53 protein-coding genes (2 of these 53 cut by a window edge) are annotated in these 55,581 nt (G+C 66.6%); 28 read left to right on the top strand and 25 right to left on the bottom strand.

Going from position 1 to position 55,581, the window contains the following annotated elements:
* The 3 genes in view from IPU70_RS18110 to IPU70_RS18100 are tightly spaced (at most 55 nt apart) and all read right to left on the bottom strand, a layout consistent with a single transcriptional unit that may run on beyond the window.
* On the bottom strand, positions 1-318 hold the start of the coding sequence (locus IPU70_RS18110) for a CaiB/BaiF CoA-transferase family protein (RefSeq protein ID WP_207469140.1). 744 nt of this gene lie to the left of the window's left edge; 318 of the gene's 1,062 nt are visible here — the first part of the coding sequence; its start codon is at positions 316-318; the stop codon falls past the left edge of the window.
* A gap of 10 nt (positions 319-328) precedes the next feature.
* Positions 329-1,309 (bottom strand): tripartite tricarboxylate transporter substrate binding protein, encoded by a 981-nt coding sequence (locus IPU70_RS18105; RefSeq protein WP_207469139.1) that lies wholly within the window; start codon positions 1,307-1,309, stop codon positions 329-331.
* Between the two features lie 55 nt (positions 1,310-1,364).
* Positions 1,365-3,467, bottom strand: coding sequence for an acetate--CoA ligase family protein (locus IPU70_RS18100; protein ID WP_207469138.1), 2,103 nt, complete (start codon positions 3,465-3,467; stop codon positions 1,365-1,367).
* A 265-nt stretch (positions 3,468-3,732) separates the two neighbouring features.
* Here IPU70_RS18100 and IPU70_RS18095 point away from each other — a divergent pair, with 265 nt between their 5' ends.
* From IPU70_RS18095 to IPU70_RS18075, 5 genes are all read left to right on the top strand, one after another.
* Complete coding sequence (locus IPU70_RS18095; RefSeq protein WP_207469137.1) at positions 3,733-4,485, top strand: SDR family NAD(P)-dependent oxidoreductase; 753 nt, start codon at positions 3,733-3,735, stop codon at positions 4,483-4,485.
* 42 nt (positions 4,486-4,527) lie between these two features.
* The gene (locus IPU70_RS18090; RefSeq protein WP_207469136.1) at positions 4,528-5,694 is read left to right on the top strand and encodes an acyl-CoA dehydrogenase family protein; all 1,167 of its coding nucleotides are present in this window, start codon (positions 4,528-4,530) and stop codon (positions 5,692-5,694) included.
* Positions 5,694-6,224 carry a MaoC/PaaZ C-terminal domain-containing protein gene (locus tag IPU70_RS18085; RefSeq protein ID WP_207469135.1) on the top strand — a complete coding sequence of 177 codons (531 nt, stop codon included), beginning with the start codon at positions 5,694-5,696 and terminating at the stop codon, positions 6,222-6,224. The genes IPU70_RS18090 and IPU70_RS18085 overlap by 1 nt, the downstream gene beginning before the upstream one ends.
* A gap of 1 nt (position 6,225) precedes the next feature.
* A complete protein-coding gene (locus IPU70_RS18080; RefSeq protein ID WP_207469134.1) occupies positions 6,226-7,002 on the top strand; it encodes a citryl-CoA lyase in 777 nt (258 codons plus the stop codon).
* Between the two features lie 96 nt (positions 7,003-7,098).
* Complete coding sequence (locus IPU70_RS18075; protein WP_013391022.1) at positions 7,099-7,839, top strand: IclR family transcriptional regulator; 741 nt, start codon at positions 7,099-7,101, stop codon at positions 7,837-7,839.
* Positions 7,840-7,867: 28 nt separating this feature from the next.
* Here IPU70_RS18075 and IPU70_RS18070 read toward each other — a convergent pair whose 3' ends face one another.
* The 5 genes from IPU70_RS18070 to dkgB all read right to left on the bottom strand — a co-directional run bounded on the left by IPU70_RS18070 (position 7,868) and on the right by dkgB (position 16,741).
* Entirely contained in the window at positions 7,868-9,211 is a 1,344-nt protein-coding gene (locus tag IPU70_RS18070) for a hypothetical protein (RefSeq protein WP_207469132.1), read from the bottom strand.
* A gap of 23 nt (positions 9,212-9,234) precedes the next feature.
* Entirely contained in the window at positions 9,235-10,866 is a 1,632-nt protein-coding gene (locus IPU70_RS18065; protein WP_207469130.1) for a CHAT domain-containing protein, read from the bottom strand.
* 11 nt (positions 10,867-10,877) lie between these two features.
* Complete coding sequence (locus IPU70_RS18060) at positions 10,878-13,706, bottom strand: PAS domain-containing protein (RefSeq protein ID WP_207469128.1); 2,829 nt, start codon at positions 13,704-13,706, stop codon at positions 10,878-10,880.
* 46 nt (positions 13,707-13,752) lie between these two features.
* Entirely contained in the window at positions 13,753-15,759 is a 2,007-nt protein-coding gene (locus IPU70_RS18055; protein ID WP_207469126.1) for a hypothetical protein, read from the bottom strand.
* Positions 15,760-15,937: 178 nt separating this feature from the next.
* On the bottom strand, positions 15,938-16,741 hold the full coding sequence (gene dkgB, locus IPU70_RS18050; protein ID WP_207469124.1) for a 2,5-didehydrogluconate reductase DkgB: 804 nt from the start codon (positions 16,739-16,741) through the stop codon (positions 15,938-15,940).
* A gap of 123 nt (positions 16,742-16,864) precedes the next feature.
* Here dkgB and IPU70_RS18045 point away from each other — a divergent pair, with 123 nt between their 5' ends.
* Positions 16,865-17,764 (top strand): LysR substrate-binding domain-containing protein, encoded by a 900-nt coding sequence (locus tag IPU70_RS18045; protein ID WP_207469122.1) that lies wholly within the window; start codon positions 16,865-16,867, stop codon positions 17,762-17,764.
* 19 nt (positions 17,765-17,783) lie between these two features.
* On the opposite strand, the gene IPU70_RS18040 is transcribed toward IPU70_RS18045, so the two are convergent.
* The 3 genes from IPU70_RS18040 to IPU70_RS18030 all read right to left on the bottom strand — a co-directional run bounded on the left by IPU70_RS18040 (position 17,784) and on the right by IPU70_RS18030 (position 20,441).
* Positions 17,784-18,728: an ornithine cyclodeaminase family protein gene (locus tag IPU70_RS18040; RefSeq protein WP_207469120.1), complete on the bottom strand. Its 945-nt coding sequence runs from the start codon at positions 18,726-18,728 to the stop codon at positions 17,784-17,786.
* Positions 18,729-18,829: 101 nt separating this feature from the next.
* Positions 18,830-19,762: an N-carbamoyl-D-amino-acid hydrolase gene (locus IPU70_RS18035; RefSeq protein ID WP_207469225.1), complete on the bottom strand. Its 933-nt coding sequence runs from the start codon at positions 19,760-19,762 to the stop codon at positions 18,830-18,832.
* A gap of 253 nt (positions 19,763-20,015) precedes the next feature.
* The gene (locus IPU70_RS18030) at positions 20,016-20,441 is read right to left on the bottom strand and encodes an Lrp/AsnC family transcriptional regulator (protein ID WP_207469118.1); all 426 of its coding nucleotides are present in this window, start codon (positions 20,439-20,441) and stop codon (positions 20,016-20,018) included.
* Between the two features lie 124 nt (positions 20,442-20,565).
* On the opposite strand from IPU70_RS18030, the gene IPU70_RS18025 reads away from it, so the two are divergent.
* The gene (locus IPU70_RS18025) at positions 20,566-21,606 is read left to right on the top strand and encodes an ornithine cyclodeaminase (protein WP_207469116.1); all 1,041 of its coding nucleotides are present in this window, start codon (positions 20,566-20,568) and stop codon (positions 21,604-21,606) included.
* Between the two features lie 73 nt (positions 21,607-21,679).
* Here IPU70_RS18025 and IPU70_RS18020 read toward each other — a convergent pair whose 3' ends face one another.
* The 3 genes from IPU70_RS18020 to panB all read right to left on the bottom strand — a co-directional run bounded on the left by IPU70_RS18020 (position 21,680) and on the right by panB (position 24,105).
* Positions 21,680-21,892: a DUF1059 domain-containing protein gene (locus tag IPU70_RS18020; RefSeq protein WP_013391033.1), complete on the bottom strand. Its 213-nt coding sequence runs from the start codon at positions 21,890-21,892 to the stop codon at positions 21,680-21,682.
* Positions 21,893-22,087: 195 nt separating this feature from the next.
* Entirely contained in the window at positions 22,088-23,197 is a 1,110-nt protein-coding gene (locus tag IPU70_RS18015) for a YcjF family protein (protein WP_207469115.1), read from the bottom strand.
* 56 nt (positions 23,198-23,253) lie between these two features.
* Complete coding sequence (gene panB, locus IPU70_RS18010; protein WP_207469114.1) at positions 23,254-24,105, bottom strand: 3-methyl-2-oxobutanoate hydroxymethyltransferase; 852 nt, start codon at positions 24,103-24,105, stop codon at positions 23,254-23,256.
* Between the two features lie 314 nt (positions 24,106-24,419).
* On the opposite strand from panB, the gene IPU70_RS18005 reads away from it, so the two are divergent.
* Together IPU70_RS18005 and IPU70_RS18000 are read left to right on the top strand one after the other, a co-directional pair.
* The gene (locus tag IPU70_RS18005; protein WP_207469113.1) at positions 24,420-25,412 is read left to right on the top strand and encodes a hypothetical protein; all 993 of its coding nucleotides are present in this window, start codon (positions 24,420-24,422) and stop codon (positions 25,410-25,412) included.
* Positions 25,409-26,533, top strand: a complete 1,125-nt coding sequence (locus tag IPU70_RS18000; protein WP_207469112.1) for a glycosyltransferase family 4 protein — start codon at positions 25,409-25,411, stop codon at positions 26,531-26,533. The genes IPU70_RS18005 and IPU70_RS18000 overlap by 4 nt, the downstream gene beginning before the upstream one ends.
* Before the next feature lie 22 nt (positions 26,534-26,555).
* On the opposite strand, the gene IPU70_RS17995 is transcribed toward IPU70_RS18000, so the two are convergent.
* The 3 genes from IPU70_RS17995 to IPU70_RS17985 form a co-directional block, all read right to left on the bottom strand.
* Complete coding sequence (locus tag IPU70_RS17995) at positions 26,556-28,478, bottom strand: bifunctional UDP-sugar hydrolase/5'-nucleotidase (protein WP_207469111.1); 1,923 nt, start codon at positions 28,476-28,478, stop codon at positions 26,556-26,558.
* 170 nt (positions 28,479-28,648) lie between these two features.
* A complete protein-coding gene (locus tag IPU70_RS17990) occupies positions 28,649-29,758 on the bottom strand; it encodes an S-(hydroxymethyl)glutathione dehydrogenase/class III alcohol dehydrogenase (protein ID WP_013391039.1) in 1,110 nt (369 codons plus the stop codon).
* A 29-nt stretch (positions 29,759-29,787) separates the two neighbouring features.
* Entirely contained in the window at positions 29,788-30,078 is a 291-nt protein-coding gene (locus IPU70_RS17985; RefSeq protein WP_041652083.1) for a metal-sensing transcriptional repressor, read from the bottom strand.
* A gap of 199 nt (positions 30,079-30,277) precedes the next feature.
* On the opposite strand from IPU70_RS17985, the gene hutC reads away from it, so the two are divergent.
* The 7 genes from hutC to IPU70_RS17950 all read left to right on the top strand — a co-directional run bounded on the left by hutC (position 30,278) and on the right by IPU70_RS17950 (position 38,702).
* Positions 30,278-31,021 (top strand): histidine utilization repressor, encoded by a 744-nt coding sequence (gene hutC, locus IPU70_RS17980; RefSeq protein ID WP_013391041.1) that lies wholly within the window; start codon positions 30,278-30,280, stop codon positions 31,019-31,021.
* Positions 31,018-31,620: a HutD family protein gene (locus IPU70_RS17975; protein WP_207469109.1), complete on the top strand. Its 603-nt coding sequence runs from the start codon at positions 31,018-31,020 to the stop codon at positions 31,618-31,620. Before hutC ends, IPU70_RS17975 begins: the two co-directional genes overlap by 4 nt.
* A 202-nt stretch (positions 31,621-31,822) precedes the next feature.
* Entirely contained in the window at positions 31,823-33,502 is a 1,680-nt protein-coding gene (gene hutU / locus IPU70_RS17970; RefSeq protein ID WP_207469107.1) for a urocanate hydratase, read from the top strand.
* A gap of 72 nt (positions 33,503-33,574) precedes the next feature.
* Positions 33,575-35,002 carry a cytosine permease gene (locus IPU70_RS17965; RefSeq protein WP_207469105.1) on the top strand — a complete coding sequence of 476 codons (1,428 nt, stop codon included), beginning with the start codon at positions 33,575-33,577 and terminating at the stop codon, positions 35,000-35,002.
* Between the two features lie 27 nt (positions 35,003-35,029).
* Positions 35,030-36,559, top strand: a complete 1,530-nt coding sequence (gene hutH, locus IPU70_RS17960) for a histidine ammonia-lyase (RefSeq protein WP_207469103.1) — start codon at positions 35,030-35,032, stop codon at positions 36,557-36,559.
* Between the two features lie 26 nt (positions 36,560-36,585).
* Entirely contained in the window at positions 36,586-37,803 is a 1,218-nt protein-coding gene (gene hutI / locus IPU70_RS17955; RefSeq protein ID WP_207469102.1) for an imidazolonepropionase, read from the top strand.
* Positions 37,804-37,949: 146 nt separating this feature from the next.
* Entirely contained in the window at positions 37,950-38,702 is a 753-nt protein-coding gene (locus IPU70_RS17950) for a carbon-nitrogen hydrolase family protein (protein ID WP_242702564.1), read from the top strand.
* 7 nt (positions 38,703-38,709) lie between these two features.
* Here IPU70_RS17950 and IPU70_RS17945 read toward each other — a convergent pair whose 3' ends face one another.
* On the bottom strand, positions 38,710-40,119 hold the full coding sequence (locus IPU70_RS17945) for an MFS transporter (protein ID WP_013391048.1): 1,410 nt from the start codon (positions 40,117-40,119) through the stop codon (positions 38,710-38,712).
* A 184-nt stretch (positions 40,120-40,303) separates the two neighbouring features.
* On the opposite strand from IPU70_RS17945, the gene IPU70_RS17940 reads away from it, so the two are divergent.
* Positions 40,304-41,338, top strand: a complete 1,035-nt coding sequence (locus IPU70_RS17940) for a tripartite tricarboxylate transporter substrate-binding protein (protein ID WP_207469101.1) — start codon at positions 40,304-40,306, stop codon at positions 41,336-41,338.
* Here the strand turns inward: IPU70_RS17940 and IPU70_RS17935 are convergent.
* From IPU70_RS17935 to IPU70_RS17925, 3 genes are all read right to left on the bottom strand, one after another.
* Positions 41,274-42,965, bottom strand: a complete 1,692-nt coding sequence (locus tag IPU70_RS17935) for an MFS transporter (protein WP_207469100.1) — start codon at positions 42,963-42,965, stop codon at positions 41,274-41,276. The genes IPU70_RS17940 and IPU70_RS17935 overlap by 65 nt on opposite strands.
* Positions 42,966-43,109: 144 nt before the next feature.
* Complete coding sequence (locus tag IPU70_RS17930; protein WP_013391051.1) at positions 43,110-43,454, bottom strand: hypothetical protein; 345 nt, start codon at positions 43,452-43,454, stop codon at positions 43,110-43,112.
* A gap of 10 nt (positions 43,455-43,464) precedes the next feature.
* Positions 43,465-44,700 (bottom strand): molybdopterin-dependent oxidoreductase, encoded by a 1,236-nt coding sequence (locus IPU70_RS17925; protein WP_207469099.1) that lies wholly within the window; start codon positions 44,698-44,700, stop codon positions 43,465-43,467.
* Positions 44,701-44,825: 125 nt separating this feature from the next.
* Here IPU70_RS17925 and IPU70_RS17920 point away from each other — a divergent pair, with 125 nt between their 5' ends.
* The gene (locus tag IPU70_RS17920; RefSeq protein ID WP_207469098.1) at positions 44,826-45,221 is read left to right on the top strand and encodes a DUF2809 domain-containing protein; all 396 of its coding nucleotides are present in this window, start codon (positions 44,826-44,828) and stop codon (positions 45,219-45,221) included.
* A 52-nt stretch (positions 45,222-45,273) separates the two neighbouring features.
* Here IPU70_RS17920 and IPU70_RS17915 read toward each other — a convergent pair whose 3' ends face one another.
* Positions 45,274-45,489, bottom strand: a complete 216-nt coding sequence (locus tag IPU70_RS17915; RefSeq protein ID WP_207469097.1) for a hypothetical protein — start codon at positions 45,487-45,489, stop codon at positions 45,274-45,276.
* 236 nt (positions 45,490-45,725) lie between these two features.
* On the opposite strand from IPU70_RS17915, the gene IPU70_RS17910 reads away from it, so the two are divergent.
* The 4 genes from IPU70_RS17910 (at position 45,726) to IPU70_RS17895 (ending at position 47,509) form a co-directional block, all read left to right on the top strand.
* A complete protein-coding gene (locus IPU70_RS17910) occupies positions 45,726-46,457 on the top strand; it encodes a TenA family transcriptional regulator (protein ID WP_207469095.1) in 732 nt (243 codons plus the stop codon).
* 70 nt (positions 46,458-46,527) lie between these two features.
* A complete protein-coding gene (locus IPU70_RS17905) occupies positions 46,528-46,827 on the top strand; it encodes a 2Fe-2S iron-sulfur cluster-binding protein (RefSeq protein ID WP_013391056.1) in 300 nt (99 codons plus the stop codon).
* Between the two features lie 5 nt (positions 46,828-46,832).
* Positions 46,833-47,162, top strand: a complete 330-nt coding sequence (locus IPU70_RS17900) for a ferredoxin (protein ID WP_207469092.1) — start codon at positions 46,833-46,835, stop codon at positions 47,160-47,162.
* On the top strand, positions 47,159-47,509 hold the full coding sequence (locus IPU70_RS17895; RefSeq protein WP_207469090.1) for a 2Fe-2S iron-sulfur cluster-binding protein: 351 nt from the start codon (positions 47,159-47,161) through the stop codon (positions 47,507-47,509). The genes IPU70_RS17900 and IPU70_RS17895 overlap by 4 nt, the downstream gene beginning before the upstream one ends.
* 54 nt (positions 47,510-47,563) lie before the next feature.
* On the opposite strand, the gene IPU70_RS17890 is transcribed toward IPU70_RS17895, so the two are convergent.
* Positions 47,564-48,283 carry a GntR family transcriptional regulator gene (locus IPU70_RS17890; protein ID WP_013391059.1) on the bottom strand — a complete coding sequence of 240 codons (720 nt, stop codon included), beginning with the start codon at positions 48,281-48,283 and terminating at the stop codon, positions 47,564-47,566.
* A 79-nt stretch (positions 48,284-48,362) separates the two neighbouring features.
* The gene (locus IPU70_RS17885; RefSeq protein WP_207469089.1) at positions 48,363-49,106 is read right to left on the bottom strand and encodes a sulfite exporter TauE/SafE family protein; all 744 of its coding nucleotides are present in this window, start codon (positions 49,104-49,106) and stop codon (positions 48,363-48,365) included.
* Positions 49,107-49,335: 229 nt separating this feature from the next.
* Between IPU70_RS17885 and IPU70_RS17880 the strand changes: the two genes are divergently transcribed.
* From IPU70_RS17880 to IPU70_RS17865, 4 genes are all read left to right on the top strand, one after another.
* Positions 49,336-50,868 carry a hypothetical protein gene (locus IPU70_RS17880; RefSeq protein WP_207469088.1) on the top strand — a complete coding sequence of 511 codons (1,533 nt, stop codon included), beginning with the start codon at positions 49,336-49,338 and terminating at the stop codon, positions 50,866-50,868.
* A gap of 232 nt (positions 50,869-51,100) precedes the next feature.
* The gene (locus IPU70_RS17875; protein WP_242702576.1) at positions 51,101-52,510 is read left to right on the top strand and encodes an aldehyde dehydrogenase family protein; all 1,410 of its coding nucleotides are present in this window, start codon (positions 51,101-51,103) and stop codon (positions 52,508-52,510) included.
* A 39-nt stretch (positions 52,511-52,549) separates the two neighbouring features.
* Positions 52,550-53,029: a heme-binding protein gene (locus IPU70_RS17870; RefSeq protein WP_013391063.1), complete on the top strand. Its 480-nt coding sequence runs from the start codon at positions 52,550-52,552 to the stop codon at positions 53,027-53,029.
* A gap of 12 nt (positions 53,030-53,041) precedes the next feature.
* Positions 53,042-54,049 (top strand): 2Fe-2S iron-sulfur cluster-binding protein, encoded by a 1,008-nt coding sequence (locus IPU70_RS17865; protein WP_207469086.1) that lies wholly within the window; start codon positions 53,042-53,044, stop codon positions 54,047-54,049.
* Positions 54,050-54,067: 18 nt separating this feature from the next.
* Here IPU70_RS17865 and IPU70_RS17860 read toward each other — a convergent pair whose 3' ends face one another.
* Positions 54,068-54,505 (bottom strand): universal stress protein, encoded by a 438-nt coding sequence (locus IPU70_RS17860; RefSeq protein WP_013391065.1) that lies wholly within the window; start codon positions 54,503-54,505, stop codon positions 54,068-54,070.
* A gap of 241 nt (positions 54,506-54,746) precedes the next feature.
* Here IPU70_RS17860 and ssuE point away from each other — a divergent pair, with 241 nt between their 5' ends.
* Positions 54,747-55,367, top strand: a complete 621-nt coding sequence (ssuE, locus tag IPU70_RS17855; protein WP_207469085.1) for an NADPH-dependent FMN reductase — start codon at positions 54,747-54,749, stop codon at positions 55,365-55,367.
* A 3-nt stretch (positions 55,368-55,370) separates the two neighbouring features.
* Positions 55,371-55,581: the start of an ABC transporter permease gene (locus IPU70_RS17850; RefSeq protein WP_207469084.1), read on the top strand. 275 nt of this gene lie beyond the right edge of the window; only the first 211 of its 486 coding nucleotides appear in the window; the start codon lies at positions 55,371-55,373; its stop codon lies off the right edge, out of view.

Below are 55,581 nucleotides of genomic sequence, written 5' to 3'. Positions count from 1 at the left end.
ATGGCCCAGGCCCAGACGCGCCATGACGCCCGGACGGAATCCCTCGACCAGGACATCGCTGCGCGCGATGATTTCGCGGGCCGCCTGCACACCTGCCGGCTGCTTGAGATCAAGCATGACGCATGGCTTGTCGCGGTTGACGGCATCGAACACGCCGGGGTAGAGCCGGCGCGCGTTGTCGCCGTGCGGAGGGCGCTCGATCTTTGTGACGGCGGCGCCCAGTTCCAGAAGGTTCTGGGTCAGGAACGGCCCTGGCAGCAGTTCGGAAAAGTCGGCAACCGCGATGCCGGAAAGGGGAAGAGGGTGCGGGTGAGGCATGGCAAGGCTCCTAGTCCAGCTGCACCTTGGCTTCCTTGACCACATTGCCCCACTTGACGGATTCGTCCTTCACGAAAGAGGAGAAATCCACGCCGGATTTCTTCAACGGCACGCCGCCGAAGGCGATCAGGCGCGAAGCGATCTGCGGATCGTCGATGGCCTGGGCGAACGCCTTTTCGAGTTTGGCGCTCACTTGCGCGGGCGTGTCGGCGGGCACGAAGAGGCCCATCCAGGACACGGAGGTGGCGCCCGGATAGCCGAGTTCCGCGAGCGTGGGCACTTCGGGGAAGGACGGCAGCCTGGCTTCTCCGGTGACGGCGAGCGCGCGGATCTTGCCGCTCTTGATGAAGGATTCGGTCGAGACCGGGTAGTCGAAGGAAATGTCGACCTGGCCGCCGATCAGCGCGGTGATCGAAGGCGCGCTGCCCTTGAACGGGATATGGCTGAATTTCACGCCAGCGACGGACTGGAACAGTTCGGCCGCAAGGTGCGTGCCGGTGCCGGCGCCGGCGCTGGACGTGTTGAGCTTGCCCGGATTGGCCTTGGCATAGGCGACGAGCTTCTCCAGCGTGTTGTACGGGCGGGATTCGTTGACGACAAGGATATTGGGAATGGCCGTCAGCCCCTGCACGGCGACCAGGGCCTTGTCAGGCTTGCTGGCGTTCTTGTAGATCAGGGGATTGGTGACCTGGGTGCCTTGGGTGCCGAGAAAGATCGTATAGCCGTCCGGCTTGCTGTTGGCCGCGTATTCCGCGCCGATGTTGCCGCCCGCTCCGGCGCGATTCTCGACGATGATGGGCTGCCCCAGCAGTTCGGAGGCGCGGGCGCCGACCGTGCGCGCCACATTGTCCGTGATGCCGCCGGCGGTGAACGGGACGATGAACCGTATCGGGCGGTCCGGAAAGGCGGCGTCGGCCGAGGCGTTGAGCGGCGCGAGCGCCATGGCGGCGGCGAGCACGCCCGCCGCGGGTCCGAAGAGCTTGTTGAACATGGGTAGTCTCCTGTTGTATGGGTCCGCCATCTGGAGCGGCGGATGTTGAAGTGCGCTATCGCGCGGATGCGATCAGCACGGCGTCCAGCGCGACGGCGCCGTCCGGGCTGACCAGCACGGGATTCAGATCAAGTTCCTGGACCTCATAGGGGCCGCGCGTCACGAAGTCGGACACGGCCAGCAGCAGTTTTTCCAGGGCGCCGATATCGGCAGGCGCCTGGCCTCGGCACCCGGCAAGCAGCTGATGGCAGCGGGTCTCCGCGATCATGGCGCGCGCGTCGGCGGGCGTGAGCGGCAAGAGGCGGCGGCTCACGTCCCTGAAGACCTCGACATAGACGCCGCCCAGGCCGAAGGTCAGGACATGGCCGAACAGGTCGTCGCGGTGCACGCCGACCAGGGTTTCCACGCCGCGTTGCGCCATCATTTGTTCGATCAGGATGCCTTCGATGTCCGCCTGCGGATACGCCTCGCGCGCCCGCGCCATGATCAGCTCCCATGCGTTGCGGATTTCCTCGGCCGTGCGCAGTCCGACGATGACGCCGCCGATGTCCGACTTGTGGAGGATCTGCGGGCTGACGATCTTGGCCACCACCGGGCCGCCGCATTGCGCGGCCGCGGCCACGGCGTCATCGACCGTGCGGCAGACGCGCCCGAAGGGCACGGCGACCCCGGCTTCGCTCAGCAACTGCTTGGCGGCGCGCTCGGCGTAGGCTTGCGGCGCCTGCGTATCGCGTTGGGGCGCCGCATGCATGATGGAGGGCTCCCATGCCGGATCGAAGGCGCGGGCGGATGCGCCATGGCCGTTCCATTTCGCCAGCGCCTTGATGGCCTTGCCCAGTGTCCGGATGGGTGCAATGCCTGCATCGACCAGGCATTGGTAGCCGGTTCCCAGCTTGTCGCTCATCCAGACCGGCACGATGGGGATATCGACTTCGGCCTGCACCTTGACCAGGTTCTGGCAGGCGGCCAGTGTCGTGTCGCCGTATTCCATGGGAATGGGATAGAGCACGACGTCCACATTCGGGTCCTGGGCCACACGCAGCAGCGAACCGTAGCTGATGTCGCTCTGGACCAGGATCTCCGCGGTGGTGTCGACGGGATTGTCGATGGCCGCATAGCTGGGAAGCAGCTCCGCCAGGGCCTGGCGGGTCCGCGGTTCGAACTCGGCGAGCGCCAGGTCCGCGGAACCCAGCATGTCCGCAGCCAGCGCGACGGTGCCGCCCGAGAACGAATACACGGCGGTGCGAATGGCGCGCGCAGGCACGCCGCGGGCCAGCAGCGCGGCGGTATCGATCAGTTCATCGATGTCGTCGACCTCCACGATCCCCAGTTGTCGGAAGGCGGCGCTGTTGATGTCCGCGCTGCCCGACAGCGCGGCGGTATGGGATTGCGTGGCCTTGACGCCGTAGGCGGACTTGCCGACCTTCAGGGCCACGATGGGTTTGCCCTGGCGCGCGGCATTGAGCGCTGCGGCAGCGAAACGGGGCGCGTCGTTGATGCCTTCCAGCAGCGTGACGATGACTTTGATTTCGGGCATCGCGGCCATGTGGTTGATGTAGTCGCTGGCGGTCAGGTCGACCTCGTTGCCGCTCGAACACCACAGGCCGATGCCGATGCCGCGGCCGCTGGCTTGCAGGAATGTGCGGCCGAGTCCGCCGCCCTGCGTGACCAGGCCGATCGGGCCGGGCATGCGGTCGTACTGGAAAGCGGGCGAGAACGTGAAGCCCAGGCCGCGGTTGTTGTTGTTCATGCCGGGGCAGTTCGGTCCGTAGATCCGGATGCCGGTTTCGCGGACGATGGCGCGCATCTGTTCTTCGAGCTGGCGGCCCGCCTCGCCGGTCTCGCCGAAGCCAGAGGTCAGGACGATGGCGAACTTGACACCCTTGCGGCCGCAGTCCGCCAGCACGCTGACCGCCGCCGGCGCCGGCACGACCACGATCGCAGTCTGTGGCGCATAGGGCAGATCCATCACCGAGCGATACGCGCGCCTGCCCATGACCGTGTCCTTGGTGGCGTTGACCAGAAATAGTTCGCCGGTGTAGCTGGAGTGCTCGACGATATTGGTCAAGGCGCGCTGGCCGATGCTGGCGGGCCGGTCCGAGGCGCCGATCAGGACGAGGGAGCTGGGATCGAACAGCGGGGCAAGGTCTGAAAACATTCGAGGTCCTCCGGGCATGTCGCGCATGCCCGCCTGGCAATGGTTGATGGTGCAATTAATACAACAGGTCGGATACTAATTCGAGATACCGCATAGGTCAATCGGAAATAAATTCGACATCTCGTTGTTCTATACGATATTATGAATTTAATAAGCCCTCCCGCAGGGGTTGCCACCGCCCCGGAACGGGGTGGCGCGCCCAGGGGAATTGCGTGATGGCACGCACGGCCGCCGGCCGTTCCATCCACACAGGAAAGAGTTACGCATGGATTTGAAAATTGCGGGAAAAGTGGCGCTGGTGACCGGATCGGGTCGCGGCATAGGCGCCCAGACGGCGCGGGTGCTGGCCGAAGAAGGAGCGCGCGTCGTGATCACCGACATCGACGGCCAGACCGCCGCGGCGACGGCGCAGCGGCTGCGCGATGAGGGCCTCGAGGCGATCGGCCTCCAGTGCGACGTCTGTGAGCGCGACGCCGTCGCCGCCATGGTGGACGCTGCGGCTTCTGCCTACGGTGGCGTCGACATCCTGGTCAACAACGCGGGTTTCACGCGCGACAAGTATCTGGGAAAGATGGCCGAGTCCGATTGGGATTCGGTGGTCGACACCATCCTGAAAGGCGCCTTCCATTGCACCCGCGCCGTGCTGCCGGGCATGATGGAGCGCAAGTGGGGGCGCATCATCAATATCGCCTCGCGTTCTGTGTTCGGCAACCCTGGCCAGACCAACTACACCACCGCCAAGCTGGGCCTGGTGGGCTTCACCCGCGCCCTGTCGCTGGAACAGGCCAAGTTCGGCATTACCGTCAACGCCATCGCGCCCGGCTTCGTCGAGACCGAGCTGATCCAGTCCCTGCCGTCCTATCCGGCATTGCGAGATGCGGCATTGGCCAAGAATCCGGTCGGCTTCCTGGGCCAGCCGGACGATATCGCGTCGTCCGTCGCCTTCATCGCTTCGGAGCGCGCCCGCTACATCACCGGCGTCACCCTGTACGTGACGGGCGGACGTTTTTCGTCTTGAGACGCACACCCCATATCTTGAATTGGCCGCCTGGAGGACAACATGGATTTTGATTTCGATACCGATCAACTGGCCCTGCGCGACAGCATCAGGCGCTATATGAAGGCCGAGGTGGGCCCGCGCATCGCCGCTTGCGAGGCCGACAAGCGCATCCCTGCGGACGTGCTGGAGGGGCTGGCGCCATTCGGCTACATCGGCGGACTGCTTCCGGAGGACGACGGCGGCTTCGGCCTGGATTTCGTCACGTGGGCGATGATGGTCGAAGAGGCCGGGTATTGCTGGGGATCGTTGCGCACCATCCTCAACATCACGAATATCTTCCTGCGCCTCGTCAATGCCTACGGTACGCCGGCCCAGAAAGAGAAATTCCTGCGGCCCGTGCTGGCGTCGGCCAAGAATGTCTGCGTGGCGATCAGCGAACCCAACCACGGCTCCAACGTGGCCGGCATCGAGCTCAAGGCGGAAGACCAGGGCGACCACTATGTGCTGAACGGCAGCAAGCTGTGGATTACCAACGGGGTCAACGCCGACTACGCGATCGTCCTGGCGCGTACCTTCAGCGCCGGCTGCGACGGCAAGCTCTCGCTGTTCCTGGTCGAACGCGAACAGTCGCCCTACGAGGCGCGCCTGGTCGACAAAATGGTCCTGAAAGCGTCCGGCACCGCCGAGCTGCGTTTTGACGGCGTGCGCGTACCCAAGGAGAATCTGCTGGGCGCCGAGGGCACTGCGCTCAAGACCATGCTGACAGGCCTGAACTATGGCCGCCTGAACATCGCAATGGGCGCCGTGGGCGCGGCGCAGGCCGCACTGGATCTGTCCATTGAATACGCCAAGACCCGGCGCCAGTTCGGCCGCCCCATCGGCGAATTCCAACTCGTGCAGAAGCATATCGTCGACATGATGGTCCGCACCGAAGCGGCGCGGGCGCTGGGCTACAAGGCGGCCGTGGCCGTGCAGAAAGGCCTGCCCGCGCGCGTCGAATGCTCCATCGCCAAACTGTACGGCGCCGAAGCCGCGCACGAAGTCGCCAAGATTGCGCTGAGCGTCCATGGCGGCCTGGGCTATTCGACCGAATACCCGTTGGAGCGCATCTTCCGCGATACCAGCGGCGGCACGATACCGGAAGGCACGGCGGAAGTGCAGACGCTGATCGTGGGCCGCGAGGTGCTGGGCCTGTCCGCGATCAACGCGGCGGAGACGGCGAAGTGATGGCAGCGCAGATTGCAGTCGAGACGCCCGCGCCCGGCGCGCTGGCGGACTTGCGCTATTACTGGGACGACCTGCCGCCGGGCCTGGCGGTCGAGACCGCGGCGCGCACCATCACCGAAGCCGACGTCGTCGCCTTCGCCGGCCTGAGCGGCGACTACAACCGCCTGCATACGGATGCGGTCTACGCGGGCCAAAGCAAATTCGGCCGGCGCATCGCGCACGGCATGCTGGTCGGCTCCATCATGTCCGGCCTGAACACCCGCACCGTGCTGAACCAGTGCCTGGAACCGTCGATCCTGGGCCTGCTGGAGATGTCCTATCGCTTCGCCAAGCCCACGTTTGTCGGCGACACGATCAAGGTCAGGATCCTGGTGGCCGGCCGGCGCCTGGCCAGCGATACCAGCCGGGGCGTGGTCGAGTTCGAACGGCAAGGCATTAATCAGCATGGGGAAACGGTATGCGTCTGCAGCGTGAGGATGCTGGTCGCCTGCCGCGCGTCGCAGTCCATTGAACAGATAGTGGAGAAATGAATTGATCAAGACCGAGATCGGGTACACCACCCCGGAAGTCATTACCGTGCGCGGCAAGAACCTGGCCACTGAACTGCTGGGAAAAGTCGACTTCGTCGACATGATGCTGCTGGTGATCTTCAACCGCACACCCAGCGCGGCCGAGAAGACCATGATCAACCATATCCTGGTCACCGCCTGCGACCACGGCTTGACCCCCAGCGCCATGAGCGCCCGGCTGACCTACCTGGGCGCGCCGGAAGCGATGCAGGCCGCCGTGGCCGCCGGCCTGCTGGGCGCGGGCAGCGTCTTCCTGGGCACTACCCAGAACTGCGCCGAGATGCTGGCCGCCGGCGCCGCCGGCCTGTCCGATGACCCGGACGAAGCCGAGTGCGACGCCGCGGCGCGCGCCATGCTCAGCGCCAGCAGGGAAAAGAGGCAGCCTGTCTACGGCATCGGTCATCCCATACATGTGAATGGCGATCCGCGCGTGCCGACGCTGCGCCAGCTGGCGCAGGAGCTGGGCTTTCATGGCAAGCACTGGCGCCTGATGGATGCCGTGCACCGTGTGCTGCTGCAAGACCGGAACAAGAACCTGCCCATGAACGTGGTCGGCGCAATCGGCGCCATCATCTGCGACATGGAGCTGGATCCGATGATTGCGCGCGGCCTCATGCTGGTCGGGCGCGCGGGCGGTTTGCTGGCCCATCTGTACGAAGAGCGCGAGCATCCTATCGGTCAGCACATATGGGATCTGGTGCTGGCGCAGGACGAGCGCAATGTTGCTCCTGTTCGTTGACATGGACTACACTTCCGACGCCGTTTAACCACGCCTTTTCAACTTGCTGCGCTTGTGTCGCAGGCCGATGGCAAACTCCAGGTAATTGAGCGTCATATGCCGACCTTTGTTAGCGCCGCCGCCCGTGCCATGGCGGTATTTGAAGTCTTCGCGCGAGAGAAAAGAGAACTCTCAAATTCCGACCTGGCCCGGCTGCTGGATCTGGCCGACAGCAGCTGCCTGGACCTGCTGCACACCTTGCATCAATTGGGCTACCTGTTCCGCACGCAGTCGCGGCGCTACTACCCGACCGGCAAACTGTTGCTTGCCGTCCAGCAGATAAGCACGGTCGATCCCATCATCCATGCCACGCGCGAAGCGCTCGAGCAGTTGTCCGAGCGTACCGGGGAAACCGCCTACATCGGGCGCATCGACGGCGCCGCGGTCAAGATCGTCGCCGTGCGCGATGGCAAGTATCCGCTGCGCTATATCCTGGGCCTGGGCGAGCGCATTGCGCTGCATGCGTCCGCCATGGGCAAGTCCTTGCTGGGCGGCTTGCCGCCGGAGGCGGCGCGCAAGCTGCTGGCCGCCAAGCCGCTGCGCAAGCTGACGTCCGCCACGGTTACCGAGCCCGATGCGCTCCTGGCCGAAATCGACAAGAGCCGCGAACGAGGCTGGTATCACACTCATGGTGAAGGCGGGGACGGCGCGGACGCGCTGGCCGTGTCGGGTTGGCTGGGCGAAGAATGCGTCGCCATGGCCATCTCGGGCCCTTCCGACCGCTTCCAAAGCAAGCGTGACGAGTACGTCGAGGTCCTGCGCGGCGTCGCCGGGAAAGTCTTCACGCGCGAGCCGTAGGCGGCATCGCGCGGTCGCCGACCGGCCGCTAGGACGATTCTCCCAGTATCGCCGACAGCATCTCCCGGGAGGCTCCGGACAAGGCGGCGGGCGGTGCGCCGGGCTTGCCGTTTGCGCCGGGTTGCAGCGTATCCAGCAGTGCGGAAAGCGCCAGCGTCAACGAAGCATTGTCTTGCCCGGCGGGGGGCGTGCCCGCGCCTGCCGCCGCCGATTTCGCCAGCAGGAGCCTCGCGGCGTCCAGCGGTTGCGCAACGGGACTGTTCCTGGCGGCCGCGGCTTTCTGCCTGTCCGCCACCGCGGACGTGATGTTCTGGCTCTTGCCGTCGCCGGCAGCGGATTTCAGGGACTTCTTCCTGGCCTTCCACTTTTCCCTTTCGCTGGAGTAGGCCGCCAGCAGCGCGAAACGGTCGCGCTCGATCAGCAGCGGCGAGCCCGCGATGTCGACCGCCAGCGACTGAAACGCGGCGCGCGCGGCCACGGCGTTGTCGCTCAGCAGGGCCGTGGTCGTCTCGGTCCATTTGCGATGGAACGGCAGGGCCGCGGCGGCGCTGAACATGTCCTCTCCCAGCGTGGCGCGCTGCTCGAAGGCCAGCACCAGGTAGTCCACGTCGTTCACGGGCTCCAGGCCGCCGCTTCCATTCTGCCGGTGCAGCACGCCGTCCACCAGTTGCAGTCCTTGCAGCCTGTCTTGCGAGTCGGTGCCCGCCAATACGCGATAGCCGCTGCGGCGCAGCGCCAAGCCGTCGAAGACGCCGAAGCGGATGCTGACGCCATCGGTACCGAAAAGCTTGCTCAGGGGCTTGAGCAGGCCTTCGCCGGCCTTGACGACGGCGCCGCCCACCGCGCCGCCGAACATGCTGACCGTGGTCGCGACGAAGTCGAGTATGCCGCGGGTGAGGCTGCTGTCGCTGAAGCGGCACAGCGCGGCGAACATCTCCAGCCCGTCGCTGTTGTAGGGTACGTTGCGGGCGATATAGACGTCGCGGAACACGACCCTGCCCGCGCCTGATTGCGGCGCCGCCGCGCCCATCGCCTGCTGGATCGCGTCATAGCCTACGACGTATGGAATCTCGCGCTGCGCGCCGGCCTCGGTGTAGCGCAGGAAAAAGGCGCACAGGGGCAGGAAGGCGGCAATGTAGTTGCCGGCATCGGTCAGGCGCATTTCGACCATGCGGACGCTGAAATAGCACTGTCCCGGAATGAAGGCTTCGCCGTTCAGTCCTGCTTCGCCCGCAGCCGCGCCGCCGGGCGGCGGATCGATCTCCGCATAGAAGTTGCGGCCTGCTGGCACGGTCGCCATCAAGGCGCCCACGCCGTCCGCCGAGGTTCCCAGGTCGCCTATCTTGCGCAGCATGCCGAATATGGAAGCCATGATGTCCGTTCCTGATTGCGGTGTCAGTCGCGCACGACCGCCAGCGCGGAAGCCCAGGTGGGCGAGCCCCGGGATTCGTCGTGCGAACCGGCGCAGGCGCGCCGGTAGGCTTCCGCAAATCCCTGGGTATTGGCGGGATCGAAATAGGCGGCATAAAAGCGCCTGATGAAGCGCGCGCAGGTTTTTTCCTCGACCTGCCAGCGGAAGGCCAGCACGCCCATGGCGCCAGCCCGCATGACCTCCAGCGCCGTCCGCACCGAGGCGCCGCGGCATGACGACAGCACCAGCAGCTTGCAATTGCCGGCCTTCATCCAGCGGCCCACCAGGCGTATGGACAGTTGCAGGCCCTCGCCTTCCCTGCTGCCCGGCAAGACCAGCATGGTGCTGTCGCGCACCGAGTGGGCGTGGCCGGAGAAATGCAGGATGTCGTAGCCGCCGCCAGTCACCTTTTCTTCCAGATAGTCCTGCAGCGCGTATCCGGTCAGGGGCGGCACGTCCTCGACCACCAGGCGGCCGTCCAGGCGCTTGGCCAGGGCCTGCAGGTTCTCGAGTTCGTCGGCGACCGACTCCAGCGGAGGCAGCGTGACGCTCGGGATATCGTCTCCGCCATCTTCCGGCTGGAACGAAATGGTGCCGCTGAAGTTCGCGCCGATGAAAAGCAGGCGCACGGGGCCGGCTGGCCGGGACGCCGTCTGCTCCCAATCGCTGGCGGAGTCCATGCCCTCCATGTGCAGGCGGCGGGCCATGGGGATGCGCTGGCACAGGTAGCGCCTGTCATTGGCCTTGAAATCGGCATTGCAGCTCAATTCGAACGGCAGGCTGAAGAAGGCGGCGCTCTGATGGTCCGACACATTGAAATCGAATCGCAGGTCCATCCAGGCGAGCCCATCGCCGGACGAGACGCCTTCCTGGTCGCGGGCGCGCTGGATCAGCGTGGCGATGGGCGGCCCCACGGTTTCGGCCACCATTACGTCGAACGCCTGCCTGCCCATGTCGCTGAGCGACTCCAGCCAATCGGCCACTCTCTGGTTGTCGAGATAGGGCGAGAACTTCTCGACGCGCGTCAGCAGCGCGGCGATATCGGGTTGCCGCTTGTAGGGCATTTCCGGTGACCTGAAGTCGTGCGGGCCGAACTGGATCCGGTAGCGGACCGATTTTTCGGCAACTTCTATGACCAGCCGGCGGCGTTGCGTAGCGGCCGCCACGCTGTCCAGCACCACGGCGAGGTCTGCGCCGCCGTCCCGCTTCTTGCCGATCTCGTTGCTCCACATCAGCCTTTCGGGCCGTTCCAGCACGCAACGCTGCACGGCTTCGGAGGGGGCTTCGGTCACGACCAGCACGGGTACGGGTGCGTGTTCGGCCAGCCAGTTGAGCAGCTCGACAGCCGCCGCGCCGCTCTTTTTCCTGGTGGCTTGGGGCGCCGGCTTGGCGTCGATGATCATCAGGCCCGGCAGCGTTCCGCAACGCTCGATCTCCTGCCGCGCGTTCTCCAGGTTGAAGACGTGCCGGAAAGGGGCGCCGACGAAGGGCTTGATGCGCGGGTACTTCTGCTCATGCCGCTGCAACTGCTCGATGCGGTCCGCCCAGCATTCCTCGTCGACATCGTCGCCGCCAGCTAGCAGGATCCAGTTGTTGTTCTGTGCAGGCTGTTCCATTGCCGCCTCCATCAACCCGACCGGGAAGGAAAGCGCAGGGTGAACGAACGCCATGGCGGCAGGACCGATTCATATGCCTCCGCGGGCGGCATCGCCGACCCGGCCAGGGGCGGCTGCGTCGCCAAGGTGCCGCCGTGGGCCTGCATGGTGCGCACGATCTGGGCGATGGCCAATCCGGCGCCATCATGCGCCGCGCGCTCCGCGTTCAGCAGCGCATCGTCGGGCACAGCGTGCGCGCGCTGGTCCGTGTCCCAGTCTTGCGCGGCGCTCAGCCCCAGTTGTACCGAGCAGCCGTCAGGGTCGTCGCTGATGTCGATTTCCACCCGGGCGTTGTCGGAGCGGCAGCGCAGCAGGTAGGCAAGAATGGACCGGAAGGCGGCGGACAGTGCCTCGGCGTCGGCGTGCACCATGGGTCCGCCGCCGGCGCCCACCTGGGCCAATGGCGCGATGCGGCCTTGGTCGCGCTGCGGCAAGGCGGCGATGATCCGGGTCAGCAACGCATGCAGCGCCACGCGGGCATGCTCGGGCGGAGCCTGCTGGCGCGCTTCGCTGGCGCTGGCCAGCCGCTCGAAGGTGATGTCGGCCTTGCCGATTTCCGCCACGATGCGCTGGCTGAGGGCATGGGCCCGGGTGACGATGGCCTCGGGTTGTTCGCCGCGCGCCGCGTCCTCGTGCAGCAATGCGGTCTGCGTGGTCAGACTGCAGGCCAGCGCCAGCGACGTCCGGGTCTGGTCGGCGATCTCGGCCACGGTTTCGCGCAGGAAGCGTATGTCGCGCGCCCATCTCATGTCGGCGATGTCGGTGAAGAACCAGATGGCCATGTCCAGGCTGGGATCCAGGTCCGTCCGGGTCGCCAGCACCGAGCGCGGCTGTCCGCCCGCGCCGCGCAGCTCGATGCGTTCGCGCCGGACGCCCGCATCCGAACTCAGCAGCGCGTGCGCCGACGCGTCGTCGGGCAGCGCAAACGCCGTGATCGACACCGGGGTCTCGCCTTCGAGGCAGCGGCCGGGCTCGGTGCCCAGCATGTCGGCCGCGACGCGGTTCATCTCGATGATGGAGCCCTCGCGACCCACGAACACGACCGCTTGTTCGGTCTCGGCCATCAGGCTCTGCTTGGTCTGCCGGAGCAGATGCTGGTCCAGCCCTTCCTCCAGCGACTCGATGATCTCCAGCAGGTCGTCGGCGTCGGGTCCCTTGAACGCGTGCGATACCGAGGACTCCACGTCCAGCAGCCAACGGATCCGGCCGTTCAGGCGGATCGGCACCGTCATGGCCGAGCGCAGCGGCCGCGGCGGACCGGTGTAATCGTTCCTGGGATCCGCGGGGTCGCCCACGTCGTCCAGCGACAGCAGTTGGCGCTGGCGCAGCGTCTGGCCCAGCATGCCGCGCTCGATGGGCTGCAGGTAATCCGCAGGCAGGGCGTATTCGGGCGCCAGGCTGTGTTGGGTGACGATCTCGTACCGGCTTTGCTTGCGGTTGACGCGGAACAGCGCCACGTAGTCCCAGGAGAAGAACTGCGCCAGTCTGGGCACGATGTCTTCCGCCGCCCTGCGCAAGGAGGCGGCCGTCATGATCGTCTGCCGCAATGATTCGGCGAAGGCGGCGCGCTCGTCGTCGCGCTCTTTCTCGAAGCGCATCAGCACCGGCTCCAGGTCCAGGGCGCGCAGGATCTCCAGGTGGCGTTGTCCGTACTGCGCCGGTTGGCGCGAACACAGGCTCAGCGCCGAGCTGTAGCCGCCCGGGCGCGTGACGGGCAGGGTGACGCTGGCCTGCATCCCCATGTCGCTGTAGCAGCGTACGACCTCGTCGCCTGGCTCGAAGCGCTGGTCGCTGACGAAGCGGTCCATCTCTTCGACCCAGGTCTGGCCGGAATCCAGGAACGGTCGGATCGCGGGCGGCAGTTCCATCCAGCGCGCCGGCCACAGCTCAACCCCTTCGGGCCGTACCGCGATCGCGCGGAACAGCGACACCTGCCTGTCGTAGATGCCGAACACCGCGTGCTCGAACGGCACCAGCGGACGGATCTGTTCCAGGATGGCGTCGAGCTTGAGGCGCCAGCCGCTGATGGACGGATCCAGCGCGATGCGTCGGATCTCGTCGCGGGCGGACTCCAGCGCCCGCGACTGGATGACGGCGATCACGCCCAGCAATTCGCCGTTGGGCGCGGGGTCTGGCGTCATTACCAGCTGGAACAGTTTTTCTTCGCCATCGCGCCCTGGCATGGTGACAATCACGGCCACCATGGAATCGCCCTCCTGGTTGCGGGCGCAGCAACGGATGGCATCGGCGATGCGGGGTGCGTCGCTCTTGCGGAAATGGCGGGCCAGGGGCTCGCCGCAAACCTCGTCGAGTTTCTGGCCCAGCGCGCGCGCCGCCTCGCGGTTGGCGAAGCGCACCACGCCGTCCAGATCCAGGCGGAACACGGCATAGGGCGTGCGTTCAAAGCGGCGCGACTCTGCTTTCCTGAAGGGCGTGCCGTCGTTGACCAGCACGACGATCTCGCCGCTTTCCAATTCGCACAAGGGCACCAGTTGCGCGGGCACGGGCGCGCCGTCCGCGGCCTGGTAGATGCCGCCGACCGCGCCGCTGCCCATGGTCAACGGTTCGCCCAGGCCGTAGGCCTCGGCGGCGGCGCGGCCGCGGAACGCCTGGGCGCTGGGCGCGAGCGTATCGCTGACGTCGACGATGGCGCCGTCCCGGTCCAGCAACAGGCAAGGTACGCCCGCCCGCGACATCACCCGCAGCATTGCCGCGGGATCGCCCGGGATGGAGCCGGATGCTGGCACGCGTACTTGCGCACCCTCCTCCAGGTCCGTCTGCGCCTGAGGAAACTCAAACATATCGAAGCCCTCCCTGCTTGCCGCCCTTGCTGGCGCGGCCGCCGGCTCAACGCTTGATGAATGCAATGATCTGCTGCTGGGTGCCCTTGTCGTTGTCAAAGCCGCCGTGCGTGCTGGCCGCCACGGGCGGGTTGGTGGAGCCGGGCGCGGGACTGCCGGCGGGCGAGACGTGCACGGCGTCGCACGCAATGCCGGCATCGCGGAAATAGCGCTCCATGCCGAGCAGCGGCGTGGTGGTGCCGCCTTCGAAGGACTCGCTCACCAGGTAGAGCAGCGAGCGCCGGTACGGGCCGCAAGTGGGATCGTCTTCCTCGGCCCGGTCGGAAAGATGGAACTGCTGATAGCGCTTTACCCGCGTCTTCAGGTTCGGCACGACCAGCTTGCGGAAGGTGTCCAGCGTGACCGCCGGGGCCATCAGGTTGAGCGATTCCAGTTCGCCGCCGTCGGCCGCCAGCCGGTGCACGAAGTGGCTGGCGACGATGGCGCCGGCCGAGTGGCCGACGATGTGCAGGCGCACGCGCCCCTGGCTGACGTGCGCCTTGAAATGCTTGTACAGCATGATCATCGCCGCTTCTTCCTGCGCCATGCCCTTGGGAACGGGGGCGCTCATGGCCTGGGCGTTCTGCTTCATTTCGCCCCAGATCACCGTACCCGGCCGCGCCAGCCAGCGTTCCAGGCGCTGGTTCCACCAACGCTCCAGCCGCTCGCCCAGGCCGCCGGTGGTGCGCGGCACGCTGTGGGCGGCGTCCTGGATGATGTTTTTCACGGTGGTGATGAAGTCCGTCTCCCACATCAGGAAGACCGGGAAGATCTGCTTCTCGTAGAGCAGCGGTATCCATTCGGCGGCGGCCTCCGCCGCATCCTCTTCGCCGACCAGGCCGCCGTGCGCATACACGCATACGTCCATGGGCTTGTCCTTCAAGCCCCACTTCTCGCGCGCGGCGTTCATGTGCACGTCGACGATGGCGCGCAGATCGTCGGGCGTGGTCCGGAACGCGCCGCTGTTGCTGAGCTTGCCGTTGTTGCCCACGTTGACGATGAAGGGCGAGATTTCACGGTTGCGCAGCACCGTGCCCGCGGCCAGGGTGACCCGCTTGCCTTCGGTGCGCAGCGTGATGCTGTTCGAGATCTTGGTGTGCTCATGCGTGACCACGCCCAGCTGCACCACCCAGCAATCCATGGCGTTGCGCATCCAGTCGTCGTAGGTCAGCACCGCCATGCCGTGGGTGCCCCATTCTTCGCCCCAGGAGTTCTGGATCAGGAAACCGTCCTGGGTATAGCCGACGATGACAAAGGCGTGGCCGTCGGTGGCGGAATCCTGCGGGTCGGGCGGAATGATCCAGAACGGCTGGGCTCCGGGCGTGGACGGCGCCTTCAGCGGGGTGACGCCATGGCCATCGTCCCAGCCGGCGTGGCAGCCCGCGCTGGCGTACAGAATGCCGACCTCGTTGAGCGCGGCGTGCATTTCGACGATGTTGCGCGTGTCGATGCGGTAGTAGGCGCCCAGCGGACGCTTGACGGCATCCAGCCACCAGTCGTCGGCGGTCTCGTTGGCCGCGGCCGGCATGTTCAGGGTCGGAAACAGATCCTGGGCGCAGGCGCCGTGCTTGAACCAGCCTTTGAGCGCGCCGCGCAGGCTCGATCCCGTGTCGTCGACGGAACCCGGGAACTCGTCGTAGCGCCTGGCCATGGAATACAGCATGAACGGCGAGATGGCCGGGCGCGGTTCGCGCTCCGACTTGCGCAGCAGATACTCGACCACGGTGGACAGGGCGAAGCCGGTGCAGGCCGAGGTGTCTTCCTGATGCTTCACCGTCAACCCCATGGCGGGAATCATCTCGGTCTTGGGGGCGACCGAGATATTGGGGTGGAACGGAATGTCGCGGACATCGAAGGCGTCGGGCTTGGCCGTGCGGCGAAACGGCAGCGCGGGCGGCAGGCTGCGGCTTTTACGCTTTGGAGCGGATCGGGGCGTCTTGCCGGCGGCGGGCTGCCGCGTTGCCACCGTCTTGCGTGCCGAGGCGGCATGCCCCGCTTGCTTCTTTGCAGCCATGGCGTACTCCAGTGGAGACAGGCTTTCAGCGCGAGGGCGGCGTTTGCAGGCAAGACGACATGACGACAGTAATGATTGCGCCCGTAGCTGCGATATATAGGCGCGCCTAAACCAGTTCGCTAGTATCCGAAAGTATTACCCCTTGAATTTGAAATAGTGCATTTTCACTATTCGAGGCTTAATCCCACTGCGCCGCCAGGCCTTCCGGGCTGACTTCACGGCCGTTGCGCTCCAGCGCCGCGATCTGCGCCATGTCCGCCTCCGTCAGCCGCAGGTCCTGGGCCAGCAGGTTGCTGGCCAGGTTTTCGCGCTTCGTCGACGAGGGAATCACGGAGTAGCCCAGTTGCAGGGCCCAGGCCAGCACGACTTGCGCGGGCGTGGCGTCATGGCGTTGGGCGATCTGGCCGATGACCGGATCCTTCAGCACCTTGCCGTAGGCCAGCGTCATGTACGACGTGACCGGGATGTCTTGTTCCTGCAGGAAGGCGGCGAGCTTGCGGTTCTGCAGGTAGGGGCTGAGTTCGATCTGGTTGGTGGCGATCTGCTCGCGGCCCACGGCGGCGATGGCGGCGCGGGTTTCGGCGATGGGGAAGTTGGAGATGCCGATCTGGCGGGTCAGGCCCTGCGCCTTGGCCTCGGCCAGCGCAGTCATGAATTCCTCGATGGCGACGCCGTTGCCGGGCGCGGGCCAATGGATCAAGGTCAGGTCCGCGTAGTCGCTGCGCAGCTTGGCCAGGCTGTCTTGCAGGCTGGGGATGAGCTTGTCGCGGGCGTAGTGGGGGACCCAGATTTTGGTGGTGACGAACAGCGCATCGCGCGGCACGCCGGATTCGGCGATGGCCTGGCCGACCTCGGCTTCGTTCTCGTAGATCTGCGCGGTGTCGATGGCACGGTAGCCGAGGTCCAGCGCGTTGCGCACGGAATCGATGACGGCCTGGCCTTGCAGGCGGAAAGTGCCGGCGCCGAAGGCGGGAATGCTCATGGGTAACTCCTTTGGGGATTCAGGGCTGCGGACGCAAGCGTCCGGGAATGCCTGCAGTGTGCCCGTCCGATACTTGCGGAAAAAGTCCGGTATGCACGAAAGACTTTTGATATAAATGCAAGAATGAAGACGACGCTAGACGAAATGCAGGTCTTTATCGCCATCGTGGACAGCGGTTCCATCACTGCTGCCGCGGATGTGCTGGGACAGACCGTTTCCGCCGCCAGCCGGACCATGAGCCGGCTGGAAGAGAAGCTGCAGACCACGCTGATGCGCCGGACCACGCGTCGGCTGGAACTGACCGAGGAAGGCCGGGCCTATCTGGAGCAGGCGCGCAAGATCGTGGCCGCGGTGGAGGAAAGCGAGGAACTGATGAGCCTGCGCCGCAACCAGCCGGCCGGGCTCTTGCGCGTGGATGCGGCATCGCCCTTCATGTTGCACGTGATCGCGCCGCTGGTGCCGGGCTATCGCCAGCGCTATCCGCAGGTGGAACTGGAACTGAACAGCAACGAAGGCAATATCGACCTGCTGGAGCGCCGCACCGACCTGGCCATCCGCATCGGGCGCCTGAAGGATTCATCGCTGCACGCGGTGCCGCTGGGGCATAGCCGCGTGCGCGTGCTGGCCAGCCCCGGCTATCTGGCCGCGCATGGCACGCCCAGGCGCGTGGCCGACCTGGCCTCGCACGTCTTGCTGGGCTTCAGCCAGTTGGAAGCGCTGAATGAATGGCCTCTGCTGGAGGCTGATGGCCAGCCTCTGCACATCAAGCCGCAAGTGCGCGCCTTTAGCGGCGAGACCTTGCGGCAGCTGGCCTTGAACGACGGCGGCGTCGTCTGCCTGTCCGACTTCATGACGCGCGGCGACCGCGAAAGCGGCGCCTTGCAGCAACTGCTGGTGAAGCAGACGCAGGACCTGCGGCAGCCGATCAACGCGGTTTACTACCGCAACACCGCGATCTCCTCGCGCATCAAGTCCTTCATCGACTACATGGTCCAGGCGCTGGACCCGCGCGGCTTCGAGTAGCGGCGCAAGCGCCGCTGGTTCAAGCGCGTTCGCCGCTGGCCGATTCGTACACCAGCGTCGCCAGCGTCAGGTCTTCGAGCGCGCTGCCCACGGCCTTGAATACGGTGATTTCCTGGCCATCGCAGCGGCCGGGCAGTTCGCCGGCAGCCAGCTGGTGCAGGTCGCCGCGGATGTCTTCGCGTTTGAGCGTGCCGGCCTCGAAGGCGGCCAGCAGGTCGCCGGACTTGGTGGGCGCTTCGCTGGTGTCCACGTAGACCGAGGTGCCGTCGAAGCAGGCCGCGTCAGTCTCGCGCATTTCGGGTTTGAAGCTGCCGATCAGGTCCAGGTGCACACCCGGACGCAGCCAGGCACCGTGGATCAGCGGCACGGTGGACAGGGTGGCGCAGCTGATGATGTCGGCCTGGCGCGCGGCGCTCTCCAGGTCGCTGGCGGCCGCGGCATCGAAACCCTGCGCGCGCAGTTCACTGGCCAGCTTTTCAGCGCCCGCGGCGCGCACGTTCCATACCAGTACGCGCTGTATCGGACGCACGCTGCGCATGGCTTGCGCCACCAGGCCGGCGATGCGGCCGGAACCAACGATCAGCAGCGTGCTGGCATCGGCGCGCGCCAGATAATCCGCGCCCAGCGCGGCCGCGCCCGCCGTGCGGTAGGCGGTGACGATGTCGCCGTCCACCTGGGCGATGGGCACGCCGGTGGTGGCGCTGTACAGGTTGTAGGTGGCATGCAGGCCCGGCAGGCCCAGGTGCGTGTTCTCGGGGAAGATATTGATGATCTTCACGCCGAAGTAGCCGCGGTCGCTCCAGGCCGGCATAATCAGCGAGGTGCCGTGCGCATTGCCCGACTGGATGGCGTGGACATGCCGCGGCGGCACGGTGGCGCTGCCGCGGAAGGCTTCCCGCAGGGCGGGAATGACGGCGTCGAAGGACAGGGCGTTGCGGGTTTGTTCGGTGTCGATGAAGCGCATGGGGTTCCTGCCTGCTGCGGGTCGGTCTGTCTGAGGGCCAGCAGGCAGTCTAGCAGCGCGGGCGGGGTCCGCCCGCGCCGCGTCGCGGTGGGGTGCAGTGTCTAGTCGATGGCAGCCGTGGGCAGCGGATCGCCGGCTCCGGTGCGTTCGACGATGAGCTTGTAGTGCTGCGGGTTGCGGTGCTTGGCGAAATTGAACACGTGGTCGCGGAAGGCCTGGCCCATGGCCAGGTCGATGTTGGCGGTGATCACTTCGTCTTCTTCGCTGCTTGCGCGCGCCACGATCTCGCCGGACGGCGCAACGATCATGGAGCTGCCTATCATGTGGTGGCCGTCTTCATGGCCGCACTTCGCGGCGGCACCGACCCAGACCGCGTTCTGATAGGCGCTGGCCTGCAGCACGATCTCGTGCGTGGTGGTGCGCAGATGCGCGGGCTCGTTCCAGTGGATGTTCAGGGACGGCGTGTTGTAGCCCAGCACGATCAGCTCGGCGCTTTGCAGCGACATGACGCGATAGGTCTCGGGCCAGCGGCGATCGTTGCACAGGCACATGCCGATCTTCACGTCATTGGTTTCCCAGACGCCAAAGCCCAGGTCTCCGACTTCGAAGAATTTCTTCTCCAGGTGCTGGAACGGCGCGCCGACCTTATGGTCCGAGTGGCCTGGCAGGTGGATCTTGCGGTACTTGCCGATGATCTTGGCGCTGCGGTCCACCAGGATGGCGGTGTTGAACTGGCGGCCTTCGGGCGTCAGTTCGGCATAGCCCAGGTAGAAGCCTATGCCCAATTCGCGCGCGGCATCGAACAGCGGCTGCACGTCGGCGTTGGGCATGCTTTTTTCAAAGTAGCGATCGACGGCTTCGGCGTCTTCCATCCAGTAGCGCGGGAAGAACGTGGTCAGCGCCAGCTCGGGGAAGACGACGAACTCCGCCTTGCGGGCGGCGGCCTCGCGCATCATTTCCACCAGGCGGCGGACCACGGCGGCGCGCGTATCGGCAAGGTTCACTGCGCCCATCTGGGCGACCGCCAGGCCCATCTTGCGGGCGGGGTATGCATTACTCACGATGTGGATCTCCAGGCTGAAGGCGCAAGCATGCATGCGCGGGCGGAAATCCGGAACTGCTGTGGGGGCTGGCGGCGCGCGTCGTCAAATGCGCCCGGGTTTACTCCAAGGCTCTGATTCAACGGGGAATTTCATCGCACGGAAAGAGGCCGCCCGGCGTCATGCATAACCCGGCGTCATGGAGTCCATGCAAAGTTTTATATCGGGTTTCCCCGTATGCCGGCGCTCAAAGGGCCTTGAAGGTCTTGAGATGGATGCTGGTTTCGGTGGCGGCGATGCCCTTGAGCGTGCGCAGGCGGTCCAGCACTTCGGACAGCTGGTCAATGGTGGGCACGCGCAGTTCGGCCAGCAGGTCCCAGCGGCCGTTGGTGTCGTGCAGGCCTGCCACGCTGGGCTCGCCCATCAGCAGGCTGACGATCTTGCGGGTTTCATGGCCTTCGACGGCGATGCTCATCCAGGCGACGATGTCCTCGGTCTCGACTTCGGGGCGCAGCCGCACGGTATAGCCGCGGATGATGCCCCGCTCTTCCAGTTTGCGGATGCGGTTGTCGACGGTGCCGCGCGAGACGTCCAGCTTCTTCGCCAGGGTGGCGACCGACATGCGGGCGTCGACGCGCAGCAGGCCGAGCAGGTTCTGATCTAGCGTGTCCATTGTGAAAATTGCTATTTATGGCTGTCAGAATGGCAGAATCTTAGCGTTTTGTGTGGATTGTTGTCACTATTAATTGGTTTGCTCATCCCCCAGAATTTCCATTCCATAACTCGGGGAGAACAAATTGACGACGCTGCTTTCAACTTCCGACGTGGCCAAAATCGTGGCCCTGCAAGGTCCGCGACAGGTCTTCGCCGGCCTGCTCGACTACCTGCTGGCGGACTTTCTGCGATGGCAGGAGTTCGACAAAAGTGCGCGGGTGGCCAGCCATTCGGCGACCGGCGTGATCGAATTGATGCCCACCGCCGACAGCGAGTACTACACCTTCAAGTACGTGAACGGCCATCCCGGCAATCCGCAGGCCGGCCTGTCTACCGTGATGGCGTTTGGCGCGCTGGCGCAGGTCAGCACGGGCGAGCCGCTGCTGATCAGCGAACTGACCTTGACCACCGCGCTGCGCACGGCCGTGACCTCGGCCCTGGCGGCGCGCGCGCTGGCCCGGCCGGACTCGCGCAAGATGGCATTGATCGGCAACGGCGCGCAAAGCGAGTTCCAAGCCCTGGCCTTCCATTACCTCCTGGGCATCGACACCCTGCACGTCTATGACGTGGACGCAGGCGCCACACGCAAGCTTGAAAGCAATCTGGCTTCAGTGCCCGGCTTGCGCGTGGTGCGTTTCGATAGTGCGGCTGAGGCGGTCCAGGGCACCGACATCGTCACCACGGTGACGGCGGACAAGGCCTACGCCACCATCCTGACGGCGGATATGATCGAGCCCGGCATGCACCTCAACGCCGTGGGCGGCGACTGCCCGGGCAAGACGGAGCTGCACGCGGACGTGCTGCGCGCCGGGCCGGTGTTCGTGGAATACGAGCCGCAGACGCGTATCGAGGGCGATCTGCAGCAGATGCCGGCCGACTTCGCGGTGACGGAACTGTGGCGCGTGCTGACGGGCCAGGCCGCCGGTCGCAAGGACCCGGCGGAAGTGACCATCTTCGATTCGGTGGGCTTTGCGCTGGAGGACTTTTCGGCGCTGCGCTGGCTGCGCGATGCCGCCATCCGCCATGGCGTCGGCGCCCGCATCGAGGTCGCGCCGCAATCGCCCGATCCGAAGAACTTGTTCGAGGTGCTGCGGGCGGCTACGCCGGTCCTGGCACGGGCTTAGCGCTAGCGCGCCGGCGTGGTGGAACGCGCCGGCGCCAGCACGATGGCGGCCGCGAATGCGGCCGCAGCCATGTTCACGCGCGGCTGGGCGTTTCAACCGGCGGCGTGCCGTCGTGGAACAGCGACTTCAGTTGCGATCGCAGCTCGGGCGTGTCGGCATGCTTGTGCACCGTGGTTGCATGCTGCACGGCCGCCTCGAGCAGCTCGCCTTCGGAATCCGCCGCGAGGGCTACCGAGCAGTTCATTTCACTGGGGTACTCGCGGCAATCGATGTATTTGCGAGTCATGTGGGGTCTCCCTGCGCGCAGGCTGGCAGGGCCTGCGCAAGAGCATCCGGCGCGCGGCGCGGGACGTCCGGGCCGTTGGCGCGTCGCAGCGGCGGGGGCGGTTTGAAAAGTATAGATCTGGCGCCGCCGATCCGGCGCAATTCGCAAGACGCGGTTCGCACTAGTGCGCGGGCACCGGTGCGAGGGCAGCGCGCTTCAGAAGGTGACGCGCTGCTTCAGGCCCTTGGCGATCATCGCGATGTCGATGTCCTTGCCCGGATTCTTCAGGCAGAAGTCGTACAGCACGGCCACGTAGGCATTGCCCAGCAGCTTGGTGATGGTGCCGGCCGTGGTGGCGGCGATGGTGCCGCCCACCGCGCTGCCCGCGCCGGGGATGAACTTCAACAGCCCCGAGACCACCGAGCGCCCGATCAGCGTGGCGGCGGATGCGCCCAGGGTGGACGTGACCAATGTGGTGATGGCGGCGGTATTCAGTTCCATGCCGAAGGTGATGCCGATCTTGGCGATCATGCCGACCTGGATGGGCACCAGCGCAACGGCGTCCGAAAACGGAATGGGGGCGGCGGCGGCCGAGGCGGCCAGGCCGGCGGCCACGTTGACCTCTATCTCAGCCCGCTTTTTTTTTACTTCCAGGGCCTTCTTGTTGCGGGTGGACAGCGCGTTGGCATAGGCCCGCTGCTGCGCCTCGGGGATATGCAAGGCGGTGGCCTCGATCAGGTTGTCCAGGCCCATGGGCGGCAATTCCGCGTCCAGCTCCTCGATCCATTCCGGCAGCGCGCGCACCGCCACCACCTGCTTGGCGCGCGGCAGCAGCTTGCGCGCCTCATCGACGAAGGGGCTGTTCTTGCGCGCCTTGGTCAGTACCGCCACGACGGGGATGCCGGCGTTGGACAGCATGTCGCACAGTTCGATTTCCGCGTCTTCGACGCGGTGGCTGCTGTCCTGGATGCAGAGCCAGGCCACGTGCAGGTGCTTGTCCTGGTCGTCGGAGGCGGAGCGTTCCCGGATCAGGTCGGCCAACTGCTGGCGCGAGCGCTCGTAGTCGCCGACTTCCAGGCCGCGCGTGTCGATGATGGTGAGCGGATGGCCGGCGCGGGTGAATTCCTGGGTGGACTGAGTGACGGGCTTGCCCGCGCCCGTCTTGGCCAGGTCGCCCCGGAACACGGCGTTGAGCAACGTGCTCTTGCCCACGCCGGTCTTGCCCGCGACCAGGATGTTCACGCGCCCGGCGCCGCGCGTGGCGGTGCTGATGGCGTCCGCGATGGCGTCCTGCAATTGGGGCGTGTCCATGCGGGGCGTGCTCATGAGGTGTGCGGGATGATAGGCATGGGGATGATTCTATCGAGAAACGCGCGCGGCCATCAGGCGCCGCCGGAGACGCCGTAAAGATGGGCCGGTTCGGGGAAGGTCCGCGTCCGGACTTCGCCCGCATAGGCTTGCGCCGCCTGCTGGATGCGGCCGGCCAGGTCGTCGTAGCGTTTCACGAAGCGTGCGGTGCGGTCGAACATGCCCAGCATGTCGTCCACCACCAGCACCTGGCCGTCGCAGCGGCCGGACGCGCCTATGCCTATGGTCGGGCAGGCGACGGCTTCGGTGATCGACGCTGCCAGCGGCTCGACCACGCCCTCGATCACCAGCGAGAACGCACCGGCATCCGCCACCGCGGCGGCATCGGCGGCGATGCGGGCGTATTCGGCTTCGCCGCGGCCGCGCGCGCCGTAGCCGCCCAGGATGTTCACGGCCTGCGGCGTCAGGCCCACATGGCCCATTACCGGGATGCCGCGCGCGGACAGGTAGGCGACGGTGGGCGCCATGCTCTGGCCGCCTTCCAGCTTGACCGCGGCCGCGCCGGTTTCCTTCAAGATCCGCGCGGCGGACCGGAAGGCCTGTTCGGGGCTTTCTTCATAGCTGCCGAAGGGCATGTCGATGACGATCAGCGCGCGCCGCGAGCCGCGCACCACGGCGGCGCCGTGCGCAATCATCATGTCCAGCGTGACGGGCACCGTGGTAGGTAGTCCGTAGATCGTCTGCGCCAGGCTGTCGCCCACCAGCAGGGCGTCGCAATGCGGGTCCAGCAGCTCGGCCATGCGCGCGGTGTAGGCCGTCAGCATCACCAGCGGCTCCTGGCGCTTGCGCGCACGGAATGCGGGCACGCTCAGGCGGGGCGGGCTGGTCGCAGCCGCAGCGGCGTTCAGGGTGGCGGTCGTAGACATCGAAATCCTTCCTATCCAGGGTTGAGTGCTTGAATCGGGACCTTGCGATACCCGCATCGTAGCGGAAGGCCGTGGGGGCTCGCTTAGCGCATGGCGCCGCCGCGCAGGCAAATCTTTGCGGCAAAACGTAATCGAAATTTTTGCGGCGCGTGATGCCATGCCCTGTGGAAAACGTTCGCAACTAATTTGGGGACGTTTTGGCGGTTACTCAAAAGCGTTACATCTTCATGGGTTCACTCGCTTTTTCGATAGGTCCGTCTGCGTAGAATTCGCCGCTTACAAGCTTATTTCGCGGCTTCCGCGCAACATCGCTCATGCCTAGCCCCGGGCTTATTCCACGCTTGCTGCGTTCGCGTCCGCTGACCAAGAGCCTGCGTTACTTCTATCGCCACACCCGGCCCGCCGCATACCGCCACAACGAAACCCTTTGGCCTTTCGTGACCCTGCAGCGCGACGCGCAGGGGCGGCTGACCGGCTGCGAACTGCGCGGCGTGCAAGGCCCTGCCATCACGCCCCTGGATCGACTGCCGCGCGACATCGGCGCGGACGCCCATCTGATACTCAGCGGCCCGTCCGTTGCCCAGATCGACTACGCGCGCTGTCGGCTGGACGCGGCGATGGGCGTCAACGGCTCGATTGCGCTGCGGCGCCAGCACCCTTCCCTGCGCTTTGACTACTACGCGATGCTGGATGCGGGTTTCGTCAATCGCAGGCGCGAATTGGTGGCGGAAGTGCTGGCGCAGGACCTGACGCTGTTCGTCACGCCCGAGGTCTACCGCTGGATCGGCTTCCTGTTCGACCGCCGTTCCGTGCGCTGCCGCATCGCGCTGTTCGAAGAGGTGCACCAGCGCGCGCTGCAACCGCGCGCCCGTCCCGAAGAACTGGAAGCTCGCCTGGCCGACGATCCCGGCCTGGTGCTGTTCGACGCCCGCAATCCGGTGCATGCGCACGGTTTCAGCCTGGACCCGACGCGCGGCCTGTTCGGCGGCGGCACGGTGGCCTACACGGGCTTGCAGCTGCTGGCGTGGCTGGGCGCGAAAACCATCTACCTGCACGGCCTGGACCTGACGGCCGCGGCAGGACCCCGATTCTATGAAAGCGCGGCAACGCAGCTGTCCACCGCGCTGGACCGGCAATTCTCAGGACATATCGAACCCGCGTTCCGGCAAGCCAGCCGGCTGCTTGGCGAACGCGGGGTCAAGGTCTACAACCTGTCTCCCGCCAGCCGGCTGGGGGACGACGTGTTCGAGAAGCGCGACTGGAGCTGCCTGCTGCCCGTGCAGCCGATTTCGAGTATGACCCCATGAAGATTCTGTACACCAATTTCCACCAAGGCGATGGCGGCGGTCACACCACCTACGTGATGTCGCTGGCGCGCATCCTGTGCGAGAAGTCGCAGGTGACCGTGGCCGCGCCTGCCAGCAGCCGTCTGCTGGCCGAGGCCGCCGCCCTGCCCGGCGTGCGCACGCTGGCCCTGGAGTTCAAGAGCCGCCCGTTGCAGCAGCTGCGCGCGCTGCGCCAGCTGCGGGCCCTGCTGCGCGAGCAACAATTCGACGTGATCCACGCCAACGGTTCCGCCGATCACCGCCTGTGCATGTTGGCGACCGTGGGCATGGGCGCGCGGCGCCCCTTCATGGTCTATACCCAGCACACCGACCGCAGCGCCAACAGCCTGGGCGCGCGGGTACGCGCCAAATGGGGCACCAACCGCGTCATCTGCGTCTGCAGCCACACGTTCCGCCGCATGAAGCAGTCGGTCTTCCGCAACGAGGACCTGCGCGTGGTGCATAACGGCGTGGATACGGAAAAATGCAGCCCGGCCTCGCGGCGCGAGATGGCGCAGGCGCGCGACAGCCTGCTGCCCGAGGGCATGCAGGGCCGGCTGGTCATCGGCAGCAATGCCGGCACCGCGGTCTACAAGAATTGGATGGATATGGTGACCGCCGTGTCCATGCTGCCCGAAAATCAGCGGCGGCAGGTGGTGGTGCTGATCGCCGGCAAGCTGCCGGACGCGGCGCAGATGCAGCGCGTCCTCGAGCTGGGCATGTCGGATCAGGTGGTGTTCACCGGCCTGCTGGACGACGTCGGCCCCTTCCTGTCGGCGTTGGACGTGGGCTTCGTGCTGTCGTCCAAGTTGGAGACGATTTCCTTCGCCTGCCGCGAGATGATGGCGGCGGGCAAGCCTGTCATCGTGAGCGCGGTGGGCGGGCTGCCCGAAAACGTCACCGATGGCCGCGACGGCTGGGTGGTGCCGCCGGCCTCGGTGGGCAGCATCGTGCAGGCGCTGTCGCAGATCCTGGAAAATCGCGAGGCCCTGGGCGTGATGGGCGCCGAGGCGCGCAGCACGGCGCTGCGGGAGTTTTCGCTGACCACGTTCGTCGGCAAGACCGAGCGCGTCTACCGCGAAAGCCAGGCGCAGCCGGCCTGAGGGCCGCGCCCGGCGTTCACCCTTACTCGCTGTACGTCTTGGTGCTGTACAGGCTCGCCGGCAACAGGTTCAGCACCGGCAGACCGCTGGCTGGATCCTTGGCCTGTTTGTCGATGTAGGCCTGGAGCACGTCGGCGTCCAGCACGCCGATGTCCTGGCGGCGCGAGGCAGGCACGTTGGCCAGGGTCTTGTAGCCGTCGCCGCCGGTGGCGTTGAAGCTCAGCACGAACAGCTTGTAGCTGCGGCTCGCGTCCAGCGGCAGCCAGTTGCCGCTGGCCTGGTCACGCACTTCGACGTTGGACACGCGGTTGCCCTGGGCCTGGGCCGCATTCACGTCCCAGCGCAGGCCGCCGGCATACGGATAGGGGCCGGTGGAGCCGCCCGCGCCATACACGGCCTGCATGCCGTCTTCCAGCATGCTCTTGACCTCGGCGCCGGTCACGTCCAGGCGCCAGAGCATATTGCCGAAAGGCACGACCTCGATCACGTTGGCTGCGGTCACGTTGCCCAGCAGGGGTACGCGCACGCCGCCGCCGCTTTGCAGCGAGATGTCGGCGCCGCCGTAGCTGGCGTTGGCCACGTCCAGATAAGCCTGCGCCACCAGTTGCTGGATGTCGCCGCCGCGCAGGCTGACGCTGCCCAGCGTGTTGCAGGCAGCACTGGAGCGGCTGTAGTCGCGCGAGCCGGGACCGCCCGGCACGCGGCGCGAGCACAGTTCTTGCGGCACCGACGCGACCAGGCTGCGGCTGAACTGGTCAACCTTGGCCTTGAACGGCTGCAGCACGGCCGTGGCCTGCGCGTCCGGCGCCTGCATGCGCAGGAAGCCGCTGGCCTGCACGTCGGCCTGGATCGCCGCCTCGTCGGCGGCCGAGGGCGCGGCGCCGGCCACCTTCAGCGGGCCGTCCATCAGCACGTGCGGCGTGCCGGCGCAGGCGGTGACGTCGCCGTTGGCGTCGAAGCTGACCTTCAGTTCGCCCACCACTTGCGAGTACTCCCAAGCCTGCACCAGGCAGACGCGCTTGCCGTCCTTGTCCTGTAGCACGGTGGGATAGGCGCCGGCGGGCGAGCCCACGCCATAGTCCGCCATGGAGGTGGGACCCAGCAGCGTGTGCGAGTCGCCGCCCACCACCACGTCCACGCCGCTCAGCTGCGCGACCACCTGCTTGTCGTAGTCGTAGCCGATGTGGCTCATCACTACGATTTTGTTCACGCCCTGCGCGCGCAGCGCGTCGATCTGCTGTTGTGCCGCCGCGGTCTCGTCGGAGAACACGGTGCCGGCGTCCGGGCTGGAGGATTGCTGGGTCTTGGCGGCAATGGTCAGGCCGACCAGGCCGATGTCCTGGCCGTCGCGCTTGAGGACCACGGCGGGCTTGACCACGCCGGGGGCGCGCGACGGATTCAAGGCCGAGCCCGCGGCGAACGTGACGTTGGCGCTCAGCACGGGCGTCTGGCAGGCGCCGGCATGCAGCAGGTCGATGAAGCGCTTCAAGCCGCTGTCGCCCTTGTCGAACTCGTGGTTGCCCAGGGTCATGGCGTCGAAGCAGACAGTGTTCATCATCGCCGCGTCGGCCTCGCCAGGCTCGCCGGCGCGGTTGAAGTACAGCGTGCCGGTGGTGGCGTCGCCCGCGTGCAGCTTGAGCACGTTGGCGGACCGCGAGGCCAGCGCATTGATCGCGCCGGTCACCCGCGGGAAGCCGCCGGTGTCGGCGTTCACGGCCACGCGCGAGCCGGAAGCGGCCTTGAGCTTCAGGTCTTTTTTCTTGCTGTCCAGGTTGGAATGATGATCGTTGATGTGCAGGATCGTCAGTTCCATCGGCCGGCCAGGGATCGGCTGTTCGGGCTGTTCGACGGGCTTGTCGTCATCGTCGTCACCGCCGCCGCAGCCGGCCAAAAGCGCCAGGGCGCTCAGCATGGCCGCGCCCGCGTTCCTCTTCCACGTGTTCATTCGCGTGTACCCCTCTGTCATCGGAGGGCGAATGGTCGCGGGTCAAGATGACGCGGAAATGAATGACAGTGTTGTCATGTGGCGGGGCGACATGTCGTGCGCCTGTCATGGAAAAGCAACGGGCCCGGCGCATGCCGCACCGGGCCCGTCGTTGCCGCAAAGGTTCGTGCTTAGTAGTGGATGACCGTGCGGATAGACTTGCCTTCGTGCATCAAGTCGAAGGCTTCGTTGATGCGCTCCAGCGGCAGCGTGTGCGTCACGAACGGGTCCAGATCGATCTTGCCGCTCATGGCGTCTTCCACCATGCCCGGCAGCTGCGTGCGGCCCTTGACGCCGCCGAAGGCCGAACCGCGCCAGACGCGGCCGGTGACCAGCTGGAACGGACGGGTGCTGATTTCCTGGCCGGCGCCGGCCACGCCGATGATGATGCTCTCGCCCCAGCCCTTGTGGCAGCATTCCAGCGCGGCGCGCATCACGTGCACGTTGCCGATGCACTCGAACGAGAAGTCCACGCCGCCGTCGGTCATTTCGACGATGACGTCCTGGATCGGCTTGTCGTGGTCCTTCGGGTTGACGCAGTCGGTTGCGCCCATGGCGCTGGCCAGCACGAACTTGTTGGGGTTGGTGTCGACGGCGATGATGCGGCCGGCCTTGGCCTGCACCGCGCCCTGGATCACGGCCAGGCCGATACCGCCCAGGCCGAACACGGCAACGGTATCGCCTTCCTTGACCTTGGCGGTGTTGTGCACCGCGCCCAGGCCGGTGGTGACGCCGCAGCCCAGCAGGCAAACCTTTTCATGCGGGGCGGCCGGGTTGATCTTGGCCAGCGAGATCTCGTTGACCACCGTGTACTCGCTGAAGGTCGAGCAGCCCATATAGTGATAGAGCGGCTTGCCGTCGTAGCTGAAGCGCGAAGTGCCGTCGGGCATGACGCCCTTGCCCTGGGTGGCGCGCACCTTCTGGCACAGGTTGGTCTTGCCGGACAGGCAGAACTTGCATTCGCGGCATTCGGCCGTGTAGAGCGGAATGACATGGTCGCCCGGCTTGAGCGAGGTCACGCCTTCGCCGACTTCGACCACCACGCCCGCGCCTTCATGGCCCAGCACGGCGGGAAACAGGCCCTCAGGGTCGTCGCCGCTGAGGGTGAAGGCGTCGGTGTGGCAGACGCCGGTGTGGGTGATCTTCACCAGCACCTCGCCGCGCTGCGGCGGCGCGACGTCGATTTCAACGATTTCCAGCGGCTTGCCGGGTCCGAATGCGACTGCTGCGCGTGATTTCATAGCTAGGGCTCCAGGTATGTCAGATAGCGTTATTTCAAGTAGGAACGGACCAGGCGCATCAAGAGGTCGATCTCCGCTTCGGGTTCGATCGTGGCGTCCTGGCGTCCGCCCTGGGCGGATTGGAGGAAGGTTTCACGCAGATGGCTTTCCAGCACCTCGGCCATCAGGCCGGTGGCGGCGCCGCGCAAGGCGGCCAGCTGCTGCAGCAGCGCGCCGCATTCCGTGCCTTCGTTCACGGCCCGCTCCAGCGCCAGCGCCTGGCCCTGGATGCGTCGCAAGCGGGTGACGACGCGTTTCTTTTCTTCCGGGGAGTGCGGCACGGCAGGCTCCGATAAATACAGGGGGGGAGTATAGGGAATCTGGCGACTCCCGTCTACCAACATACTCCGGCGCGGCGGTCCATGCCTAGGGCCGCCAGCGGCTGCGGCTCGCGCGCCGCCGCGGCGCAAGCAATCTGTACCTGTCTATACTAGGCGCTGTCCGCTACCGGCCGCCCCGCGCCGCACTACAGGATTTTCCGTGGCCTCGAACCCTCCCAAATTGCCCATCCAAGCCAATGCTCCCCCTGCTCCGCTCTATGCGCAGGTCAAGCAGATGATCGCGCAGCAGATCCGCAGCGGCGCATGGCCGGAACACTACCGGGTACCCTCGGAAAGCGAACTGGTGGATGAGTTGGGGTTCAGCCGCATGACCATCAACCGCGCCCTGCGCGAGTTGACGGCCGAGGGGCTGCTGGTGCGCATGCAGGGCGTGGGCACCTTCGTGGCCCAGCCCAAGGCGCGCTCGGCGCTGTTCGCCGTCAACAACATTGCCGACGAGATCGCGGCGCGCAAGCATCGCCACCACAGCCGCGTGGTCCGGCTGGCCGAGGAGCCCGCGGGCGCGGAACAGGCGCTGGCGCTGGACATCCGCGCCGGGCAGCCGGTGTATCACTCGATCATCGTCCACTATGAAGACGACGTGCCGATCCAGCTGGAGGATCGCTATGTGAATGTGCGGTTGGCGCCGGACTATCTCAAGCAGGACTTCACGCAAAGCACCCCATACGAATACCTGACACGCGTGGCGCCGCTGAGCGAAGGCGAACATGTGGTCGAGGCCATCCTGGCCAAGCCGCGCGAATGCCAGCTGCTGCAGATCGAGCGCGATGAGCCCTGTCTGCTGATCAGCCGCCGCACCTGGTCCGGCGACCATGCCGTTACCCTGGCCCGTTTGATCCACCCTGGTTCCCGGCATCGCCTGGAAGGCAAGTTCACCTCATGACGCAACCTGAAGTCCATCTTTACCGCGCCGCCGACTATCCGCGCATGCCCTGGCGCAACGGCGGCGGCACCACGCAGGAAGTCGCCTGCAACCCGGGCGGCAGCGCCGCTGCGTTCGATTGGCGCCTGTCCATCGCCGATGTGGCCCAGGACGGCGGCTTTTCGGCGTTTACTGGCTATCAGCGCATCATCACCGTGCTGGAGGGGCGGGGCATACAGCTGACCGTGGACGGAAGCGGACAGGCGCCGCTGGTGCCGCGCCAGCCCTATGCCTTCGCGGGCGATGCGCAGGTGCAGTGCCGTTTGCTGGACGGACCCATACGCGACTTCAACCTGATCTACGCGCCGGCGCGCTGGCATGCCCGGCTGCAATGGGTGGCGGGCGCGGGACCGTGGACCTTTCACAGCGCCGCGCGCCACGTGCTGGTGCTGAACGCCGGCGGCTCTCTGTCCATTGGCGTCAATGGCACGGCGCACGCGCTGCCCTCGCGCTACGACTGCCTGCATGCCGAGCCGGCGGACGGTTTGGTGGAGTACCGCCTGGAAGGCGAAGCTGCGCTGGATGCCTGCGTGATCGAACTATTGCCGCGCGCCGCCTGATCCCTCCGAGGCCGCCGCGGGTGGCCTTTTTTTTCGACCCTCAAAAAATCAGGACGCTTGTCGTTCCGGCGCCCCTTATTCGGGAAATCCCTAGTCCGGTATTGGTCTTATAAACTTGTATATACAAGCATAGGCATCCTATGATGGCGGTAACCGAAGCGTGCGCATCAGGCGCGCAGCCGAACCGATCAAGGAGAGCCTCTTGGAAAATTCGAACCGATACCGCGATGTCGTCATCCGCGCACCGCGCGGCAAGCAACTGAACGCCAAGAGCTGGCTGACCGAAGCCCCCTTGCGCATGCTGATGAACAATCTGGACCCCGACGTGGCCGAGAACCCCAAGGAACTGGTGGTCTATGGCGGCATCGGCCGCGCCGCCCGCGACTGGGACTGCTACGACAAGATCGTCGAGTCGCTCAAGAACCTGAACGAGGACGAAACCCTGCTGGTGCAGTCGGGCAAGCCCGTTGGGGTCTTCAAGACCCACGCCAATGCGCCGCGCGTGCTGATCGCCAATTCCAATCTGGTGCCCCATTGGGCCACCTGGGAACACTTCAACGAACTGGACGCCAAAGGCCTGGCCATGTACGGGCAGATGACCGCGGGCAGCTGGATCTACATTGGCAGCCAGGGCATCGTGCAGGGCACCTACGAGACCTTTGTCGAGGCGGGCCGCCAGCACTACGACGGCAACCTCAAAGGCCGTTGGGTGCTGACCGCGGGCCTGGGCGGCATGGGCGGCGCGCAACCGTTGGCGGCCACGCTGGCCGGCGCCTGCTCGCTGAACATCGAATGCCAGCAGGCCAGCATCGACTTCCGCCTGCGCACCCGCTACGTGGACGAGCAGGCCCGCGACCTGGACGACGCGCTGGCGCGCATCGCCAAGTACACGCAGGAAGGCCGCGCCGTCTCCATCGCCCTGTGCGGCAACGCCGCCGAGGTACTCCCTGAACTGGTGCGCCGCGGCGTGCGCCCCGATATGGTCACGGACCAGACCAGCGCGCACGATCCGCTGAACGGCTATCTGCCGGTGGGCTGGACCTGGCAGGACTACCGCGCCCGCGCCAAGCGCGAACCGGCCGCTGTCATCAAGGCCGCCAAGCAATCGATGGCCGTGCACGTGCAGGCCATGCTGGCGTTCCAGCGCCAGGGCATCCCCACCTTCGACTACGGCAACAACATCCGCCAGATGGCCAAGGAAGAAGGCGTGTCGGACGCGTTCGATTTCCCGGGCTTTGTGCCCGCTTACATCCGGCCGCTGTTCTGCCGCGGCGTAGGCCCGTTCCGCTGGGCCGCGCTGTCGGGCGATCCGCAGGACATCTACAAGACCGACGCCAAGGTCAAGGAGCTGATCCCCGACGACGCCCACCTGCACCGCTGGCTGGACATGGCGCGTGAGCGCATCAGCTTCCAGGGCTTGCCGGCGCGCATCTGCTGGGTGGGCCTGGGCCAGCGCGCCAAGCTGGGCCTGGCGTTCAATGAAATGGTGCGCTCGGGCGAGCTGTCGGCGCCCATCGTCATCGGCCGCGATCACCTGGATTCCGGCTCCGTCGCCAGCCCCAACCGGGAAACCGAATCCATGCGCGACGGCTCGGACGCCGTGTCCGACTGGCCCCTGCTGAATGCGCTGCTGAACACCGCCAGCGGCGCCACCTGGGTGTCGCTGCACCATGGCGGCGGCGTGGGCATGGGCTTCTCGCAGCATGCCGGCATGGTCATCGTGTGCGACGGCACGGACGAGGCCGCTGCGCGCATTGGCCGCGTGTTGACCAACGATCCGGGCACGGGCGTCATGCGCCATGCCGACGCCGGCTACGAAGAGGCCATCGAGTGCGCCAAGGAGCAGGGCCTGAACCTGCCCATGCTTGCGGGCAAGCGCTGATACGAAGCCGCCCATACCAGCGGGTTGCTGTTGCGCCCGCGACCGTAGACTAGCCATGACCGAGACAACACGATGACTCAGGACAGCCAGGCAGCAAGAGGGCCGCTCATCGAGCGGCGCTCGATAGATTTCATTCCCGAAGACGAGCGCCACGGCAAGCTCTACAGCCAGTTCACGCTATGGATGGGCGCCAATCTGCAGATCACTGCCATCATCACCGGGGCGCTGGCCGTGGTGCTGGGCGGAGACGTATTCTGGTCGCTGATCGGGCTGTTCGTCGGGCAGGTGCTCGGTGGCGGCGTCATGGCGCTGCACGCGGCCCAGGGACCCAAGCTGGGATTGCCACAGATGATCTCCAGCCGGGTGCAGTTCGGCGTCTATGGCGCGGCCATACCCATCGTGCTGGTGTGCCTGATGTATCTGGGATTCACGGCCACGGGTACGGTGCTGTCGGGGCAGGCCCTGGGCCAGTTATTCGGCGTGAGCGATACCGTCGGCATCCTGATCTTCGCGGCGGTGATCGTGGCGGCGACGTTGTTTGGCTACCAGGTGATCCACATCATCGGGCGCATCGCGACCGTGCTGGGCATCATCGCCTTCTTTTACCTTTTCAGCCGGGTGATCGCGCTGGGCGATGTGGGTCAGCTGTTGCAGATCCGCCATTTCACCTGGAGCTCCTTCCTGCTGGCGGTGTCCCTGGCGGCCTCGTGGCAGATCGCCTACGGCCCCTATGTTGCGGATTACTCGCGCTACCTGCCGAGCCGGACCTCTTCCTTCAAGACCTTCCTGGCGGTGGGTCTGGGTTCCGTGCTGGGCGCGCAGATCGCCATGGTGCTGGGTGTGCTGGCCGCGGCCATGGCGGCCGGCCAGTTCGCCGGGCGCGAGGTTGCCTACATCGTGGGACTGGGCGGCACGGGAACCATGGCGGCGTTGCTGTACTTCACCATCGCCTTCGGCAAGGTCACGATTTCCACGTTGAACTCGTATGGCAGCTTCATGTGCATCGCGACCATCGCCAGCGGCTTTCGCGGGCATGTGGAGATTTCCCGCCGGCAGCGCGCGCTGCTGGTGCTGGTCATCGTCGCCGCGGCCACGGCCGTGGCGTTGATCGGGCAGCATTCCTTCCTGAACGCGTTCAAGTCCTTCATCCTCTTTCTGCTGGCGTTCTTCGTGCCATGGAGCGCGGTCAACCTGGTGGACTATTACTTCGTCAGCCGCGGGCAATACGACGTAGCGGCACTGTCGGATCCTGACGGCCGCTATGGCCGCTGGAACTGGCCGGGCATCCTGGTCTACGTGTTCGGGGTGTTGGTGCAGATGCCCTTCATTTCCACCAAGCTCTACACTGGTCCGATGGTCGAGCGCCTGGGCGGGGTGGATATCTCGTGGATCATCGGACTGGTCGTACCCAGCATCCTGTATTACCTGTTCGCGCGCCGGGAAGCCCCGCCACAACATCGCGGCGCCGCCCGCGCGCCGATATCGACCCCCACGCCATGACGCCGGAACGTGCCTAGGAGACCCACAATGGAATTGCATCTGAAACCCGGCCTCATGACGCTGGCCGACTTGCGGCGCGTCTATCAACAGCCGGCGCACGTGACGCTGGACCCGGCAGCGGCCGGGCCTATCGAGGCCAGCGTGGCCTGCGTCGAGCGCATCATCGCCGAAGGCCGCACGGCCTACGGCATCAACACCGGCTTCGGCCTGCTGGCCACCACCCGGATCGCCCGCGAGGACCTGGAGTCCTTGCAGAGTTCGTTGGTGCTGTCGCACGCGGCCGGGGTCGGCGAGGCGCTGGACGACGCGATGGTGCGGCTGATCATGGTGCTGAAGATCAACAGCCTGGCGCGAGGCTATTCGGGCATCCGCCGCAAGGTCATCGACGCGCTGATAGCGCTGGTCAATGCCGAGGTCTATCCGCATATTCCGTTGAAGGGATCGGTGGGCGCGTCGGGTGACCTCGCGCCGCTGGCCCATATGTCGCTGCTGTTGCTGGGCGAGAGCAAGGCGCGCCATCGCGGCGCCTGGCTGCCCGCGCGCGAAGCGCTGGCCCAGGCGGGGCTGGAGCCCCTGACGCTGGCGGCCAAGGAAGGCCTGGCGCTGCTCAACGGCACCCAGGTTTCGACGGCCTATGCGCTGCGCGGCCTGTTCGAGGCCGAGGACCTGTTGGCGGCTGCGCTGGTTTGCGGCAGCCTCAGCGTGGAGGCCATGCTGGCCTCGCGCGCGCCGTTCGACGCCCGCATCCACGCCGCGCGCGGTCAGCCAGGCCAGATCGACGTGGCCGCCGTGTACCGCGACTTGTTGACCGAGGACAGCGAGGTCGGCCATTCGCACGTGAACTGCGACAAGGTGCAGGATCCCTATTCGCTGCGTTGCCAGCCGCAGGTGATGGGAGCCTGCCTGACGCAGATACGCCATGTGGCGCAGGTGCTGGCGATCGAGTCCAATGCGGTCTCCGACAATCCGCTGGTGTTCGCGGAGCAGGGAGACGTGGTTTCGGGGGGCAACTTCCATGCCGAACCGGTGGCGCTGGTGGCCGATAATCTGGCGCTGGCGCTGGCCGAGATTGGCGCGCTGTCGGAACGCCGCATCTCGTTGATGATGGACAAACACATGTCGCAACTGCCGCCGTTCCTGGTGAGCAACGGCGGCGTCAACTCGGGCTTCATGATCGCCCAGGTGACTGCGGCGGCGCTGGCCAGCGACAATAAGGCGCTGGCGCACCCCGCCAGCGTGGACAGTCTGCCCACCTCGGCCAACCAGGAAGACCATGTGTCCATGGCGCCCAATGCCGGCAAGCGGCTCTGGCCCATGGCCGAGAACGTGCGCGACATCCTGGCGATCGAGTGGCTCGGCGCCTGCCAGGGCCTGGATTTCCGCCAGGGCCTGAAGACCGCGCCCAAGCTGGAGCGCGCCCGCAGCCTGTTGCGCGAGAAAGTGGCGCACTACGAGCGGGACCGGTTCTTCGCGCCCGACATCGAGGCGGCCAGCCAGCTTATCGCAGCGCGCGGGCTGACGGCGCTGGTGCCGGCGGGCCTGCTGCCCAGTCTTTGAAGCCGGCGCGCAACAGGAGTAAATGCATGAGACAGGTCTGGCGCAATTGCCACGCGGCCACCATGGCCCAGGGCCAGTATTCCGTGATCGAACGGGCCGCGGTGGTGACGCGGGATGACCGCATCGAGTGGATCGGCCCCGAGGCGCAATTGCCATCGGCCGACGCGGCGCGCGAGCACGACCTGGGCGGTGCCTGGCTTACGCCCGGCCTGATCGACTGCCACACCCATCTGGTGTTCGGCGGCAACCGCAGCCAGGAGTTCGAGCAGCGCCTGCAAGGCGTGGACTACTCGACCATTGCCGCGCAAGGCGGCGGCATCGCCAGCACCGTGCGCGCCACCCGCGCCGCCAGCGAGGACGAGCTCTACGCCAGCGCGCGCCTGCGGGCCTTGCACCTGATGCGCGACGGCGTGACCACGCTGGAGGTGAAGTCCGGCTACGGACTGGACTTGCCCAACGAGCGCAAGATGCTCAGGGTGGCGAGGCGCCTGGGCCAGATGCTGCCGCTGACCGTCAGCGCGACCTGTCTGGCCGCGCACGCGCTGCCGCCGGAATACGCTGGGCGCGCGGACGACTACATCGACGAAGTCGCGCGCCGCATGCTGCCGGTATTGGCGGCCGAGGGCCTGATCGATGCGGTGGATGCGTTCTGCGAGCATCTGGCATTCACGCCGGACCAGGTCGAGCGGGTGTTCCAGGCCGCGCGCGAACTGGGCCTGCCCGTGAAGTTGCACGCCGAACAGTTGTCGCCGCTGCACGGCGCGACCCTGGCCGCACGCTATGGCGCCTGGTCGGCGGACCATCTCGAACACTTGACCGAAAGCGATGTGCTGGCGATGGCGGGGGCCGGGACGGTGGCGGTGCTGCTGCCCGGCGCGTTCTACGCCCTGCGCGAGACCAAGCTTCCTCCCATTGAGCTGTTGCGCCGCCATGGCGTGCCCATCGCCATCTCCAGCGACCTGAATCCCGGCACGTCGCCCGTGCTGTCGCTTCGGCTGATGTTGAGCATGGCCTGCACGCTGTTCCGGTTGACGCCCGAAGAGGCGCTGGCCGGGGCGACCACGCACGCGGCGAAGGCGCTGGGCCTGCAGGCCACGCATGGCACGCTGGAAGCGGGCAAGTACGCGGACTTCGTCGCCTGGGAAGTGCAGCACCCATCCGAGCTGGCCTACTGGATAGGCGGCGACCTGCCCAAGCGGGTGGTCCGGCACGGTGCGCTGGTCGACGCCGCAACGCTGGCCTGACCCAGGCAGATCCGGACAGGATCGCGCCCGCAACGGACGGCTTGAGCCGGTCCGCGTTCGCAACCGCGACAGGCGGTCTACCATGCGTGCATGACGCGCCCATCCCGGGGCGCGCGATCGGATTGGGTGTGGCTATGCGGATATGCATGATGGAAGGGCCTGTCGATCTGGAGCCCAAGGGCGCAACTTGGGAAGGCATGGCCGAACGCATCGGCGAGTTGGCTCCGGACTTGTTGGTCACCAATGAAATGCCCTTTGGTCCCTGGCTGGCGGCGGACCCGGCGTACGACGCCGCTCGCGCGGCGGATTCGGTGCGCATCCATGAGGCCGGCCTGGACGCGCTGGCGGCGCTGAAGGTGCCGGCCATCGTGTCGTCGCGGCCCGTGCATGCGGGTGCGCGGCTGGCCAACGAGGCGTTCGCCTTGCAGGACGGCCGCTACACGCGCTTGCATCACAAACAGTACTTCCCGGAGGAACCGGGCTACTTCGAAGCGACCTGGTTCCATTCCGCCTTCGACGGGTTCGAGGTGTTCGAGGTGGGCGGCATACGCCTGGGGGTGCAGCTGTGCACCGAACTGATGTTCAACGAGCGCGCACGCGCCTATGGGCGTGCGGGCGCGGAGTTGATCGTGGCGCCGCGCGCCAGCAGCGCGTCAACGCGCCGTTGGCTGACGGCGGGCGCCATGGCGGCGCTGGTGTCGGGCTGCTATGTGGTCAGTTCGAACCGCGCGGGGCGCACGGCGTCGGGACAGGTGTTCGGTGGAACGGCGTTCGCCTTCCAGCCCGATGGCGAACCCTTGGCGCAATCCAGCGATACCGAATCCATCGTGGCGATCGAGGTGAATCCGGCCCGCTCGCGCGCGCAGCAGTCGCTATATCCGTGCTACGTCCGGGAGTAGCGCGGCGCTAGCGCGTCGAGCCGGCCTGCGCCGGCTCGGTCGCGTCAAAGCGCAGCCGAGAAAAGCTGGCGACGCAGGCCAGCGCGGCGCAGCCGCAACCCAGCCACAGCGCGGCGATGGCGCCGTGGGTGCTGGAAACATTGAAACAGGCGGCCACCAGGGCCGCGCCCGAGGACTGTCCCAAGAGCCGCACCGTTCCTATCATGCCGCTGGCGCCGCCGGCTCGCGAGGCCGGCGCTGACATCATGATGGCGCGCAGGTTGGGCGATTGGAAGAAGCCGAATCCGGCACCGCAGATGGCCATGCGCCAGCAGATGTCCCAGACCGAGGGCGCGGTGGGCATCAGCGCCAGCAGGGCGAGGCCCAGCGCCAGCAGCGCCAGACCCACGCCACCCAGGGTGCCGGCCGCATAGCGGTCGGACAGCCGCCCGGCGATGGGCGCCATGATCGCCACCACCACCGCCCAGGGCGTGATGAGAAAGCCGGTCTGCACCTGGCTGTAGCCCAGCATGGTCTGAAGCATGAACGGCAGCGACACGAAAGCCAGCGCCTGGGCTGCGAAGGCGCAGACGGCGGTGGCGGCGGACAAGGCGAACAAGGGCCGGCGCAGCAGGTCCACCGCCAGGATGGGCGCGGGATGGCCCGCCTGCCGGCGCATCAGCAGCCACAGGCTGGCCGCGGCGACGCCCCATTCCAGCGCTACGCGCGGCAGGGGGGCGGCGTGCGCCAGTTCGTTCGCGCCCAGTACGAACAAGCCCAGCGTCAGGGCGCATAGCGCCGCTGCCAGCCCGTCGAAGCGATGCGGCGCGCGCACGGTTTCGGGCAGCTTGCGCAGGCCCAGCGCGAACGCCAGCAGGCCGATGGGCACGTTGATCAGGAACAGCCAGTGCCAGGATCCCAGCAGCAGGATGGTCGAGGCTACGGTGGGCCCTGCCGCGAAGGCGATGCCCACCACCATGGCGTTCAGGCCCAGGCCGCGGCCCAGCAGGCGCGAGGGGTAGATGAAGCGCAGCAGGGCGCCGTTGACGCTCATGACGCCGGCCGCGCCCAGGCCTTGCAGCACCCGCGCCGTCACCAGCGTGGGCAGCGACGGCGCCAAGCCGCTGGCCAGCGAGGACAGGATGAAGATGGCCAGCCCCACGATGTAGACGCGCCGGTGGCCCAGGATCTCGCCCAGCGCGGCGGCCGGCAGCAGGCCCGCCACCATGGCCAGTTGATAGCCGCTGACGATCCAGATTGAGCCCGCGTCGCTGGCCTGCAGGTCGCGCGCAATCGTGGGCAGCGCCGTGTTGGCGATGGCGGTGTCCAGGCTGGCCATGCATAGCGCCAGCATGACGGCGAGGAGCGCGCCCGGGCGTTCGGAAGCCGGCAGGCCGACGCCGGCCGGGTAGACGGTATGACGGGAAAACGAGAGCATGTGCAGGACCACTGGGGGCTAGGCGTCCGGGCAGAGGGCCGGCGCGCCGCGATCACTGATTCTAGAACGTGTTAAGAAACGCGGCTGGCGGGCCTCCGGAGCAACCGGCTTTCCTTGCGGGATTTTTCTCCTTATCCTGCCGCCTTGCGCGGAGCCGGTCCGCGCCCGCAAGGAGTCATCGAACATGCAATTTGCCGTATCCCGGCGCCGCCGCAGGCTCCTGCCGGCGTTCGCGCTGGGCGCCCTGGGCGTCGCATTGGCAGGGCGTTTGCGCGCCACGCCCTTGACGCGCATCCTGGTCGGCTTCCCGCCCGGCGGCGGGGTGGATGTGATCGCCCGTCTGCTGGCGCGGCAGCTGGAGGCCGGCCTGGGCGAAGTCGTGCTGGTCGAGAACCGGCCCGGCGCGGGCGGCATGCTGGCGGCGCAGGAGCTGTTGGCCGCGCGGCCGGATGGACACACCCTGCTGTTCACCAATGACCACGCGCTGGCCATCGTGCCGCATATTGCGAAGCAGGCCGGTTATGCCTCGCCGGGCGACTTCGCCGCCGTGGCGCAGATGACGGACCAAGCCGCCATGGCGCTGGCGGTCAGGGCGGATTCGCCTCTGCGCAGCCTGAACGACCTGCGCGCGCACCAGGATGCGCTGTTCGTGGGGGTGCCGGCGCCCGGCAGTGTGCCGGAGCTTGCCCTGGAATTGCTGGATGCTCATCTGGGCGTGGTGGCGACTGCGATCCCATACCGGGGCGGCGCGCCGCTGGTGACTGATCTGCAGGGAGGTTATCTGGCGCTGGGCCTGACCTCCCTGGCCGAATTGCTGGACCCTGTGCGTGCAGGGCGGCTGCGTCTCCTGGCGATCTCGGGTTCCGCCCGGCATCCGGATGTGGCTGACGTTGCCACCTTCGCCGAACAAGGCGTGGCCGGGCTGGAGCGCGGCGGCGTGGCCGGCCTGTTCGCGCCGCGCGGCGTGGCGCCGGCCCGCGTCGGGCAATTGCAGCAGCAGGTGGCGCAGGCGCTCGAATCCGAAGAGGTTGTCGCGCAACTGCGCTTGCAGGGCTCGCGGGTGAGGTTTGGCGATGCGGCCACCCTGGCGCGTAACATGGACGCCGTCCATCAGGCTTGGGCGGAACGCGCCCAGGCCTGGCGGGCGCGGCCGGCTACAGGGACTCCGGGTCGCGTCGCAGCGAAAAGCCCTGCGCCTCGTTCATCGCCAGATAGCTGACGTTACGCGACACCACCGGCGGCTTGTCGCCGGCATGCAGCGCGCGCACCTTGTCCAGCACCATCTTGTCCTCCAGCGTCATGCGGTCGATCATGCGCAGGTATTGCATCCAGCTTTCCACCAGGAACACTTCGCGCCAGACGCCCTCGCGCTCCAGGTCGCGGAACAGCTGCCACTGCTGCGCGCCGTTGCGCAGCCGCATGAGCCGCAGCGGATGCGCCGCGCCGATCAGCGCGGACAGCTTGTCCTTCTCGATCAGGTACTCGACCGCAACCAGCACCGCACCGTGCTGCGTATTGAAGCCGGCCGCGGCCATGGTCGGCTCGGTGCTGTCGGCGCGCGCCAGCGACGAGGTGTCCAGGTGTTCGGGCAGGCGCGAGCGATACATGAGCGCGACGGTGATGCCCAGCATGATGCCGGCGGTGGCCAGAGCGCCGGAAACGCCCATGGTGCCGGCGAAGTGGCCCCACATGAAGGACCCGGCCGCCAGGCCGCCGAAGATGGCCGTCTGGTACAGCGCCAGCGCGCGCGCCTTGACCCAGTCCGGCACCAGCATCTGGACGGTGGTGTTGTAGGTGGCCAGCACCCCGATCCAGCAGCTGCCCGACAGCAGCAGCGCCGGAAAGGCCACCCACAAGGTGCCGGTCAGGCCCAGCGCCAGCAGGCAGGCGGCCAGCAGCGCGGCGGCCACGCTGACCAGGCCGCCCGCGCCCCAGGCGGCCTGCACCCGCCGCACGAAGGCGCTGCCGAGGATGGCGCCCAGTCCCAGCGCGCCCAGCATGTAGCCGTACAGCAGGGCGCTGCCGCCTTCATGTTCATGGGCCAGCAGCGGCAGCAATGCCCACAACGCGCTGGCGGACAGCCCGAAAGCGAAGGACCGCAGCATTACGACGCGGGTCACGGTGGAATGCTGGGTGTAGCGCAGCGCCGCCACCACGCCTTCCAGGATGCCCTCGGGCGGCAGGCGGCGCAACGGCAGGTCGCGCCTCCAGCGCCAGATGGCCCAGATCAGGCCGCCATAGCAGAAGCAGTTCAGCAGGAACACCCAGGGCGCGCCCATGGCGCCCAGCAGCAGGCCGCCGATGGCCGGCCCGACCGCGCGCGCCACGTTGAAGTTGACGCTGTTCAGCAGCACCGCGCTGCCGACGTGGGCGCGCGGCACCTGCTCGCCGACGGCGGCCTGCCAGGCCGGCGTGACGATGGCGCTGCCGATGGCAATACAGAAGACGGACGCGATCAGCGTGATGGGATGCAGCAGCCCGGCGAAGGCCAGGATGGTGATGAAGACGCCACCCGCCAGTTCCAGCAGCATGCCGGTCAGCATGACCTTGCGGCGGTCGTAGTTGTCGGCCAGCACTCCGGTCAGGATGGACAGCGCCACCAGCGGGAAGGCGGCGGCTACCTGGATCATGGCGACCATCAGCGGGCTGCTCTGCTCGGTGGTGATGATCCACGCGGCGGCGACGGATTGCGCCCAGGTGCCCAGGTTGGCGAACAGGTTGGCGATCCAGATGATGCGGAAAGCCGGAAATGCGAAGGGGGATAGCGTGCTCACCTGCAGCACGGGGGCGGGAGCGGCCGGCGCGTCCGCGGGCAGATCGGTGTTGGCCGAAACGGGTTGCAGCATGGAGTTCTTCCGGCGCGCCGGGTGGGCGCTCCTGTCGGGCGTGGTCTGGGTCGGGTAATGGTACGCCTAAGCCGGTGATCGATGGGAGCGCGCACGGCTCCTCAGAGCGGCCGCGCGCCGCCCAGGGAGCTTGCTGTTTGCCGCCTACTGCTTGGCGGCGGGAGCCGCAGCCGGGGCCGGCGGATAAGCCTGATTCAGGTACTCCACGATCAGCGGAACCTGGTCGGCGGGGATGGGGGCGCCGTAGGTGCCCACCATCTTCTTGACCTCGGCATCCCAGAAGCCCAGGGGCATGGGCGGCTGGGACGACACGTAGTCGACCGAATGGCACATCAGGCACAGGGCGGCGTGCTGCGCGCCCGCGCCCGTGCCGGGATGCAGCGTGGCGGTTTCCTGGGGCAGCTTGATTTCCAGGGCCTGGGCGGCCGGGGACAGACAGGCGCAGGCCAGCGCGAGCGCCGGCAGGCAGCGACGGAAATGGCGGTTCATGGCGCTCTCCTCAGGCGGCGGTGACGCGGACGGCTTCGACCACGTTGCGCATGTAGCCGGCCGGGTTCCACAGCGGGTCCAGCGGCTGGGTGTCGCCGGCCATGTTGGTGGCGCGGACCTTCAGTGTGTAGTCGCCGGCGGCCTTGGGCGTGAAGTCGGCATGCCATTCGCGGAAGGAATAGCGGCCCAGGTCCTTTCCCAGCTTGGCGGCCTGCCAAGTCTTGCCGTCGTCGGACGAGAACTGGACCTCGCGTATGCCCTTGCCGCCGTCGAAGGCGATGCCGCGCACCTGCACCGGCTTGCCGCGGGCGACGCGCGCGCCCGCGCTCAGGCTGGTGATGAAGCTGCGCACGTTGTAGCGGCCGATGGGGCGGGTCTTTTCCGGGGCCTTGCCCGGCGGCGTGCAGGCGCAATCGTTGTCGGGGATGCGATAGGCCTTCTGCATCCAGAAGCCGTCGAATTCCTTGTCCAGCACTTTGATGTCGGCCAGGTGCTTGACCCAGTAGGTGCCGTAGTACCCCGGCACCACCAGGCGCACGGGATAGCCGTTGAGCATGGGCAGGTCGGCGCCGTTCATGGCGTAGGCCAGCATGACCTCGCCGTCCAGCGCGTGGGCGACATCCAGCGCCTTGACGAACTCGGGCGTGCCGGGCAGCACCGGCCGGTCCAGGCCTTCGAACGAGATCTGGCGCGCATCGGCGCGGATGCCGGCTTTTTCCAGGACGCGCTTGAGCGGGATGCCCAGCCAGCGGGCATTGCCCATGGCGCCGTTGCCCGACTGCCCGCCGCCCACGCGTGGCAAGAAGAAGCCGCGGCTGTTGCCCGAGCACTGGGTGACCGCCACCAGTTCCACCGGCTTGCCGAATTGCTGCTTCAGATCGGCCAGCGACAGGTCCAGGGGCTTGTCGACCAGGCCGCTGACTTTGATGCGGTAGGTGTTCAGGTCGATCGCCGTAGGGATGTTGCCCAGGTGATAGCGCACGAAGAAGGCGTCGTTGGGCGTGATGACGTTTCCGTTGAAAACCGAGAACGGCGTTTCCAGCTGCGGCGGGCGCGAGGTCTGGCGGATCAGGGGCCGTTTTTGCGGATAGGCGATCAACTCGCGCTCGCCATTGGCGAACGGCAGGGTGACGGTGGCCGGCGCCGCCAGGCTGGTCAGCGCATGGCCGGCCAGTGTGCCGGTCGCGCCCAGCGTACAGGCCTGGCGCAGGAAGCGCCGGCGCCCATTCGGGTCGAATGTGCTCATCTAGGTGTCTCCTCGTTCTTGTCAGCGCCCTGCCCCCGGCGCATTCACACGAGGCTACGCGCCACGGCCTGACAAATGCGTTAACGTCCGCGCTGCCCATTCCAATTTCCGCGTTTTTCGCTTCGATGATCCTGACATTCAACAAGCGCGCCTTCGCTGCGCTACTGGCCGTAACCGCGCTGGAAGCGCTGATCGCCACCCTGGGCGCGCCCTATCCCTTGCTGCGTGGCTTCGTGGGCGACGTGGTGGCGGTGGGCTGGGCCTATCTGGTGTATCGCAGCTTCATCCGCGCGGATGTGCTGCCGTTGGCGCTGGCCGCGCTGTTCACCGGCTATGCGGTGGAACTGGGCCAATACCTGGCCCGGCATTTCGGTTGGCGGCTGGAGCAGCCGCTATTGCGCATCGTCCTGGGCAGCGTGCCCGATTGGTGGGACATGCTGGCCTACACGCTGGGATTCGTGCTGGTGCTGGCGTTGGCCGCCTGGAACCGGCGGCGGGGCGCCGCGTTGCGCGGCGCCTGAGCGCTTTTCGTCTTTCCGCCTGGCCGCGAGCGCCAGGCTATCCACCCGGGAATCAGCCTGCCTGGCAGACCGGCGCGTCGTCATGCGCGCGCGCGGTGGGCTTGGCCGCGCGCAGCGGTTGCAGCCGGGCATTGCGGAACGGCGCGAAGAGCTCGGCCCAGGACGAAGGAAACAGCGGAGTGGCATGGCGCACGGCGTCGCGGCGGGCGTAGTGCGTCAGCAGTTGTTGGCCGATCGGGGCGTCTCCCAGGGGGTGGCGGGTATTCATGGTATTTCCGTATTGCATTGAAAGTGTATTCATTGTACCTACATGCGCTCATCCGGGCAACCACCGTGCCTGCACGCCAAGTCATTGATCCATAAATACTGTCCCTGTTTATTGAGCAAGCTCTGATCGATCTTCGGGATTGCCCTAGCAGTTCAAAATAGTAGACGGTATACAATGTTCATCATGCCCGGGCTAAGACCAGCCTGGAGTCTTCACCACTGGACCTGGAGCGCGTCATGGCTGAACTGATGAACCGAGATGAATTCCGTACCGCGTTGGAAAACGCGATCAAGGGCAAGAGCGCCAACGCCTCGCCCTTTTCCATCGCCTGGGCAGAGGGCAAGCTCAGCCGCCAGCATCTGCAGCGCTGGGCCGAGAACCACTACCACTATGTGGGTCCGTTCGCCGATTACCTGGGCTACCTGTACGCCCGCACGCCCGACTCCTACACCGAGGCCAAGGACTTCCTGCTGGCCAATATGTATGAAGAGGAAATCGGCGGCGACCGCCACACGGATCTGCTGATCCGTTTTGCCGAAGCCTGCGGCACCACCCGCGAACGGGTCGTCAACCCCGACAACATGTCGCCCACCACGCGCGCCCTGCAAAGCTGGTGCTACGCCGTAGCCATGCGCGAGGATCCCATCGTGGCGGTGGCCGGACTGGTGGTGGGCCTGGAATCGCAAGTGCCGTCGATCTACCGCAAGCAGACCCCGACCCTGCGCGAGAAGTACGGCTTTACCGACGAGGAAGTGGAATTCTTCGACCTGCATATCGTGTCCGACGAAATCCACGGCGAACGCGGCTATCAGATCGTGCTGGAGCACGCCAACACGGTGGACCTGCAGCAGCGCTGCCTGAAGATCTGCGAGATCGGCGCCCAGATGCGGTTGCTGTACACGACCGCGCTCTACACCGACTACGTGCAGCAGGAAATCGCGCTGCCCGAACTGGGCCTTGCGGCCTGAGCATATGGCGGGGCCGTCCGGAACCTTGTGCCGGACGGCCCCGGCCCGCAGATCCCAGAGCAGAAAACCCATGCCTACCATCGTGTTTCATAAGGGCGGCCAGACCTACACCGACGTGGTGAAGGACAACACCAACCTGGTGGTGCGGGCCGGCATCAAGCAGTTTCCGTATCCGCATCTGCGCTACGAGTGCGGCATGGGCAAGTGCGCCAAGTGCGCCTGCCGCGTGCTGGCCGGGGCCGAGCATTTGCCGCCGGTCAACTGGAAGGAAAAGAAGCAGCTGGGCGAGCGGATCGACCAGGGCTACCGGCTGGCGTGCCAGCTCTGGCTTACCAGCGACATCGAGCTGGTTCAGGACCTGGAGGCATAGCGGCGATGGACCCGGTGTACGTCATATTGACCAGCAAGCCTGGCGTGTTCCGCACGGAAGCGGACCAGGGTGCGGTGGACATCCTGGAAACCTACGACTACGCCTTCTACGGCCGTGCGCTGGCGGTCTACTGCATCGCCCGCCTGCATGGCGACACCAAGCTGGTCGTCACCGAGGAAACTCCGCCCTACGTGGTGAACCGCGTGCCTTCCAAATTCCTGGAAAGGTTCGCGTCGGTTGAAGCAGCCCGCAAGGAACTCGCCCACCTGACGCGCTTTGGCAGCATGGAATCGACTTTGACGCTGCGCCCGGGCGCGGTCGCAGCGGAGCATTGAACAATATGGTCCAGATCACATTCATTTCCAATGGCGGCATGGTCGCCACCGCGCCCGAGAACAGCAATCTGCTGCGCGTATCGCTCAAGGAAAAGGGCGGCATCCCCTTCAAGTGCGGGGGCGGCCTGTGCGGCACCTGCAAGTGCCGCATCGAGGAAGGGCTGGAGAACACCGACGCCATCAAGCCGAAAGAACGCAAGCATCTGCGCCCGGAGGACTTCGAGGCCGGCTACCGCATGGCCTGCCAGACCTTCGTCAATGGCGACGTGAAGGTCTCGTGGGTGGTCCAGAACGGCAAGGGCGTGGTGGTCGGCGCGGCGTCGGATCCTGTCGAAGCGGCGACTTGAGGGCGGCTGCCCGCCAGGACGCGGCGGGCCTCGGCTGGCTCGTGCGCGGCCGGCTCAGGCCACCGATGCGTGCGGCTGCTGCTGTGCTTCCGTATAAGCCTTGGCGGCGTTGTGCACGTGCTGGCTGGCCAGCAGCGCGGCCAGGTCGCCGTTGCCGGCGATGACGGCATTGAGGATCTGGGAATGCTCGTCCCAGTTCTGTTTGGCGCGCAGCATGTTGCTGGGCGCGAACAGCAGCGCCGTGCGGTCGCGCAGCGAACGCATCAGGTCGGTCAGCACCACATTGCCGCCGATGGTGGCCAGCATTTCGTGGAACTGGGAGTTCAGCGCCAGGAACTTGTCCAGCTGCTCGCTGCGGGCGGCCTCGGTGCCTTCGCGCAGGAAAGCCTGCAGGCGTTCAACGGTTTTCTCGTCGCGGCGTTGCGCCGCGAGCTTGGCGTTCAGGCCTTCCAGCGTGGCGCGCACTTCCACCATGTCGTAGGCGACCGCGTCGGACAGCACTGATACGGACGCGCCGCGGCGCGGCTCGATGGTCACCAGGCCTTCGGCGGCCAGGGCGCGCAGCGCCTCGCGCACCGGGATGCGCGACACGCCCATTTCTTCGGACAGGCGGCCTTCGACCAGGCGATCGCCGGGCGTGAATTCGCCGCTCAGGATGCGTTCGCGCAGCTTGTCGCGGATGACGGCAAACAACTGCGGATGCTGCTCGCCGATCTTCAGCGGGGCGGAGTGCTGCGTTTCTGCGGCTTGCGGGCTGACGGGTGAGGTTGTCATGGCGAGCAGGTTCGGCTTAATGGATACAGTCTCCATTGTATTACCGGGTGTAGCTGCGTGGCTTTGGGGGCGAACCGCATCAGTGTCCCCAAAAAGCCTTGGCCAGCACGCCCAGCGCGCCCAAGGCGCATACCGCCAACAGCACGGCACGCACGGCGCGCGGCGGCAGGCGGTGGCGCAACCGGTTGGAGACCGCAAAACCGGCCAGCAGGAAAGGCGCCAGGCTGAGCGCCAGCCCGGCGTGATAGCCCGTGTAGCGCTTGGCCCAGGCCAGCATCGCCAGCGAGAAGATCGAGCCCAGGAACAGCACCATGCCCAGCGTGGCGCGCAGGCGCGGCGGCGCCGCATGCTGCATCACGATGGCGATGGGCGGCGCGCCCACCGAGGTCATGGTGCCCATGATGCCCGAGGCCACGCCCGCGCCGGACACGCGCCCAGGCGTGGCGGAAAAGTGCAGGCCCGCCGCGCTCAGCGCCACGGCCACCAGGATCAAGGCGGCGAACAGCACGCCCAGCGCCTGCGGCGCGAAACGCGTCATGGCGTAGATGGCGATCAGCGTGCCGACGGCCCGGCCGGCCAGCGCGTAGGACACCGAAGGCCAGTCGATGGCGGCGCGCTCGCGCAGCGCGGTCAGGAGCGAAATGAAGCCGCCCAGCGTCAGCAGCGGCCCCGGCGCCAACTGGGGGAAGAACATGGCCGCCACCGGCGCGGCGAACATGGCGAAACCCACGCCGCCCACGCCCTGCGCGATCGCGGCGCCGAACACCACGGCGGCCATGGTGGCGTACTGGATGAGATCGGGGTACGGCAGGGAGGATGTCATGCCTGGATTTGTTCTTTAAATGTATACGATAGTCTATCTATGAATTTTCCGAATTTCATAAGGGGTTTCAAAAACTAGGGTAATCCCCTGATTTTCCGGCGGTATTCATGGATTTTTCAGAATTATCGCTTTCCCTAGGCGCTGCATATTTCGATTGGTATGGCTACAAACGAAATATAGTATACCGAATGTGGTGATACGACAGCCACGCATACAAGGGGAATAGCACATGCAAGCGGACGTAGTGCTCAACGCTGCTCACTGGATGTACCTAATCAGCGTGGCCGCCATCATCCTGACGATGATCCTGCGGGCCAATGTGGTGGTGCCGTCGGTCATCGGCACCTTTCTGGTGGTGCTTGCCATCACGGGCAATCCGATCAGCGCCCTGATAGGCATCTTCTCGGCCAGCTTCGTGGCGGCCAAGGAGCTGTTCAACATCTTTCTGGTGATCACCTTCATGACGGCGTTGCTCAATGCGCTGAAGACCCTGCAGGCGGACGTGCGCATGGTGCAGCCGTTTCGCCGCGTCATGCGGGGCGGGCATTCGTCCTTCCTGATCATCGCCCTCTGTACTTATGTGATCTCGCTGTTCTTCTGGCCCACGCCGGCGGTGCCGCTGGTGTCCGCCATCCTGCTGCCCGCGGCCATCGCGGCAGGCCTGCCGCCGCTGGCGGGCGCCATGGCCATTGCCATCGCCGGCCAGGGCATGGCCTTGTCCTCGGACTATGTGATCGGCGTGGCGCCCAGCATCAGCGCCAAGGCGGCGGGGGCGGCGGTCAGCGCCGCCGTGGTCGCGGACCGCGCGCTGGTGCTGTCGCTGATCACCGGCGGGGTGGCGCTGGTGGTCGCCTACCTGCTGATCCGCAAACACATCGTGCCGGCCGACGCGGCGCTGCTGTCCGCCTGGCAAGCCCGCGCGCAGGACGGCAGCCTGGCGCGCATCGAGCAGTCCGGCTCCTTCGACAAGGCCGAACTGGCCCGCGGCACCATGGGCGCGGATCCCTCCCTGCCCAGCGGTCCGGCCCTGAGCGACGAGGAGCGCCGCCGCGTGCGCTGGTCCAAGACCTTCGCGGTCGTGACGCCGCTGGCGTTCCTGGCGGTGATCGCCGTCATGGTGCTGCCGCGCCTGTTCCCGTCCCTGCCCGCGCTGCGCGGCGGCGACGCGGCGGCGCTGGTGGGCGGCGTGGCGTTCGTGGTGATGATGCTGGTGACCCTGGCCGCGGAAGGCCCGCGCAAGATGCTGGACGTCTGTCCGGAGCATGTCACCGACGGCTTCGTGTTCGCCTTCAAAGCCATGGGCTCGGTGCTGCCGATCGCCGGCTTCTTTTTCGTGGGCGCCAACGAAACCGCCGCGCAGATCCTGGGCGTACCGCAGGCGCAGGCGCCCGGGCTGTTGTTCGAGGTGATTTCGGCCGGGCAGCACCTGATCCCGGAAAACCATTTCCTGGTGGCCTTTGGCGTGCTGCTGGTCGGCATGATCACCGGCATCGACGGTTCCGGCTTTGCCGGTTTGCCCCTGACCGGCACGCTGTCGGGCGCCCTGGGCCCGGTGGTGGGCGTGGACCCGGCGACGCTGGCGGCCGTGGGCCAGATGGGCGCGGTCTGGACCGGGGGCGGCACGCTGATCGCCTGGTCCTCGCTGATCGCGGTGGCAGGCTTCGCGCGGGTGAACGTGTTGTCGCTGGTGCGCGCCCTGCTGTTGCCGGTGCTGCTGGCGCTGTTCGTCTCGACGATCTGCGCGGTGCTGATCTGGAGTTGAGTCCTGTTTGTGGCGCTGCTTTGGGGTCCCTGCGGGGACCCTTTTTTCCAAGGGCGGGGCCGATCTGGGGCAGGGGTTTACACGTATCGATCCATATTGATTAAAGTATACAATGTTCACAAGTAAGCCAGCCCGCTCAGGCACTCGCGGCCAGCCGGGCGCAGACCAAGGAAGCGCTCCCGTGGACGATCTCTCGCAGCAAACATTCCTGAATCACATCGGCGGCAGCTGGATGCCCAGCGGCACCGGCAAGACGGCGCCGAATATCAACCCGGCCGATACCGCCGACATCGTCGGCCGTTTCCAGGTCTCGGACGCCGAGGATGCGCGCCAGGCGGTGGCCGCCGCCGAAGCCGCCTTTGCCGGTTGGCGCGATACGCCGATTTCCAAGCGCGCCGCCATCCTGTTCCGCGCGGCCCAGCACCTGGAAGACCACGCCAACGACATCGCGCGCGAATTGACCCGGGAAGAGGGCAAGAGCCTGAACCTGGCCAAGGACGAGGTACTGCGCTCGGCGCAGACGATCCGTTTCTACGCGGTGGAAGGACAGTCGTTCACGGGCGAAACCTATCCCAACGACGATCCGGACATGGTGGTCTACAGTCAGCGCGAACCGCTGGGTGTGGTGACGGTGATTTCCCCCTGGAACTTTCCCATTTCCATTCCCGCCCGCAAGATCGCCCCGGCGCTCATCGCGGGCAACACCGTGGTGTTCAAGCCCTCGTCCGACGCGCCCATGTCGGGCTACCGGCTGGCCGAGGCTTTCGTGCAGGCCGGCTTGCCGGCCGGAGTGCTGAACTTCCTGACCGGTCCGGCCGGCGCGGTGGGCGAGGCCATTACCGGCGCGCGCGCGGTGCGGGCGATTTCCTTCACCGGCTCCACCGCCGCGGGTGAACAGATCCACCGGACCGCCGGCCTGACCACCCGCACGCAGATGGAGCTGGGCGGCAAAAATCCCCTGATCGTGCTGGCGGACGCCGACCTGGACCGTGCCGTGGACTTGGCGGTGAAGGGCGGCTTCTCGCTGAGCGGCCAGGCCTGCACCGGCACCAGCCGGGTGCTGGTCGACAAGCGCGTGCGCCAGGCCTACACCGACAAGCTGCTGGCCCGCATCAAGGCGCTGACCATAGGCAACGGCCTGGACGGCAACTTCGACCTGGGGCCGCTGGCCACCGCCAAGCAGCTGGACAACGTGCTGGGCTATGTGGCCGTCGGCAAGCAGGAGGCCACCCATCTGTACGGCGGCGAGCGCCTGACGGGAGCCGGATTCGAGCGCGGCTATTACGTGTCGCCGGCGTTGTTCACCGACGTTACGCAGCAGATGCGCATCGCCCGGGAAGAGATCTTCGGGCCCGTGATCGCGCTGATCGAGGTGGACGGCTACGAAGACGCCATCTCCAAGGCCAACGACACCGAATACGGCCTGTCGGCCGCCATTGCCACCACCGATGCGCGCTACGCGCACCGCTTTGCCCGCGACATCCAGGCCGGAACGGTCAAGATCAACCGGACCACCACCGGCAATCTGATCAACGCGCCGTTCGGCGGGCTCAAGCATTCCAGCACCTCCACGTTCCGCGAATCGGGACGCGTGGGGCTGGAGTTCTACACGCAGATCAAGACTGTCTACCGCGCCGGCTAAGGTCGCGGCCCCCAATTTCAAGCAGAAGAGGTCATACCCATGAAGCAGGTCTATCGTCTGGAACTTGAAGAAGCGCGCGTGATGGTGCGCGCGGCCATCGCCAAATCGGAAGAGATCGGCGTGCTGGAGACGATCTGCATCGTCGACGACGGCGGCTATCCCATTGCGCTGGAACGCATGGACGGCGCCCGCATCACCGGCCCGCAAATCGCCTGGAACAAGGCCTTCACGGCGGCCGGGCACAAGCGTTCCACGCATTTGTTCAACACCCCGCCCAATGGTCCGGCGCTGCCCGGCAACGAAGCCTTCGGCATCCAGTGGAGCTTCGATGGCAAGTTCGCCGTATTCGTCGGCGGCTTTCCCATCGTGGTGAACAACGAGGTGATCGGCGGCGTGGGCCTGAGCGGCGGCAACGGCGAACAGGACACCAAGGCCGGCCTGGCCGCGTTGGCGGCCCTGGCGACGCTGCTGGAGCCGCGCGGCATGAAAGTGCTGGTCGAGGCGGATATCAAGAAATAAGCGAGGCCGGCCATGGCATACCGCGTGCATATCCTGCAAACCGACGAGTCGTTCCAGGTCGAAGAAGGCGAGTCCGTGCTGCAGGCCGCCGAGCGCTCGGCGGTGAAGCTGCCGCACGAGTGCACCTTCGGCGGCTGCGGCACCTGCCGCATCAAACTGGAGTCCGGCGCCGTGGACTACGAAGAGTTCCCCATGGCCCTGACGCCGGAGGAGGCGGCCGAAGGCTATGCGCTGGCCTGCCAGGCCCGGCCCCTGGGCGATCTTTGCATCAGCGTGGCCAGCAGCCGGCAGTCGTTTCCGGAACCGCGCCGCCTGCCGGCCACCATCCACTGCATCGAAAAGTATTGCGACGACGTCATCCACCTGACCTTGGCGCTGCCGGAAGAGGGCCTGGATTACGTGCCGGGCCAGTACATGAACGTGGTGCTGCCCGACGGCGAAACGCGCAGCTTTTCCATGGCCTCGGCGCCCACCGGCAGCCTGGTGGATTTCCACGTGCGCCGCATCCCCGGCGGGCGCTACACCGACCAGTGGCTGAGCCAGGCGCAGGCCGGCGCCGGCGTGGAGATCGAAGCTCCTCTGGGCGTGTTCAGCTATCACGAGGAAGACTGGCGGCCGCTCATCATGATGGCCACCGGCACGGGCATTGCGCCCATCAAGGCCATTCTGGAATCGCTACTGGACAACGAAGACTGCCCGCCCGTCACGCTTTACTGGGGCATGCGCACCGAGGCCGACCTTTATCTGCGCGAGGTGATCGAAAGCTGGGCGGGAAGACTGTACGAGTTCAACTTCGTGCCGGTACTGTCGCGCGCGGGCGCGGATTGGCAGGGCCGCCGCGGCCACGTGCAGCAGGCGGTCCTGGAGGACCATCAGGATCTGTCCGAGCACGCTTTCTACCTGTGCGGCGCGCCGGAAATGATCCGCGAAGCCAAGAGCCTCCTGGCCGCGCGCGGCGCCAGTCTGGACCACATGTATTCCGACAGCTTCACCTTCCAGCACGCGCTGGCCGCCGCCTGAGCGGCCACGCATGCCTGCTTAGCGGTACACCAGCACCGGCAGGCGCGTGCGCGCCAGCACGCGCTGGGTTTCGCTGCCCAGCAGAAAGCCCGTCATGCCATGGCGGCCGTGCGAACCCATGATGATCAGGTCGCAGCCCTGGTTCTGCGCCGCTTCGACGATGGCCTCGTGGGGGTGGTCGTTGACCGTGACGACGGCGTTGCATGGCACCAGCGCGTGGCGCGCTTCCATTTCCAGGTTGTCCAGGTAGGTTTGCGCGTTCTTGCGCGCCTGGTCGGTATGCTGCGCCTGCGTGGTGCCCAGCATTTCGGCCTGGTAGACCAGCAGATGGTCCTCCGGGATGGCGCGGATGAGCGTGATGGTGGCTCCCATTTCCTTGGCGAAAACAAGAGCGCGCTTGAAAGCCGATTCGGACAGCAGGGAGCCGTCCACGGCGACGAGCAGGTGCTTATACATGTTGCCTCTCCTTTAGGGAAAGGAATAGGGAGCAACTCGCCAATCCAGTATAGGCTCGCCGTCAGGCGCAATCCAGTCCTGCATACGGACGAGGTTCCCGGGCGGCCCGCCGCGCATATTTCCAAAAGAAGCCGAACCCGGACTGCAACATAACCTCATATCGACTAAGTATTTTTCCGCGCCGCGCGGCGATGACAGAATCGGTTCGACGCCTTGAACCTACTTCCGGAAACGAACTTCCATGTCATCGCCACGCCGCCAGGCTTATGCCCGCGTACTTGCCATAGCGGGCAGTCCGTCGCAACGCTCCCGTTCCTCGGTGCTGCTGCGGCACGCTGCCGGGATCCTGCAGTCGCGGGGCCTGGGCGTCGGCGAGCTGGGCTTGCGCGACATCCCGGCCGAAGAACTGATAGAAGGCAACTACGCCAGCGCCGCGGCCAATACGCTGCGCGCGCGGGTAGCTGCGGCGGATGCGGTGCTGATTTCCACGCCGGTCTATCAGGCTTCGTTTTCCGGCGGCTTGAAGGCGGTGCTCGATTTGCTGGATCCCAAGGCCCTGGCGGGCAAGGTAGTGCTGCCCATCGCCACGGGCGGCAGCCCCGCGCATCTGCTGGCGCTGGAATATGGCCTGAAGCCCGTGCTGTCCGCGCTGGGCGCGCGCCACATCCTGGCGGGCGTCTATGCCACCGATGCGCAGGTCCACGTGGATGAATTCGGCGTGGGCGAGATCGATGCCGAGGCGCGGCGGCGGCTGGAGGATTCGGTGGAGCGCCTGTCCGAGCAGGTGCTGCCGCGCGGCGCTTTTCTCAATCAATCCTACGACCTGGGCCGGCTCGCGCTTGCGGGCGGCTTCAGCGTGTGACCCATGCGCCACGCCCAGGCCCATCCCGACACGGCGATCCTGCGCTGGCTCGCGCCCGCGCTGCTGGCGGCGCTGTGGCTGGGCAGCGGCGAGACGGCCAGGCGAATGCTGCCGCCGCTGAGCCTGCTTGCGCCGCTTCTATACCAGACGGTGCGCGGCATACGCGCGGTGGACCCGGCGCTGGTCGCGGCCGGCCGTTCGCACGATTTGGACG

The organism is Achromobacter sp. SD115, from assembly GCF_017355315.1.
Classification (GTDB): Bacteria; Pseudomonadota; Gammaproteobacteria; order Burkholderiales; family Burkholderiaceae_B; genus Achromobacter; species Achromobacter xylosoxidans_B.
This window is presented reverse-complemented; position numbering and strand designations above follow the sequence as displayed.

What these genes read in the sequence shown, in the direction of transcription:
- IPU70_RS18105 (WP_207469139.1), bottom strand. Translation starts at nt 1,309, where the DNA reads ATGTTCAACAAGCTCTTCGGACCCGCGGCGGGCGTGCTCGCCGCCGCC.
- IPU70_RS18100 (WP_207469138.1), bottom strand. Translation starts at nt 3,467, where the DNA reads ATGTTTTCAGACCTTGCCCCGCTGTTCGATCCCAGCTCCCTCGTCCTG.
- IPU70_RS18095 (WP_207469137.1), top strand. Translation starts at nt 3,733, where the DNA reads ATGGATTTGAAAATTGCGGGAAAAGTGGCGCTGGTGACCGGATCGGGT.
- IPU70_RS18090 (WP_207469136.1), top strand. Translation starts at nt 4,528, where the DNA reads ATGGATTTTGATTTCGATACCGATCAACTGGCCCTGCGCGACAGCATC.
- IPU70_RS18085 (WP_207469135.1), top strand. Translation starts at nt 5,694, where the DNA reads ATGGCAGCGCAGATTGCAGTCGAGACGCCCGCGCCCGGCGCGCTGGCG.
- IPU70_RS18075 (WP_013391022.1), top strand. Translation starts at nt 7,099, where the DNA reads ATGCCGACCTTTGTTAGCGCCGCCGCCCGTGCCATGGCGGTATTTGAA.
- IPU70_RS18070 (WP_207469132.1), bottom strand. Translation starts at nt 9,211, where the DNA reads ATGGCTTCCATATTCGGCATGCTGCGCAAGATAGGCGACCTGGGAACC.
- IPU70_RS18065 (WP_207469130.1), bottom strand. Translation starts at nt 10,866, where the DNA reads ATGGAACAGCCTGCACAGAACAACAACTGGATCCTGCTAGCTGGCGGC.
- IPU70_RS18060 (WP_207469128.1), bottom strand. Translation starts at nt 13,706, where the DNA reads ATGTTTGAGTTTCCTCAGGCGCAGACGGACCTGGAGGAGGGTGCGCAA.
- IPU70_RS18055 (WP_207469126.1), bottom strand. Translation starts at nt 15,759, where the DNA reads ATGGCTGCAAAGAAGCAAGCGGGGCATGCCGCCTCGGCACGCAAGACG.
- dkgB (WP_207469124.1), bottom strand. Translation starts at nt 16,741, where the DNA reads ATGAGCATTCCCGCCTTCGGCGCCGGCACTTTCCGCCTGCAAGGCCAG.
- IPU70_RS18045 (WP_207469122.1), top strand. Translation starts at nt 16,865, where the DNA reads ATGAAGACGACGCTAGACGAAATGCAGGTCTTTATCGCCATCGTGGAC.
- IPU70_RS18040 (WP_207469120.1), bottom strand. Translation starts at nt 18,728, where the DNA reads ATGCGCTTCATCGACACCGAACAAACCCGCAACGCCCTGTCCTTCGAC.
- IPU70_RS18035 (WP_207469225.1), bottom strand. Translation starts at nt 19,762, where the DNA reads ATGGGCCTGGCGGTCGCCCAGATGGGCGCAGTGAACCTTGCCGATACG.
- IPU70_RS18030 (WP_207469118.1), bottom strand. Translation starts at nt 20,441, where the DNA reads ATGGACACGCTAGATCAGAACCTGCTCGGCCTGCTGCGCGTCGACGCC.
- IPU70_RS18020 (WP_013391033.1), bottom strand. Translation starts at nt 21,892, where the DNA reads ATGACTCGCAAATACATCGATTGCCGCGAGTACCCCAGTGAAATGAAC.
- IPU70_RS18015 (WP_207469115.1), bottom strand. Translation starts at nt 23,197, where the DNA reads ATGAGCACGCCCCGCATGGACACGCCCCAATTGCAGGACGCCATCGCG.
- panB (WP_207469114.1), bottom strand. Translation starts at nt 24,105, where the DNA reads ATGTCTACGACCGCCACCCTGAACGCCGCTGCGGCTGCGACCAGCCCG.
- IPU70_RS18005 (WP_207469113.1), top strand. Translation starts at nt 24,420, where the DNA reads ATGCCTAGCCCCGGGCTTATTCCACGCTTGCTGCGTTCGCGTCCGCTG.
- IPU70_RS18000 (WP_207469112.1), top strand. Translation starts at nt 25,409, where the DNA reads ATGAAGATTCTGTACACCAATTTCCACCAAGGCGATGGCGGCGGTCAC.
- IPU70_RS17995 (WP_207469111.1), bottom strand. Translation starts at nt 28,478, where the DNA reads ATGAACACGTGGAAGAGGAACGCGGGCGCGGCCATGCTGAGCGCCCTG.
- IPU70_RS17990 (WP_013391039.1), bottom strand. Translation starts at nt 29,758, where the DNA reads ATGAAATCACGCGCAGCAGTCGCATTCGGACCCGGCAAGCCGCTGGAA.
- IPU70_RS17975 (WP_207469109.1), top strand. Translation starts at nt 31,018, where the DNA reads ATGACGCAACCTGAAGTCCATCTTTACCGCGCCGCCGACTATCCGCGC.
- IPU70_RS17965 (WP_207469105.1), top strand. Translation starts at nt 33,575, where the DNA reads ATGACTCAGGACAGCCAGGCAGCAAGAGGGCCGCTCATCGAGCGGCGC.
- hutH (WP_207469103.1), top strand. Translation starts at nt 35,030, where the DNA reads ATGGAATTGCATCTGAAACCCGGCCTCATGACGCTGGCCGACTTGCGG.
- hutI (WP_207469102.1), top strand. Translation starts at nt 36,586, where the DNA reads ATGAGACAGGTCTGGCGCAATTGCCACGCGGCCACCATGGCCCAGGGC.
- IPU70_RS17950 (WP_242702564.1), top strand. Translation starts at nt 37,950, where the DNA reads ATGATGGAAGGGCCTGTCGATCTGGAGCCCAAGGGCGCAACTTGGGAA.
- IPU70_RS17945 (WP_013391048.1), bottom strand. Translation starts at nt 40,119, where the DNA reads ATGCTCTCGTTTTCCCGTCATACCGTCTACCCGGCCGGCGTCGGCCTG.
- IPU70_RS17940 (WP_207469101.1), top strand. Translation starts at nt 40,304, where the DNA reads ATGCAATTTGCCGTATCCCGGCGCCGCCGCAGGCTCCTGCCGGCGTTC.
- IPU70_RS17935 (WP_207469100.1), bottom strand. Translation starts at nt 42,965, where the DNA reads ATGCTGCAACCCGTTTCGGCCAACACCGATCTGCCCGCGGACGCGCCG.
- IPU70_RS17930 (WP_013391051.1), bottom strand. Translation starts at nt 43,454, where the DNA reads ATGAACCGCCATTTCCGTCGCTGCCTGCCGGCGCTCGCGCTGGCCTGC.
- IPU70_RS17925 (WP_207469099.1), bottom strand. Translation starts at nt 44,700, where the DNA reads ATGAGCACATTCGACCCGAATGGGCGCCGGCGCTTCCTGCGCCAGGCC.
- IPU70_RS17920 (WP_207469098.1), top strand. Translation starts at nt 44,826, where the DNA reads ATGATCCTGACATTCAACAAGCGCGCCTTCGCTGCGCTACTGGCCGTA.
- IPU70_RS17915 (WP_207469097.1), bottom strand. Translation starts at nt 45,489, where the DNA reads ATGAATACCCGCCACCCCCTGGGAGACGCCCCGATCGGCCAACAACTG.
- IPU70_RS17910 (WP_207469095.1), top strand. Translation starts at nt 45,726, where the DNA reads ATGGCTGAACTGATGAACCGAGATGAATTCCGTACCGCGTTGGAAAAC.
- IPU70_RS17905 (WP_013391056.1), top strand. Translation starts at nt 46,528, where the DNA reads ATGCCTACCATCGTGTTTCATAAGGGCGGCCAGACCTACACCGACGTG.
- IPU70_RS17900 (WP_207469092.1), top strand. Translation starts at nt 46,833, where the DNA reads ATGGACCCGGTGTACGTCATATTGACCAGCAAGCCTGGCGTGTTCCGC.
- IPU70_RS17890 (WP_013391059.1), bottom strand. Translation starts at nt 48,283, where the DNA reads ATGACAACCTCACCCGTCAGCCCGCAAGCCGCAGAAACGCAGCACTCC.
- IPU70_RS17885 (WP_207469089.1), bottom strand. Translation starts at nt 49,106, where the DNA reads ATGACATCCTCCCTGCCGTACCCCGATCTCATCCAGTACGCCACCATG.
- IPU70_RS17880 (WP_207469088.1), top strand. Translation starts at nt 49,336, where the DNA reads ATGCAAGCGGACGTAGTGCTCAACGCTGCTCACTGGATGTACCTAATC.
- IPU70_RS17875 (WP_242702576.1), top strand. Translation starts at nt 51,101, where the DNA reads ATGCCCAGCGGCACCGGCAAGACGGCGCCGAATATCAACCCGGCCGAT.
- IPU70_RS17870 (WP_013391063.1), top strand. Translation starts at nt 52,550, where the DNA reads ATGAAGCAGGTCTATCGTCTGGAACTTGAAGAAGCGCGCGTGATGGTG.
- IPU70_RS17865 (WP_207469086.1), top strand. Translation starts at nt 53,042, where the DNA reads ATGGCATACCGCGTGCATATCCTGCAAACCGACGAGTCGTTCCAGGTC.
- IPU70_RS17860 (WP_013391065.1), bottom strand. Translation starts at nt 54,505, where the DNA reads ATGTATAAGCACCTGCTCGTCGCCGTGGACGGCTCCCTGCTGTCCGAA.
- ssuE (WP_207469085.1), top strand. Translation starts at nt 54,747, where the DNA reads ATGTCATCGCCACGCCGCCAGGCTTATGCCCGCGTACTTGCCATAGCG.